Consider the following 55486-nt stretch of genomic DNA (forward strand, 5'->3'; position numbering starts at 1 on the left):
CGAAAGCCAGGCGCGCGGCTACAAGCCCGGCCGCTTCAGCTTCAACGTCAAGGGCGGCCGGTGTGAGGCGTGCCAGGGCGACGGCCTGCTCAAGATCGAAATGCACTTCCTGCCCGACGTCTATGTCACCTGCGACGTCTGCCACGGCGCGCGCTACAACCGCGAAACATTGGAGGTGAAGTTCAAGGGCCTCTCCATCGCCGATGTGCTCAACATGACGGTCGAGGACGCGGTCGAATTCTTCAAGGCCGTCCCCCCGATCCGCGACAAGATGGCGATGCTGCAGGAAGTCGGCCTGGGGTACGTCAAAGTCGGCCAGCAGGCGACGACGCTCAGCGGCGGTGAGGCACAGCGCGTCAAGCTCGCCAAGGAATTGTCGCGGCGCGCGACCGGCAACACGCTCTACATCCTCGACGAACCGACCACCGGCCTGCATTTCGAAGACGTCCGCAAACTGCTGGAAGTGCTCCACGCGCTGGTCGAACAGGGGAATACGGTCGTCGTGATCGAACATAACCTGGACGTCATCAAGACGGCGGATTGGGTGCTCGACCTGGGGCCGGAGGGCGGCGTGAAGGGCGGGGAGATTGTGGCGGAAGGGACGCCGGAGAAGGTGGCGGGGGTGAAGGGCAGCTTCACCGGTCATTATCTCCGGCCCCTGCTCGAAAAGCGCCCCGCCAAAGCCGCCACTGGATGAGCCATCGCCACCCTCGTGCTCCTGCGAAGGCAGGAGCCCAGGCCATATTCCCGCCCTCGCGAGAACACGGGAACGGGTCCTGGCGGCAAGAAATGCGCCGCCAATGAGCTACCGCCCCGAATTCGAAGCCGCACTCCGGCTGCTCGCACAGGCAAGCGAGGCGATGGTTGCGCGGGGATTGCCCCGCCCGGTGCTGGTTGGTGGCGCGGCGGCGGAATTCTATTCGACCAGCGGGGTCACGACCGGTGACTTCGATCTGTGCACGCCGCGCCAGGCCGAACTGGAGGAGGAATTGCAGGGGCTCGGCTTCGTCAAGCCGGTTGGCCCCGGTATGGCAACGCGCGGCTGGATCCACCCCGATCTCGCGCTGGGTTTCGAGGTGGTTGCGGCTGTCCCAATGGGCGGCACAATCGACTATGCCCGCATCCGACTGGTCCAACCGATCGGCGAAACCGCGTTGTTCCGGGTGATCTCAGTCGAAGATCTGATCGCCGATCGCATGGGCCAATATGCATCAGGCACCGCCCGCGACCGGATCGATCAGGCCCGATTGCTGCTAGCGCTTCATCCTGACGCCGATTTCGACTATCTGGATAAGCGAATTCGCGAGGAAAGCGCCGGTGACTATGGGCTCGACGCCATCAAGGACTGATCCGCCCGAGGCCGAGGCCGATCGCCCGGTGATCGACATGGCCGAATTCGGCGCACGCATCGCCGAGCGAAAGGCCGCGCTCGGCCTGCCCGATCTGCCCCGCAACAGCGGCAAGCGCCGCACGGCGAGTAAACGGGCGTTGCTGAAGGCGATCGAGGAGGCGGGTGGTACGTGGTGAGGGCAGCGAGGCGCAGCGGGTAAAACGCGCCAAGGAACTCAGCCGCCGCGCGACGGGGAGACGCTCTACATCCTCGATGAACCCACCACCGGGCTGCATTTTGAGGATGTGCGCAAACTACTGGAAGTGCTCCACGCGCTGGTTGAACAGGGCAATACCGTGGTGGTGATCGAACATAACCTGGATGTCATCAAAACCGCCGACTGGGTGCTCGATCTGGGGCCGGAAGGCGGCGTGGGCCGAAGGCGACCGCAGGTCAACGGCGGGGAGGTTGTGGCGGAAGGGACGCCTGAGAAGGTGGCCGGGGTGAAGGGGAGCTTTACGGGGCGGTATTTGGCGCCTTTGTTAAACTCATCAAGTGCGTAAGTAGTGACCTTGCAATGAATGGTATCGTTGGCTATATTAGTTACGCCCTTCGCTTTAGGCGGAGGGGAGCGACGTTAAGGACCGCAAGTGCGAATATTCGCGCCGCGCGGAGGATCGTGGTGATGTTAATCGTCACTTCGAATTCGACTCCTTTCAGAGCTGTGGAGATATCAGCATCACCGATGCTATTATACCACACGAGGTAATTATCGTACCGGCTAGTCCGGAAGTAAGGTAAGTAACCCGGAGGAAAATGGGACGCACGGTATCCTATGCCTCCGGGTACGCACCCGAAGAAGACGATTTTGATCCGTTGGCCGACGATTTTGTATCGCGCGAACGGAAATATTTGCACTTTGATCGGCCCTTGAGTGAGCAGGATCGGGCAAAAATCCGGGCGACGCCGTCGGCAATTATGTCAAATAGTTTTTGGCCGCTTCTGGCATTTTCAAAAACCGAGCGGCGAGTCAAACGAGATAAAAAAGGAGTGATCACCTTCAATGATAAGGTGCGCGAGATTAAATTTGGCTCACACTATGACTCTGCAATTTTAGAGCATTATTCTACTAATATTTCAGAAGACTTCGAGCAATTTATTAAAAATAAGCCAATTGCGGATTCGATACTTGCTTATAGACGTGGCGTTGGTAACAATATAACTCATGCGAATAATTTATTTGAAGAAATTCGCCAAAGAGGCGAAACAACTGCGATAGCAGTCGACATTAGCGGGTTTTTTGACAATATTCGACATGAAGTCCTACTTGAAAATATTAAAAAGGTTCGCAATGTAGAGCGATTGTCTGATCCAGATTATAAGATATTTACCAGGATGACCCAGTTCGAATGGGTTGATACGAGCGTCATCGAACAACGATTGGAAGGAAAATTTCGCCCTAAAGGACGAATTTGCAACGCCTATCAGTTTCGAAAATATCTGCGGACCAAGGGCGATAGCGTAGTTGAGACTAACGTGAAGTTTTTTGGAATTCCTCAAGGAACTCCGCTATCTGGTCTTTATGCAAATATATCATTGCTTGGTTTTGACAAGGAATTGCATGATTATTTCACAAATATTGGCGGAAGTGTAAGAAGGTATTCCGACGATATCGCTATATTGATACCTGCGAACGTCAGCACTAATGACGCTATAGCGTTCGTTCGGTTAAAATTAGGAGAAGTTGGTCTTCAGTTAAGCGAGCATAAGACTGAAATATCTAATTTCTTTTTCGACAGATCAGCAATGGCCATTGTGGCTGATAAGCCATTTCAATATCTCGGATTTACATTTGACGGTCAGAACGTATTAATTCGTCAATCATCCTTAAATAGATTTTATTCAAAAATGAAATCAGGAGTTCACGCAAAGGTGCTTGCAGCCCATCGCAATGGCGTTGCGCCCTCTAACATTTATATGCGTGAGCTTTTTAGAAAGTATACCCATTTCGGGAAGCATCGAAACTTCCCTCGATACGCATATCGAGCTTCTCGAGAGATGAAAGCTCCGGAGATTAAAAAGCAAATCGCGAACCATTTTAATATATTTAAAGAAATGGTTCGATTATCGATCGATTCTGTTTATTAATGTTGGAATTACGGTGACAGTGCACCTAATATAAAATCACCAACTCCGTTTCGTCACTTTCACCCGCTTCCCCTCCGCCCGTGCGATCACCGCCGCGAATACCGCGTCGAACACCGGCTGCGGAATAAACCCATAAAACGGCGTTCGATCCTCTCCACGCTCGATCGGCCGGATGTCCGGCCCCGGCCAGCGGAAGCGGTTGAGTTCGGTGACCATGATCCAGCAGCGTTCGGCATCAAGGCCAAGATGCGCCTTCACCCGCGTCGGGATTTCGAAGGCGTCGCCGGGATGCACGGGTGGTTGCGTCGTCACCGGCACGACGAGCAGCTTGGTGTTACCGTCCACCTCCTCGCGCGCGATCACGACGACGACGGGGCGTTGTCTGCGGCCATCCTCCTCGCCCCGCGCCGCCTCATGCGCCCACAGGTACGAATAGGACAGGACGTTAGCCGGTTTCGGTTTCGTCCATGAGGTAGTTGAGCGCGATCGACTCAGCGGGGGCTTGGACATTCATCAAGGCCTGTAGCGTTTCGTCATCCAGGTCCTCCGTCCTGATCACTTGCCGGTCGCGCCGTTTCAGCCGCTCATATTCCTTGAGCGAGATCATCACGATGCGCGTCGTGCCGTGGCGCTGAATGCCGACGGGGCGCTGCATCGCCTCATCAGTGTAGAAGCCGAAGCGGTTGGCAACGTCCTTGGCGGACACTTCTAGGATCGGTTCTGGCATGGCGATTCTCGGTTGTCTAGCTAAAGTAGCTACTTTAAGCATTCACTGCATAGTACCTACAACTTTGGTTGTTGGCTAATAGTTTTCTGTTGGCTCAATCCGAACATTCCCGCCGCGGCAAAGCCCGTTGCGGGTCGGCCATGCCCCCGGCATGGCCTAAAGGATGCGGGGCATCCTTTACCCGGAACGCGTCGGTCGTCGCTTGGGCGACGCCGGCCGAGCGCGCTCGTCGCACGCGCGCCGGGCTGGATTTAGCTACCGCTAAATCTCGCCTCGCGCGCTACAGCCCCACCGCCTTCCGGAGCGCCTCGTTCATCCGCGCCTGCCAGCCCGGCCCGTCCTCGCGAAACTTCGCGATCACATCAGGATCAATCCGCAGCGTCACTTGCTGCTTCGCCACCCCGCGCACCGGGGGACGGCCGCGGACCATGCCGTTCGGGCCAAGATAGCCCGTCGCCGGGCGGATCACCTTGCCGCCGACGATAAAGGCGGCCATGTCGAACATCTCATCGGTCCATTCGGGCGCATCGTCGGCTGGGTCAAGCCAGCCGTCGTCGGAGTTTGGTTCGGTATTTGGCTTGTTCTCGCTCATTGGCTTTCCTCATCGATATAATGCGTCGCCCATTGACCGCCTCGGTCCAGATGATGACGACCATGCGATCCCCAAGCAGGCCGATCGTCGCGTAGCGTCGCTCCGGATAGTCGAACCGGTCATCTTCGGATTCGAATACCGGCCCGTCGAACACTTTCGCAGCATCCGCAAAATCCAACCCGCGTATCGCGAGTGTGGATCGCCGCTTCGTCGCGTCGAAGCTGATCTCCAGCTTGCCCATTATGTAACTCCATAAGGCCGCATGTCAACTACCCACTGGTAACGTTGGATTTTCTCTGATTATATTCTTGGTTTGTTCCCAGTTGCAACAGCCAAACATGAGAAAGGGAACTTTATGCCCCACCACCCGGAAGCCCCGCTCCAATCCCGCCGCACCGAAATCACCCCCGGTTCCACCGCCGATGAAGCTTATGCCTTTACGCATTGGCAAAACCTCGTCGACGCGCGCCTGATCGGGAACATTGCGGACCTTTCGCCCGAAACCTGTGCCCGTCACGCCGCCAACGAAGCAGCGCTCGGTGTCGTGCGCGCCACGGGGAGTGTCTGGTGATCGCGCTGGCCGATCGCGCGCCAACCGCGCGAGGGGCGCTGGATTTAGCGTTCGCTAAATCCTAGCCTCGCGCGATGTGCAATGAAGCCGCTCGCCGCATCTCGCTCGGTCAGATTCGTGAGGACTGGTCGCAGATCAAGATCCCGCTGCTCTTTCCAGAGGGGGCGCCTAATATGGCGCCGCTCGACAGCATCCGCATCACCGATCCCACCGTCATCATCCGCGCCGCCGCCAGCGATGCGCCCGGCAATGCGCTGGCAGCGGAACTCGTCACCCGCCGCTGGAGCTGGCCGCTGACGAGTGGGCCGGGGGGGGGCAAGCCGCTCTATAATCTGCGCAGCGAGGGGCGGCGCTTTGGCAACTCGGCGAGCGGGGGCCGCTGCCTGATCCCGGTCGATGGCTTTTATGAATTCACCGCGCCCGAGCCGGGGCAAAAGCGCAAGACCAAATGGATTTTCACCCCCGCAGCCGATGGGCCGCTGGCGGGGGACTATCTGTGCATCGCCGGGGTGTGGCGCACGCACGAAAGCGTGGGGGAGGCGTTCACGATGCTCACCGGCACGCCCGGCCCTGATGTCGCCCCCTATCATGCGCGGCAAGTGGTGCTGCTGCCGCGCGCGCGCTGGGCGGATTGGATCGCGGGCACTATTCCCTCCGCCGATCTGATCGCGCCGACGCCTGCTGGCTCACTGGTCGCTGCGCGGGCCTGAGCGCGTCGCCGACGCAACGAAATCGCTCCCTGCGCATTGAGCCTCCAACACCCCTGCTGGAGAAAAGACATGCGCACGATCACGCTCGGCCTGTTGGCTGCATCAACCCTGCTCGCGGGCTGCGAGACCTATGGCAATGGCGGTCCTGGCTATGCCTCGGACTATCGCCGTTACGATTACAATAATCCCGATCCGCAATATGGTGGTTATTATGCCGACAAATATTATCGCGAAGATAATGTCCGCTATCGGGAACGGCGCCTCGGCCAGAATGATCGCGTCTATCGCGGGCAGGACGGGCGTTATTATTGCCGCCGCAACGATGGCACCACAGGGCTGGTGATCGGCGCGGCGGTTGGCGGCTTGCTCGGTAATCTGATCGCGCCGGGCGGCTCCAAGGTGCTCGGCACGGTGCTCGGCGCGGGCGGCGGTGCGCTGGCGGGTCAGGCGATCGATAAAAACGGTCAGGACGACGTCCGCTGCCGTTGATCTGGCCATTGCGTTAAAACGCGTTGATCAAGTCGGCCCCGGCAGGCTTCACGCTTGCCGGGGCCCTTTGCTGTGCTATCCCGGCTGAATATCGAGAAAATAGTGCCGGAGAGAATAGCCTGATGCGTGCCGCCCTGATCCCTGCTGCCTTTACCCTAGCCTTTACCCTGACCGCCGCCGCCACGCCTGCGCTCGCCGCGCCGCGCCAATATGCCGGGCTGGTGATCGACGCCACCGGCAGCCGTATCGCCAGCGTTGATACCGTTACCGCCGGGCACGCCAGCATCACGCTGCGCACCGCCAAGGATGGCCGCATCGTCTCGACGATCGATCCTTGCGCGACCTGCAGCTATTCGGGGCTCAGCTTTGCAGCCGACGGTTCGCTTGCCTTTTTGGCGCGGGACCGTGCGGCGGGCGTGGTCAGGCTTCATGTCGCGCGCGGCGATGCGCCGCTGCAAACCGTCGCCACGATTAAGGGCATCGCGCAGACGCCGCGCTTCTCGCCCGATGGCAAGCACATCGCGCTGCTTGTGACGATTGGCGCCGCCAAGGAAGCCGGCGCGGCCCAGGCGGGCGTCCGCCAAGTTGGCGAGATTGGCGAGAAGAATGACGAACAGCGCCTCGCGGTGTTCGCGCTCGGCAGCGCCCCGGTCGCCGCTGACGCAGTCAAGCCGCTCTCGCCATCGGGCCGTTATATCTATGAATATGATTGGGCCCCCGACGGCACAGAGTTGGTCGTCACCTCAGCGCTCGGCAATGGCGATGCCAACTGGTGGGTGGCCACGCTCGACGCCGTCAATGCGCAGAGCGGCGCGGTGCGGCAAATCGCCAAGCCCGCCACCCAGCTCAATTTCCCGCGCGTTTCGCCCGATGGCCAGACGGTCGCCTATATTGGCGGGTTGATGAGCGATTTCGGCTCGGTTGGTGGCGATGTCTGGACGGTGCCGCTCGCCGGAGGCGCGCCCGTCAACATCACCGCAGGCGCAAAGGCAACCGCCACCTCGCTCGACTGGACTAAGGCTGGCCTGCGCGCGACCTTATTGGCAGGCGATCAGGCGCAATTGGCGAGCGTTACCCCCGGCACCGGCTTTTCGGCGCCCTTGTTCAGCCGTCCGGCCAGCTTTGCGGCGGGCGACGGGCGCGCGTCTTTCAGCGCCGATGGCAATCATGTCGCGACGATCATGCAGGATTTCACCCACGCCCCGGCGATCATCGCCGGCAAGCTCGGCAGCCCGCGCCAGATTACCCATGACAATGACGATGTCCTGCCGATCGTCACGGCGCGCAGCATTCGCTGGCAGAATGAAGGGTTTGACGTGCAGGGCTGGCTGCTCGCGCCAAGCGCCGCCGATCCGTCGAAAAAGGCGCCGATGATCACGATCGTCCATGGCGGCCCGGCGGCAGCGAGCATCCCCGGCTTTGTCGATCGCGGCGGCACGGCAGAGATGATCCGGGCGGGCTATTATGTCTTCCTGCCCAATCCGCGCGGCAGCTATGGCCAGGGGGAAGCCTTCACCGCCGCCAACAAGCGCGATTTCGGCGGCGGCGATCTGCGCGACATCCTGACCGGTATCGATGCGGTGGAGAAGGTCGCCCCGGTCGATGATGCGCGGCTGGGGCTGACGGGCGGCAGCTATGGTGGTTTCATGGCGATGTGGGCCAATACCCAGACCAATCGGTTCAAAGCGATTGTGGCAGGCGCGGGGCTGTCCAACTGGATCAGCTATTACGGCACCAACGGCATCAATGCCTGGATGCTGCCCTTTTTCGGCAAGCCGCTTTATGAGGATTTCGATGCCTATAAGGCCCCCTCGGCAATCTATTTCATGAAGACCGCGCGCACCCCCAGCTTCATTTATGTGGGGGAGCGCGACATTGAAGTGCCGCCCACCCAGTCGATCGAATATTGGCACGCACTGAAGGAACTCGGCGTTCCCACCAGCCTGGTGATCTATGCCGATGAAGGCCATGGCATCCGCAGCCCGGCCAATGCGGCTGATCTGCAAAAACGGGTGATCGGCTGGTTCGACAAATATCTGGCGGCGCAATAACGGCGCTTGGAGCATCGTGCGCGAGGTTTGAATTACCCCCCGTTTGTCCTGAGTAGGGGCTGAGCCTGCCGAAGACCCGTATCGAAGGACCTGCCCCAAATGCTGTCCTTCGATACGCCACTTCGACAAGAGCTCAGCGGCTACTCAGGACGAACGGATCAATTTAAAGGCATCCCGCACTAGCGGAGCGGTTTGCCGCTATCCTTCCATTTGTCCAGGATCGTTGAGTCCGGGAGCGGATCGGCAATCGGGCGGCTGAAGCTGCTGCCGGCGATTGGCAGGCTGCTCTGCGCATAAGCGGGCTGGATAGCCGATGCGGGGGTCCGCGGCCTGGCGATCGCCACTGCTGCCGCCGCGTCAGTGCGTGCAACCTGCGCAACCGGGGCGCCCGGCGCAATCGCGCGCGGATGCGGGCCGGGCAGCGGCTCCCCGCCCAGATAGGCCTGGCGGAACGCGCCGGGCGTGCCCCAATATCCCTGCCAGCGATGGAAGAAATGCGCGCCAATCGCCGCCGTCATCACCAGCTGCCGGTTCCATGACGGCGTGACGGCATAGGTATGATAATGCGTCGCCGTGCCAACATCGCGCTCAACCGCACCGGCCAACATTACAGCCGCCACCCGCATCGCCCGCAGCCAGCTCGCCCGCGCCGGCACCCGCGCCATTGATCCGTCGCACGCATAGCTGAACTGGCAGCCGGTTGTCCGTTCCGATCCTTGATAGATCACGCCGCACACCGTGGCGGGGAAGGCGGGGTGGCGCACCCGGTTCAGGATCACCTGTGCCACTGCGCGCTGCCCGGCATCGGGCTCGTTGCCGGCCTCATAATAGATTGCGGCGGTCAGGCATTGCACCGCGCGGTCACGGTCGGTCGCACTGGCATGGCGCAGTGAAAACGGCGCGGCCGCGTGAATCGTCCCATCGGCAATCGTCGCCAGCGCATCGGCGGGGATCGGCAGATCGGGCAGCGCCGCGGTGCCGGTTACCCCAGCGGCAGGGGCAGCATCACTGTCGGCAGCATAAAGCAGCGCGGCACCGGGGAAATGATCCTCAGCCTCATAGCCGGTCGCGCGCGCCGCCGCCTGCATGGGCGCCGATTGGCTGGCGATGATCGCGCGGATTGCGGCTTGCGCGGAATAGCCAAGACACACGATCGCCAGCAGCGCGGCGGCGCTTGCTCCCCGTATCTGCCTGCCCGAAAACCGCCGCCAATCCACGCCCCAAAGCCTCTCGCCAATCCACCCGACGAACCGCGTCGGGCGCCCCGCGCCATAGCCGGGTTTTGCCCGGTCCGCGCGCGCTGATTTTGCCGTGTCCCGGGGCGAAACACTTGATGGTTAACGTAATTCTTTGGTCACTTCAGCGTCGGCGACTCCAGTTTCAGCGCGCTGGCCGGGATCAGCTCGAGCGTCGGATAGACCTTGCGCAGATCGTCGATGAACAGCTTTGACTCGCCCACCACGACGATGCTCGCCGCCGCTGGATCGAGCAGCTTGGCGGCAGCGGCCCGCACCGCCGCTGGATCAACGCCTTCAATCCGCCCGGCATAGTCCTTCAGCTCGCTCAGCGGCACATCATCGATCACATAGCCGCCGATCAGGCCGGCAATCCCGCCGGTGGTTTCCGCCGATCGACCAAAGCCGCCAATCAGCACGGCCTTGCGCGTATCGAGCTCGGCGGCGGGGGCGGTTTCGGTGCCCAGCCGCTTCATTTCGGCGACGATTATCGCCACGACTTCGGCTGCCGACGGGTTCTTGGTCTGGGTGCTGGCGCTGATCGGCCCCGGTTGACGGCGCGCCGCAACCGAGCTGCCCGCGCCATAAGCAAGGCCGCGTTTGATGCGGATTTCCTGGTTCAGCCGTGACGAGAAGCCAACCCCCAATGTCGCATTGGCGACAGCGGCGGGGTAATAGCTGGCGTCGTTGCGGGCGATGCCGGACCGCGCCACCACCACCCCGGCCTGACCGGCCCCGGGAAAATCGACGACAATCACGCGCGGTGCCGGATAGCCGGCGGCGACCGGCGCGGTTGGCTCGGCAGCAGACGCAGGCGCTTTCCAACCCGCGAAATTGCTGCTCGCCAGCGCCTGCGCCTGCGCCACGGTGATGTCGCCAACCAGCACCAGCGCAGCATGATCGGGCCGCCAGCTCGCTGCATAGCTGTTGACGATATCGCTGCGGCTGATCGCCTTCAGCGCGTCGGGCGTGCCCGCCAGCACATGGCCATAGGCGCTGCCGCCGAATACCGCGCGCGCCGCCACAAACCCGGCAAGCCTGGCCGGGTTTTTAAGCTCAACACCAATGCCGTCAATCGCCTGGGTGCGGGCGCGATCAATCTCTTCCTGTGCAAAAGCAGGGTGCATTGCGACATCGGCAAGGATTGCCAGCGCGGGTGCCGCCTGATCCGATTTCACCCCAATCTCAAGCGAGGCACCGTCCCAATCATTGGCGCTGCTGATCGACCCGCCGAGCGATTCAATCTCGCGCGCGATCTGGGTCGCGGATCGGGTGGTGGTGCCCTTGGTCAGCAAATCGGTCGCCAGGTTATTCAGCCCGGCGAGCGTCGCCGGATCCGCCGCGCCGCCACCCGGCGTGACGACCAGCGTCGCGGCGATCAACGGCAGATCGTGTTTTTCGACGACGATCACACGCAACCCATTGGCGAGGCGCGTCTCGATCGGCGTCGGCAGGGCGGCGGTCACCGGCGCGGCGGGCGGCGGCGGCAATACCCGCTCCGCGGCCGGGGCCGGAGTCACGATCCGGATGTCGGTCGGTGCAGTCAGCGCGGCGACCTGCACCGTTGGAGCGACGCTGATCGGATCGCTTTTCGGCCCGCCAGGCGTGGCAGGCAGATAACGAAGCGTGGCCGCGCGATTGTCGGTCAGGTACCGGCGGGCGACGCGCTGGATATCCGCAGCGGTCACCGCGGCCAGATCGGCGAGCTGGCGATCAGCCACCTTGGCATCGCCATCAATGATCACCGCACTGGCAATCGTCGATGCCTTGCCATCGGCGGTTTCGCGCTGGCGCAGCACCCCGGTGATGATCTGGTTCTTGGCCTCGTTCAGCTCGGCGTCGCTCACCAGCTGGTCGCGGACGCGGGCGATTTCGGCCTTCAGCGCGGCTTCGCCCGCTTCTGCGGATTTGCCCCCGGCCAGAATCGCATAGACTGCAAAGGCACCGGTCGCTTGCTTTGAATCGAGGAAGGTGCCCGCCGATTGCGCAATCTGGTCACGATAGACCAGCGATTCATAAAGCCGCGAGCTTTCGCCCGCTGACAGGATCGCGTTCAGTACGCCAAGCGGCGCGGAATCCGGGCTACGATCGGCCGGGATCTGATAGCTGATCAGCACCGCGGGCAGCGGCGTATTGTCCTCATACACCGTCCGGCTGATCGCGGTCTGGCGTTCGGGCTCAGCGACGGTCACGCGCGGGATCGCCCGATCGGGCTTTTTGATGCCGGCGAAGTAACGATCAATCCAGCCGTCGAGCTCAGCGGGATCGAAATTGCCCGCCACCACCAGCACGGCATTGTCGGGCCGGTAATAGGTGGCGTGGAAGGCGCGGACATCGTCAATCGACGCGGCCTCCAGCTCCTCGATGCTGCCAATGCCGGGCCGGGCATAGGGGTGGGTGGTGTACGAAATCTCGGGGAAATAGAGCGAGAACAGCTTGCCATAGGGCTGCGCCAGCACGCGGAGCCGCAGCTCTTCCTTCACGACATCGCGTTCGGACGCAAAGCTGGTCGGCTCGACAACCAACGACGCCATCCGGTCTGCTTCGGCAAACAACAGGCGTTGCAGGTGGTTGGCCGGCACCGTCTGATAATAATTGGTATAATCGTCATTGGTCGATGCGTTGTTGAATCCGCCGACATCCTCGGTCAGCCGATCAAACTGCTCAGGCACCAGATTGCGCGTCGCCTTGAACATCAGATGCTCAAACATATGCGCAAAGCCCGATCGCCCCTTGGGATCGTCCTTCGACCCGACATTATACCAGACCTGGACCGAAACCGTGGCCGTCCCCGTGTCGCGGATAGCAAACACCCGCAGCCCATTGGCGAGCGTGCGCTCGGTATAGGCGATGGGTTTGACCGCACTGGTCGATGCCGGGGCGGCCTTGGCCGGTTGCTTTGCGCTGGCGGCGGCAACGGGCAGGGCGGCGACACCGATCAACAGGGCGAGGCGGAAAAGGCGCATAGGGGCTGGACTCCGGATGGAATGATCTGGGCCGAGACTGACCCCGGTGTATTAACGATGTCAATCGCCATCAACCCTTCTCCCATCGGGAGGGGGGACTTGATGTCAGCCTTTAGGTGAAGCCCGGACAGGCAGCTTGTGAACTGAAACAGGGCGAAGTTGCCATCAGATGAAATCGTGCCCGATCGCAAAATAGACCTGACTGGGATCTTCAACTAAGGAACTTTTACTCAAGCGGCGACAGCGCTCTTTTCTGTAATGAACGGGGCCACCACTGATAAGGCATGATCGACATAGCTGGACTTTTCGCCAACTGGCGCAACATAATGCATTGCTTCCTCTGCAGCGCGCATGGAAGCGCCACGGGCGATCATCCAAGTCGCCAGATATTGCGATGCGAGACAGCCTCCTGCGGTCGCTACGTTGCCATGGGCGACGAATGGGGCATCAATCACTTTCACTCCCGCTTCAATCACCCAAGGCTTGCTCGTCAGGTCAGTGCAAGCAGGCAGATTGCCGACCAAACCAAGCTTAGCGAGCAAGAGAGTACCTGAGCATTGCGCGCCAACAAGCTGGCGAGTAGGATCGATCTCGATCCGACCCAAGAGATCGAAATCAGCGGCAATTTCTCGCGTCTTGATCCCGCTGCCAATCAGCACGGCATCGGCATCAGCTGCAAACTCTAAGGGCTTTTGTCGCTGGACCGTAACGCCATTCATCGAGGTAACTTGTTCGGTTGGCGACGTGATATGCGCGGCCCAGCCATGTGCTTTCATGCGATTGAGGATTGCCGCTGCGACGAACGAATCCAGTTCATTGAAACCGTCAAACGTCAAAACTGCAATCTGCATAAATCCCCCCCTTCTGGCGGTTATTAGAAAGTGCGAATATCCGCAGCAGTTATTAGGGGCGGGAACGCCAAATATAATAAGTTACTGGGTGGCCAGTTCGAGGATGAGTGTCTTGCTGCAAGACTTGCATGCCGGCCTTTTCATAAAAGCGACGTGCCTTTTCGTTCGACGAAGCTGTATGCAACGTAAACCCCTCTGGCATCTGATCCAAACAGCTATCGAAAAGCGCTCGACCCAAACCACTTCCAATTTGGCCGGGCAGCACGAAGATCTGATCCAGTATTGCTTCCTTGAGCTTGATCGCGGCAAATCCAACAATGGCGTCGTTTAGCTCGGCAACCGTTACCTTCCATCCCGCGGCGATCTCTTGATCGACTCTGCGCCGAAGCTCGTCAACGCTGGGCATAACGGGCGGGCCAACGCCGGGAAGGCTTGCGCTCCTATGCCAGATATCGGCAATGACATCATAGTCGCTGCTGGTCGCAGGCCGTAGTGCGCAAACTGAACTTTTTATGCTCATGGCTTGAGGTAGTTGTCTGCTGAAGGCGAGGCAATATCAGAATCCCCGCTTTCAGCATGTCCCAATATCCCCGCCTTTGTCCGCAAAGTTGGCCGTAGCGGCCACCCTCCGACCCCGGCCAACCAGCCCCCATCAAGCTCAACCCTATTTAGGGTCCTTGCGCGATCGGTTCGCATAAAGCAGCGCCGCCGCCAGTGCGGCAGAGCCAATGCCAATGCCGATGCCGATCGGCACCAGCGGCCAGCTGCCTTCCTTGGTCTGTTGCTTCTGTTCCAGCTCGGTCTGGTCCCCGGCTTCGCGGACGCGTTTGGCGGCGCGGGCGGCGGCCTCGATCTCGTTCATATCGGCCATGTCACTCTCCTCTACGCGCCGGTTCATCCGCCGGCATATCGCCTTCTAAAATCGTCTGCGAAGCTGGTCAGTCGCTGTTCGCTAATGGCAGCCCGCAAATCGCTCATCAACCGTTGATAAAAGCATAAATTATGTTCGGTCATCAACATAGCACCCAAAATCTCTGCCGATCGCACCAGATGATGCAGATAGGCACGGCTCCACCCTGTGCACACCGGGCAAGCGCAACTCGGGTCGAGTGGCCCCAGATCCTCGGCGAATTTCGCATTGCGGATGTTGATCGGCCCGGCACGGGTAAAGGCCTGGCCAGTGCGGCCCGACCGGGTCGGCAGCACGCAATCAAACATGTCGATGCCGCGTTCGACCGCCCCGACAATATCGTCGGGTTTGCCGACCCCCATCAGATAGCGCGGCCTGTCCGCTGGCAATTGCCCGGGCGCGAAATCGAGACAGCCAAACATCGCCGCCTGGCCTTCGCCCACCGCCAGCCCGCCCACTGCATAGCCATCAAAGCCAATCTCGATCAGCGCGTCGGCGCTGGACTTGCGCAGCGCCTCGTCAAGCGCGCCCTGCTGGATGCCGAAAATCGCCGCCGCTTCAGCATGTGCACCACCGCCGTCAAACGCCGCGCGGGATCTTTTCGCCCAGCGCATCGATCGCGCCATCGCCGCCTGCTGCACCTCGGGCGTTGACGTGGTCGGCACCAGCTCGTCAAACGCCATGACAATGTCCGACCCTAGCAAGCGCTGGATTTCAATCGATCGTTCGGGTGACAAGGTGTGGCGGCTGCCGTCGAGATGCGATTTGAAGGTGACGCCGTCCTCGTTGCGCGTCGTCAGGTCTGACAGGCTCATCACCTGATAGCCGCCGCTATCGGTCAGGATCGGGCGATCCCACCCCATGAAGCGGTGCAGCCCGCCAAGTGCTGCCACCCGCTCCGCGCCAGGGCGCAGCATCAGATGATAGGTGTTGCCCAGGATGATGTCCGCCCCCGACGCACGCACATCGGCGGGTTTCATGGCCTTCACCGTCGCGGCGGTGCCCACCGGCATGAAAGCCGGCGTGCGGATCGTGCCGCGCTGCATGGCGATTTGCCCGGTCCGCGCCCGGCCGTCCTGCGCGCTGATCGTGAAAGTGAATCGGCTCAAGCAGCGGCCTCGTGCCGGGTCCCCAGCATGAAATCAATCACCTCGGCTGGCGAATCGAACACCACATCGGGCTTGAGCGCGGTCAGGATCGATCGGTTGGCATAGCCCCACAGCACCGCGCCGGCGTCGATGCCCACCTTGCGTGCGGCGGTCAGGTCCCGCGTTTCGTCGCCGATTGAGATGGCGTCGGCATGCGCCACGCCCAGCTTGCGCAGCACCCGTTTGAAGCGCGGCGCTTTGCCGAACAGCGATGCGCCGCATTCAAACATGTCGATCTTGGCGACGATATCGGGGCCCAGAATGGCGCGTGCATTATGTTCGGCATTGGACGTGACAACCGCGATCCGCACGCCGCTGGCGACGAGCTCATTGATCATGTCGGTCACCCCGTCGAACAAATCGATCCGGTCGGTCTCCCCGGCCAGTCTTTTGTGAATATGCCGCGCGATGGCGGGCAGCTTCCAGCGCGGAATGCCGACATGGCGGATTACTTCGCGCGTCGTGCGCCCGCGCAATGTCTCGATTTCGGCGGAATCGATCCGGCGAAAGCGAAACCGTTCGGCAAGGTCATCGGCAATCGACAGGAACCAGTCGCCGCTATCGGCCAGCGTCCCGTCAAAATCAAAAATCGCCAGCCGGTAGCGCGGTGTCGGGCCGGGCGTCGCTACAAGCTTCGGTGCTGATTTGCTCACTGCGGCTGACGCCGTCTTTGCCCGCGCTGATCCAGCCCGTTGCCGCGCGCGCTATCCAGCGTCAGCAGCTCGCTGCGCACCAGTACATCATCCTTGTTGCGATCGAAGCGGGTGAAGGTCTTGTCGATCTGGGCAGTCAGCTCGGTCAGCGTGATCCGGTTGTCGCCATCGCTATCGGTTTCATAAGCGCTCGGCAGCGCGTTGCGATCCCCCAGCCAGCGCTCTGCCCAATCGGCCAGCTCGATATAGCCAAGCGATTCGGGCCGGGCTTTCTCGATGCTGGCAAAGCTCCGGGTCACGCCCGCGCGCATTTCCGCGCGCGTCACCCGCGCATCGTCATCGGCATCGGTCGCCCCGATGAACAGCGCCACCGGCTCGGCCATGATCGTAGCGCTTGGCGGCTGCGTAATCGGCGGTATCCGCGCGGCCCCGGCAGGATCGCCAGCGCCGGGTGCCCGCTGTGCCATCGCTGGCAGCACGGCCAGCCCAGTCAGCCCAGCAACCGCACTGCCCGCCAGCAGCAGAGTCATCACCAGTCGCTTGGGGGGAGGAGAAACAATCGCCATAGCCCGGCTGCGATAGCCGCCTTTGGGGGCATTGGCATAGCCCAGTTGAGCGGCTTCTGCCGTCATCAGCGATTTTTTCGAGATGGGGAGGCTGGGTCGCGCCCGACCGGCCCCGGCGCGGAGCCTGCGGACAAGCGCCTAGGATAGGTCTTCCTGTTCAGCGGGCGCGGTGGGTTGGTAATTGAGGTGTTTGGTGAACTGTCGTCGTGATCCCACAGATGCTTACATAGTCAACCTGTTACTTTACTGTGGTTGATAGTATAGACCAGCGGCGGCTCGCCAGGAATCTAGGATTCCAGACGAGCCGCGCTAATTTGCGCTTTCCCGTCAAGATTTGCTAACGTCTCTTTCCGCCCAAGCGCAATCATCCGCTGTGCATATTCAGGCGAGAAGTTAAGCAGGCCGTCGAAGATACCACCAAGCTTCCGCGCAGGGTAAAAAGGTCGGACGGAAGGGAACGACATGGCGTCGAGCGAGTCGGGCAACTCCTTCAAAGCGTAGAGTTTGTGCGGACCCAGTCCGTCGGCGAGTTGGGTAAGGCGCAGCAGCTTTGCACAGCGATCAAAGTGATCAACGTCAGCGGCTGTTTCCTCCTTTTTCTTCGGCGACAGATGCAGCACAATTATTTTATCGAGGTGATGAGTCAGCAAAGGCAAGATCGGCTCATTATCAACAACCCCACCGTCAACGAAATAATCTGTATCAACAAACACCGAACTCACGATGCCGAATGGGAGTGCGGATGACGCCAAAAGACACTCGACTGTACGAATCGGTTCTGAACTATCGATGCGAACATATCGCGGAATCCAATTTAACTCCGACCTTGCTAAGACTAGGTCTTGATCAACCACAAGCTTCCCCGTCCAATCCTTGGTCGTTGGAATGGGGCTATTGCCCTCGGTATCCGGGTTAAAAATGTATTTGCTGGCAGCCATCGTGACGTAAGTTGGAAGCACTATAGGTCGTGTTGATAAAAACTCCGCAAGGGTCGTCCGTAGGGGGTCGGCGGACATAACCCGCATACTCCGCAGCTCTTCCAAACTGATCTTAATCAATGAAGCAAAAATGACAGTCGAGATGAACAAAAATAATGCTCCCAGCGGATACAACCAAAATTCAAAAGGAGCATCTTTAGGCAGCCAGTGCTGAATGACGATCGCGGGCCAGCCCGTTAAGGTGATATCGGTGTTTATAATCAAAGAAAATACAAGTATTCTTTGATCTCGCGTATTGTTCGCAAGCGCATTGCCATTGTTAAAAAGAAGTAGACTTAAGAAAACAGTAACTACCAGAGCTCCGATAGGTAATAATGTCCACGGGGTTTGAGGTTAAATCAATCCGAGCGTGACAATAACATAGAGAAATACGAACATAAAAAGAAGCAGGTCGACATTATTATCATTTTCTCCATCAATGGGAGACCCGTAAACACGCGATACCAATAGCGAAATAATTACAATGACGGAGCCTAGTAATCGTGACATTAATCGGGGGAATTTCTTCAGGACTGGAATGCGATCATAGCTATTATGGGAATCCATCGCAGCCCAAAGCCGCGCTCCCCCACTCAAGTCTCCAGTTCCCCAAATGGTTGCGTTTAGCGCGCCGGCCGAAGTTCCGGAAACTGCTTCAAATGTAAAGCCGCGTTCCTTTAACGCAATCATCGCTCCTAAGCTGTAGGCGCCCTTCGCACCCCCGCCCATGATGACCAGCCCTCGCCTCATCGTCCCCTCAATATTCTGGACTACGCCGCCAATTTATCTAGATTACTGTGCTAGTCCGCCAAATACGTAGAAACTCCCTCTTTGTCGTCATGGATTTCGATTATGAATAAATTTATTGAAGATAGACGGTAATTCGGTGTCGTAATTTCAAATGCTGCTATAGAGACCCACTGTCGATGGAACACCTACCGGCTGTCTACCCGCCAGTGCCTAGTCACGGCAGCAGCAGCGACGAATCCCCATAGCTATAAAACCGATACCCACTCTCAATCGCATGGGCGTACGCCGCCTGCATCACCTCCAGCCCCATCAACGCACTCACCAGCATGAACAATGTTGATTTCGGCAGGTGGAAATTGGTGATCAGGCCGTCAATGCCTTTGAAGCGATAGCCGGGCGTGATGAAGATCGCGGTGTCGCCCTCGAACGGCATGATCACGCCGTCGTCCTGCGTGGCACTTTCGATCAGGCGCAGGCTGGTGGTGCCGACCGCGATGATCCGCCCACCGCGCGCGCGCGTCTGGTTGAGCACGGCAGCGGTTTCGGGGGAGATTCGGCCCCATTCGGCATGCATGGCGTGATCGATGGTGTCGGTCGCCTTGACCGGCAGGAAGGTGCCCGCGCCGACATGCAGGGTCAGCATGGTATGGGCGATGCCCGCTGCGGCAAGTGCGGTCAGCAGGCCCGGCGTGAAGTGCAGTGCGGCGGTGGGGGCGGCGACGGCGCCTTTTTCGCGGGCGAACATCGTTTGATAATCATCGGCGTCTTGCGCGTCGGTCGGTCGCTTGGCGGCGATATAGGGCGGCAAGGGCATCCGCCCGACCCGGTCGAGCAGCAATTCGACGGGCTCGTCGCCCAGAAAGTCGAGCGCAAAGCTGCCGTCTGCGGCGCGGTCGCTGGCAATGGCGCGGGCGTCGGCGCCAAAATCGATCGCTTCGCCTTCGCGCAATTTGCGGGCGTTGCGGATGAACGCGCGCCAGCGGCGGGGCCCTTCGCGCTTGTGCAGCGTCGCGCCGATCCGCGCCTGGCCGCGCATCCCCTCAAGCTGGGCTGGGATGACGCGGGTATCGTTGAAGACCAGCACGTCGCCCGGCTGCAACAGGCTGGGCAGATCGGTCATGACATGATCGGCCAGTGCCTGGGGCGTCACGCCAAGCAACCGCGCCGAATCGCGCGGCACGGCTGGCCTGAGCGCGATCCGCTCGGGCGGCAGATCGAAATCGAACAGATCAACCTTCACGATACGTTAGTCCCGGTTCGCCGCGCGACAGGATCAGCGCGGTGGCTTTGCGGGTGGCGCTTTTCGGGGTGCCGGTGGGGGCGACATCGGCAGCGTCACGGCGGGGCCAAGATCGGGCGCTGGGGGGGCGGCGGCGGCGATGAAGGCTGGGGGGCTGTCGGCGGCGATATAGGCGTGCAGGATCTTGGACGGGCTGGCGGGGGGCTCGCCGCGCTCGACCGCGTCGACATGCTCCATGCCCTGGATCACCCGGCCGAACACCGTATATTTCTTGTCGAGCTTCAGCGTTGGCTGGAAGACGATGAAGAACTGGCTGTTGGCGCTGTCGTCCGATTGTGCGCGCGCGGCGGAAACGGCACCGCGCACATGCGGCAGGTAATTGAATTCGGCCTTCAGATCGGGGAGTTCCGATCCGCCCGTGCCATCGCCCTTGGGGTCGCCGGTCTGTGCCATGAAGCCGTCAATCACGCGGTGAAACAGCAGCCCATCGTAAAAATGCTGGCGGGTCAGCAGCTTGATCCGCTCGACCGTCTTGGGAGCGACATCGGGGCGCAGCCAGATGATCACCCGGCCGCCGGTCGACAGGTCCAGATACAGCAGGTTTTCCTTGTCGTTAATGTCCGGCACGGGGGCGCGGCCAGCTAGCTGCACCGGGATAATCTGGGCGGTGGCGGGCAGGGTGATCAGGCACCCGAACAGGGCGCTGCAGGCAACAAACAGGCTGGCAAAAAAACGCATCACATCCCCGCACAAAAGCGATTTCAGCCGCGCTTAGAGCAAATCGCGGATTGCGCCAAACTGAACGTTGCTGCCCGCCAGGCGCGACCGCGATCAGCTGCCCTTGCGGCCGATTTGTTCGACGCGCGCGATGACATCGGCATTGACGCCGGGCGGCACGAATTTGTGGATGTCGCCGCCGAACATCGCGATTTCCTTGACCCAGCGGCTGGCAATCGGCTGCAACGCGACATCGGCCATCAAAAAGACGGTTTCGATGCGGTTGTTGAGCTGCTGGTTCATGCCCACCATCTGGAATTCATATTCGAAATCGCCGCCACCGCGTAAGCCACGCAGGATCATCCCTGCGCCTTCGCGCTCCGCAAAATCCATCAGCAGCGAATCAAAGCCGACGACATGGATTTCGCCGCTGACATCAGCGACTTCGCGCTTCATCATCGCCATGCGTTCGTCGACCGTGAACATCGCGTTCTTGCTGGGGTTGGTCGTCACGCCGATCACCAGCCGATCGACCAGCTTTGCGCCGCGCCGGATGATGTCCATATGGCCCAACGTGACCGGGTCAAAGGTGCCGGGATAGACCCCGGTGCGGATCGTCACCGATCGCGCTCGAGCGTGTAGCGCGCAATTTCGCGCAGCAGATCGGCCTCGGCGCCATAATTATGCAGATGCTGCACGGCCTGATCGACCAGCATCCGCGCTTGTTCGCGCGCCCGGTCAACGCCGAGCAGGCTGAGGAAGGTTTCCTTGCCCGCGTCCTGATCCTTATGGACGCGCTTGCCCATTTTTTCTTCTTCGCCCTCATAATCGAGCAGATCGTCGGCGATCTGGAACGCGAGGCCGATGGCGCGCGCATAGCCGCGCAGGCCAGTCCGCGCCTCAGGCGATGCCTTGCCCAGAATCGCCCCGGCCTCAACCGCGCTGGCGATCAGCGCGCCGGTCTTCATCGCTTGCAACCGGGTGATGGTTGGCAAGTCAAAGCTCGCCTTTTCGGCTTCGATGTCCATCATCTGCCCGCCGGCCATGCCCGCCGGCCCCGCCGCCCGCGCCAGATCAAGCACCAGTTCGGCGCGCACAAAGGGATCGCCATGCGTGGCCGGCTCGGCGAGAATTTCAAACGCCAGGGCGTGCAGGCAATCGCCCGCCAGGATGGCGGTCGCTTCACTATACAGCTTGTGGACGGTGGGCTTGCCACGGCGCAGATCGTCATCGTCCATCGCCGGCAGATCGTCATGGATCAGCGAATAGACATGGATGCATTCGATCGCGAGCGCCGCGCGCCCGGCGCACTCGCGGTCCACGCCGAACAGCCGCGCCGTTGCAAACACCAGCAAGGGCCGCAATCTTTTGCCGCCGCCGATCGCGGCATGCCGCATCGCCCGGTAAAGATCGGCCCGGGGATCGTCAGGGATCGCCAGCAATAAATCGAATCGGTCGTCAATCTCGGCCGAGATTTCCGAAAGCGCCGCCTTCAGCGACAACGAGGCGTCCGCCATGATGATATCAGCCCGCCGCAAAGGAAGTGGTGCCGACCGGTCGCCCATCGCTATCGAGCTTGATCGCTTCGATCCGGGCCTGTGCCGCATCCAGCCGGTCGGCACAACGCTGGCGGAGCTGACTGCCGCGCTCATACAGGGCGATAGAATTATCGAGCGGCTCATCCCCGCTTTCAAGCCGGGCGACAATGCGCTCCAGCTCTTTCAGGGCGTCCTCGAACGACATTTCTTCGATTGCACTAGCGGCTTCCATGGCGACGCTATGGGGCAGGCGGGCAACAGGGGTCAAGAAGCAGCAAGGACCCAAGTGCAATGTCGTGCGTTTCTCGGGGCAGCTTTTCTTGCCCCAGGCATTATTGGGCGCGTCATTGGCAACAGGATCGGCCACGCCATCTGCCATGCGCCGGTTACACCCAAAGCGGTGACTTGGGCGGCGAAAATCGACCGGGGCATGCCCAAAGCCATGGCGGGCGGAGTGATCGCAGGTTAGGTTGATCGGGCAATTTGGCAGGAGGACAGGCGATGCGTTTAGCAATTGTGGCATGTGCAGCAGGGGCGCTGGTCTGCATCGGCGGCTGCGCTTCTTATACCAAGGGCATGGGCAAGCAGGAACCATCGGGGCGGATTGCTGTTGCAGCATTGAAGCTGGCCGATGGCACTGATGTTGGCCGGGCAACGGCCCGAGAGGCAACGGGTGGGCTGCGGATTACGATTGAGGCGATGGCGCTACCCGCTGGCACGCACGGCGCGCATATCCACGCTGTCGGGCGCTGTGAGGGCCCCGATTTCATGACCGCCGGCGGCCATTGGAATCCGGGTGGAACCCAGCATGGCGCGATGAACCCGGCCGGCCCGCATGAAGGCGATCTCCCCAATCTTGTCATTGGTGCAGATCAGCGCGGCACGATCGGCGTCACCGTGCCCGGCGGCACGCTTGCTGGGCTGCTCGATGCAGATGGCGCGGCTATGGTGATCCATGCATCGGCTGATGATCTGATGACCGATCCCTCGGGCAAAAGCGGCGCGCGAATCGCGTGCGGCGTCTTTGCGGCCAATTGATTGCCGCGTTCGATCGCCGCGTTCAGGCGACCATGATCATATCCTCGATCGGGCGATCGGGTTCCACCTTGAACCCGTATCGCCCGACCAGGGCGATAACGGCATGGTCGTCGAGCGGCTGATAAAATTGACACGCAGCATTATACTCGTCCGACCAGACCACTTCGGCCTTGCGCGCGGGTTGCCCGGCCAGGTTCAGCCAGATGACGGTGCCGCGCGGCAATTCTGAGAAGGTCGACAGGCGCGCGCCGTGTTTGGATAGATCGGCAACCCGGCAGATCGATCGCCAACTGCCTTCCGTCGTTATCCGCCCCGGCATGTCGACGTCGTTGCGGGGGCTGCGACGATTGTCGGTCGATTTAATGACGAGTTCGGCGGAAAACATGAATCACGGCTCCAATCAAATTGGGAAGCCGCATCATGTTGCGCGGCTGGTTAACGCCCGATCAGCAATTTCCTCAAATGGGTTCGCCAGCGTCCCGCGCACGTGCTTCTCTGTTCATTTCGGCGCGGGGCACCAGCCGATAGGCAAGGATTGCCGCCGTCACCGTGATCGGCACGGTGCAGAGCAACGAGATTACGCCGATCGACAAGCTGCCCGACAGGGTAGAGATTCGCCCGGCAAGATAGGGCCCCATGGCCAACCCCAGCAGGGTGGTACCGATCAGGAAGGTGCCCGTCGCTGTGCCGCGCATGCGCGGCAGCACCAGATCCTGGGTGGTCGCTGCGGCCGCCCCCAGTGCGCAGCTCGCCAGCGCCTGCGCGGGAAACAGCATGACATAGAACAAGGTCACATTGGTGGTGGTGAAGGCGGTCAAAATGGCCATCCACGGCACCGCTGCACCAAAAATCACGACCAGCAATCGCCCGGCCGGGTTCCGGCGACGCAGCCGATCGGCAATGATCCCGCCGATGGTAACGCCCAGGAAACCAGACATTGCCCCCATGCCGCCAATGATGAAGCCCGCCGTGCCGGGGGTCTGACCCAGCACCCGGATGGCATAAGGCGGTGCCCAGAAGGTTACTGAATAGCTCAGGAAAGCGTTCAGGCCATAAGCGACCACCACACAGAGGAAGGCCGGGTTGGCGACGATCAGCGCAAAGGTCGGGGGATCGCGGCGGCGCAGTGCGCTTGCCCAGGAAAATACGGCATAGGCACCGATGCCCACCGCAATCCATTGCGGGGCGGGCTCGCCAATCATGATCAGCCCGGTAACGATGCCAACCACGATCGCCAGCCCGATCACATTGTTGATCAACGCCCGCACGCCGCCTTGTGCTGCGCCAATCAGGGTCAGCGGCGGTACAATGGTCACCAGATCGGCAAAAAAAGCGCGGAATGGAGCAGGGTGCGGCACCGGCGGCGGCAACCCTTCGGATTGGCCGCGGATCGGTTCGCGCAGCGTGGCAATGACGATCGCCAAAAAAAGGCCGGGCAGGCCGACAATCATGAACGCCGCCTGCCAGCCAACCAGCCCCAGCGGCCCGCCGTCCGGATAGGCGCGGTTCCAGCCGGCAACGATCAGCCCGCCAATGCCCAGCGAAATGCCACCGCCGACATAAAGCCCGGCGGAATAAACCGCCAGCGCGGTGGCGCGCAGCCGCCGGGGAAACCAATCCGAAATCAACGAATAGGCCGATGGCGCTGCCGTCGCTTCACCAATACCAACGCCAACCCGCGCCCCTGCCAACATCCCGCCGCTGCGCGAAAACCCAGACACCACCGTCATCGCTGACCATAATGTCAGACCAAAGGTCAGCAGCTTCACCCGGTGCCAATTGTCCGCCAGCCGCCCAAGCGGGATGCCGAACAGCGCATAAAACACGCCAAAGGCGGTGCCGTATAGAAAGCCCAGATCCTCGTCGCGCAGGCCCAGATCGCGTTTAATGTCTTCGGCCAGAATCGAAATAATCTGGCGATCGACGAAGTTCAGCACATAAACGGCAAACAGGATGGCCAGGACATACCAGGCATAACGCGGGGCTTGGTGCTCGGTGCCCGGTTGCGCTTCTGCCATGATAATCCCCCAAAAAATACACGTCGGGGCCGGGGCTAGCAGAGCGTGGCCGCCAAGCGGAAGCGTTATTCGTGCAATCGCCAGGTCGCGACCGCGCCGTCAGCCGATGATTGGCCAGCGATCGACCACATCATAGCGCGCGCCATCGCGCGTCAGCTGGCTTTCGAACAGGGTGATATGGGTAAAGGCAAAGGGTGCGCTGCTGAACGCGGCATGGGCGGCGATAAAGGCATCAATTTCCTGTTCCACGCCCAGGCTGCGGGGCAGCCGCGCCAGTGTGATATGCGGCAGATAGGTGCGCCCCTCGGCGGGCAGCCCGATGGCGACCAGCGCATGATCGATCTTGTTGTGGACCCGTTGGAGGGTATCGCCGGGCGCGACACCGGCCCAGATTGCATCAGTGCGACCCCGACCGTCTAACCCGCGTTTCTCAAAACGACCAACGCCGCGCAGCGCCACAGTCAGCGGCGGGGTGCCGATACGAGCCATGGCTAGCGCGACCTCCTCCGCCATTTGGCGGTCGACTTCGCCGATATAACGCAGGGTCAGATGGAGCTGATCGTCGCTCTGCCAGCGCGCACCAGCGATGCCGCCCATGATCGACATCAAGGCGGCACGAATCTCGCGCGGCGGGCGCAGGCCGATGAAAAGACGGTGCATCATGACGCGGTGTGCCGACCAGCAACAAATCAGACAACGGGTTTTGCTTGAAAAAAGAAGGGGCAGGGCCGATATTCTCCTCATCCGGCTTTTTGCCGGGCAAAGGAGTTTGATTGAAATGGCTAATTGGTCTGATCCTCGGCCGAACGCTGCGGCTTTCGCAAGCGGCGCTGGCGTCCGCGGCGCTGCGTATGACGCCGGGCTGCGGTCCTATATGCTGTCGGTCTATAATTACATGACCTCGGGCATCCTGCTCACCGGTATCGTTGCGCTTGGCTTCGCCGCCAGCGGCTTGGCACTCCAGGTCTTTGCTGGCCCAGGCTTGCTGAAATATGTCATCATGTTCGCGCCGCTCGGCTTTGTCTTTGGCATGAGCTTTGGCCAGGGCCGGATGTCGATGGGCACGCTTCAGGCAATGTTCTGGGGCTTTGCGATCGCGATGGGCTTGTCGCTCTCGACGATCTTCCTGCAATATACCGGCACCTCAATCGCGGGCGCTTTCTTCGCGACGGCGGCTGGTTTCGCTGGGCTCAGCCTGTGGGGCTACACCACCAAGAAGGATTTGTCGGCATTCGGCACCTTCCTGATCATGGGCCTGGTTGGCCTGATTGTGGCAAGCCTGGTCAACCTGTTCCTCCAGTCGGGCCCGCTCTCGCTGGTGATCAGCATGGTTGGCGTGCTGCTGTTCGCTGGCCTCACCGCCTATGACACGCAAAAGGTGAAGAGCATGTATGCAGCGGTTGCTGGCACGGACTATGAAGGCCGCACGGTCATCATGTCGGCGCTGACGCTGTATCTGGACTTCATCAACATGTTCCTGTTCATCCTGCGCCTGTTCGGCAGCAGCCGGAACTAGGACGGGCTTTATCCCAAAATGATCGGCCCGGCGGGGAAACTCGCCGGGCCTTTTGTTTTTTGTTTCTCCAGCTGCCTCCAGCCACCCGGGAATATGAATGCGCCTGTCCGTTGAAGCCGTGCTGGACTATTGGATCGAGGACGCCGCCGATGTGCTGTTGCAGATCGAAGTCGCCGCGATGCCCGATCAGACGCTGGAGGCGCAGGACCTGAAGGTTTGGACCGATACGCCTTTGGTCGCGGTGGTTGGCCAGGACGGCATTGGCCAGCGCTGCCTGGCGCGCGGCACCGGCAACTTTCGTGTCGAATATCATGCAACCGTCGCGATCGATCGGCCAATGGTCGATATCGGCGCGCTTGCCGCCGCAACGCCGCGCGGCTTGCCCGGTGCGATCATCTGTTATCTGCTCCCCAGCCGCTATTGCGAATCGGATCGCTTCGAAGGCTTTGTCCAGGCGGAATTTGCCGGGCTTGAAGGCGGCAAGCTGGCGCTGGCGATGCGCGATTGGGTCAACCATCATCTCCGCTATGAATCGGGCACCAGCAGCGGCGTAACGACGGCGATGATGACCTTTGCCGATCGCCGTGGTGTCTGCCGCGATTATGCCCATCTGCTCTGCGCGCTGGCCCGCGCCAGTGGCATCCCGGCGCGCTGCGTGTCGGCCTATGCGCCAGGCGTCGAACCGCAGGATTTCCACGCAGTGTGCGAAGTGTGGCTGGCAGACGGCTGGCATCTGCTTGATCCAACCGGCATGGCTGATGTGCGCGATATCGCCCGGGTCGCGGTTGGCCGCGATGCCACCGATATCGCGTTCATGACGGTCTTCGGTCGCACCCAGATCAACCAGCAACATGTCCTGGTTCGCGCGCTTTAGGGCTGCCGGGCGCGCTCGCCAGCCAGTGCAGCAATAAAACATCATTTTGTTGCATTGCGTCATTTTATTGCAGATGATTGCGCTTCGGTGACATTACGGTGTTGTCGTTAAGGAATCTGTTAACCATGTTGGCGCATGTTGGGATTGGGTGAATCGAGCGAGGCAGGATGGAACGATGAGTGCACGGATGAAGCCAGCCGCCGGTGCCATGGCATTGGCCGAAATGAAGGAGTTTGCCGGGTTCAGCGCGGCGACCCAACGCTATGTCCGGCGCTCGCTTGATGTCGGGCTTGATCGTGACGATGCGCTTGAACGCTGGTCGCGTGACGTGGTGGAGGCAGCCAGCATCCGGGCGCAGTCGCGGCTCTATGATCGCCTGCCTGATATCCGCGCAATGATCCCGGATGATAGCGGGCTCGAATCGGTCGAACAGTTTCTGGGGCCGCTCGTCGTCGTCAGTGCCTTTGATTTGGGGCAGGGCCGGTTGACCAGCTTTGCCTGCTACCGCTTCCTCTATGAACGCTTGGTCGGTGCGCAGATCCGCCCCTGGCTGCCGGGCGCTTTTTGCGCCGCCGCCGCGCTGCCGCATCTCCATCCCGAACTGCGCCGCCAGCTGCTGCAATCGATCAGCGAAGCCGCCGCAACCGCCTCGGGCTGGTCGAATCGCCAACCGTCCTTCTTCCCGCATTGGGTCGAAAAGGTGGATAGCGCCGCGCTGCCAAACTGACCGGGTCGGGCAGGGGGCGGGTCAGCCGCGCATGGCGCTGTCCATCGCCTCGGCGGTGATGGGATAGCCAAGATCGTCGGGAATGCACAGATAGGTGCCGTCGCCGCGCTCCTCCGTCCACGGCGTCACGGTACGCAGCGGCATCGCCCGGGCATGATCACGGGCCTCGGCAAAGCTGCCAAACTGGGCAAGCCGCTCCAGATTGCGCCGGGTCGGAAAGATAATCGTCGCGCGCCCGGCATCGGCCTCATCGATCACATTTTGCGCACTCATCCAGAAAACACGGGTGTTTTCGGTCGCATCAACGATCGGTTCGGGCGCATTAGCGGGCAGCGCCGCCAGAAAGAACACCGTATCGAAAATCCGCATATGCGCATGCGCCGGCAACCACCGCGCAAAAGGTACCAAAGCTGCCAGATCGAGCGTTAGCGCGTGGTCGTGCAGCAACGCTCCAAAGGGCTTGCCCGCGTGCAGCCCGGCGCGGATCGTGGCAAGCTGGGCGATATCTGGCTGCGGCGATAGGCCAACGGCGATCCCGGCCTCCTCGATCGTTTCGCGAATCGCCGCGATCCGCGCGGCGCCATGGGCGTCATCACCGGCATAGATTGCCGCGAGGGCATAGTCTTCGGGATCAACCCGCCCGCCGGGAAAAACCAGCGCTCCGCCGGCAAACACCATCGCCCGCGCCCGTTCGACGATCAGCAATTCGGGAGGCCCGGATTCGCTCTCCCTGAACAGGACCAACGTGGCCGCCGGAATGGCGTTGGGATTGGCTGAGGGGGCGTCGGACGGGGATGCGGCGGTTTCATTGAGCATGGCAGCATCCTAGTGCAGTAGCGCCGCATGTCCTATGCCCTTTGCGGGATGACCACGCGCCAATTGCTGCCCGGTCACATGCACATAGAATGGCCGCACAAAATCGCTTAAATCATTGAGTAAATATTAAAAATGGGCTGGTGGAGCCGAGGGGAATCGAACCCCTGACCTCTGCAGTGCGATTGCAGCGCTCTCCCATCTGAGCTACGGCCCCGTCCGGTCTGGCCAAACGGCCAGCAGGCGCTCGCCATAACGATACCGTCAGGGTGATGCAACATGATCGGGGCGGCTTGGTGGGTGCCAAGACCGGTTGCTTTTTGCGACGTAATGCGCATACCCGGCCTTCGAAAAACAACCGACAGGAGAGCATTATGGCCCATGCATGGACGCTGAAATCACGCCCCCAGGGCATGCCGACGCACGATAACTTCGCGATGGCCAATATCGCGACCCCGGCAGTGGAGGCGGGGATGGTCCGCATCGCTAATCGCTGGCTGTCGGTTGATCCCTATATGCGTGGCCGGATGAACGATGTGAAAAGCTACACCCCGCCATTCGTGCTGGGGGAGCCGATGCAGGGCGGCGCGGTTGGCGAAGTCGTTGAGAGCAAGGCTGATGGCCTGGCGGTGGGCGATATGGTGCTGCACATGGCGGGCTGGCGCGACGAGGCGGTGCTGCCCGCCGCGCAGGTGCAGAAACTGCCCGATCTCGGCGTCGATCCGCAGGCGTTTCTCGGCCAGCTCGGCATGCCGGGCATGACCGCCTATTTCGGCTTGCTCGAAGTTGCGAGCGCCAAGGCGGGCGATACCGTGTTCGTTTCTGCCGCCGCCGGTGCGGTCGGCTCAACGGTGGTTCAGATCGCCAAGGCCAAGGGCATGACTGTTATCGGCACTGCTGGTGGCGCTGACAAACGCGCGCTGGTCTCCTCGCTCGGCGCTGATCATGTCATCGACTATAAGACCGACGGCAGCCTGGTGAAGAAGCTGATGGCTGCCGCCCCCAAGGGCATTGACGTTTATTTCGACAATGTCGGCGGCGAGCATCTCGATGCCGCGCTGGCAGTGGCGAATGAGCGCGCCCGCTTTGCGATTTGCGGGATGATCGATGTCTATAACAGCGGCGCGGCGACTGAATTGCGCTATGCCGCGCGGATCATCGGCGCACGCATCCGCATCCAGGGCTTTATCGTCAGCGATTATATGGCGCGGGCGAGTGAGTTCTATGCTGACATGGCCGGCATGCTTCAGACCGGCAAGCTGACCCGGCAGGAAACCATCCATGAAGGGCTGGCCAGCACACCCGATGCGTTTCTTGGCCTGTTCACCGGTGGCAATACCGGCAAGATGCTCGTCAAGCTCTGATCACGCCCTGATCTGCGCGGTCGTCCAAGGTGCGCGCGCGATCCAGCCCAGTTGCTGGTAAAGCGCGCGGCCGGCGACGGTGGCGTTGAGCAGGCCCTGATCGACGCCACGGGCGCGGGCTTCACGCCCCAGCGCCATCATCACGGCCGTGCCCAAGCCGCGCCGTTGATAAGGCGCAGCGACGGCGATCGAATCATGCTGCGCCCAGCCATTGATTAGCGTCATCCGCCCGCGTCCGGCTTCGCTGCCGTTTGAATCGCGGATGTGGACAGCAAAAACCGGCCCTTGCCAGGCGCTGTCGAGCGTCAGGCCAGCCGACAGGACGGGCTCTGTGACAGGCAGACAGTCGGTGGTCATCGTCGTGCCGGTTTGCTCGACATGCCAGCCGGGCGCCAGCAATGCAGCCATTGCGTCTGGATCGATCGCGGCCTTGAGCAGAATCAACGGCTGATCGATGATCGCCGCGCGCGCGGAAATGTCGCCTGGAGGTTCGGGGAAAATATAGCGCCGCTGTTCGCTCGGCTGCCCGGTCTCAATCATCAGCGCGGTGCCGATACGCTCGGGCGGAGGCAGGCCACGCAGTTGCGCCCAGCCCTGCGCAAAAGTTTCGATCAAGGCAGGGGCAACAAGGGCGTCGCTCAAATCGCCCCGCTCAACGTATCGCACTGCCCAGGATCGCCGCTGTCGAGCCCACGCTTCAGCCATTTCATCCGATCGGCCGAACTGCCATGGGTGAAACTGTCGGGCACCACCCGGCCCTGTGCTTCGCGTTGCAACGTATCGTCGCCGATTGCTTGCGCCGCCGTCAGCCCTTCCTCGATATCGCCGGGCTCCAGCCGATCGCGATTGGCCGCCCCCCACACGCCCGCATAGCAATCCGCCTGGAGTTCGAGCCGCACGGAAAGGGCGTTCCCCTCCGTCGGGCTGGCGCGGGATTGGGCGCGCTGCACTTGATCGGACGTGCCGAGCAAATTCTGGATATGATGGCCGAATTCATGCGCGATCACATAATCCTGTGCGAAATCGCCCTTTGCGCCAAATCGCGTGGCGAGCTCGTCAAAAAAGCTGGCGTCGAGATAGACGCGCGAATCGCTCGGGCAGTAAAATGGCCCCATCGCCGCTTGCGCTGCACCGCAGCCCGATTCTCCATTGCCCGTGAAAAACCGCAAGCCCGGCGCGCGATAGGGGCGACCTGCCTGTTGGAACAACGCCACCCAGGTCTTGTTGGCTGAGCTAAAGGCATTGCACGCGTTCAATCGATCAGGATTCGCCCGGCAAGCGACTGATGCGGCGCTGCCTGTGCTGCTGGTGGCTGCACCGCTACCGCCTGGGGTTTGCCCTATCTGGCTGACTGGGGCGTTGCCGCCACCTGACAGCAGCGGCAGCCCACCGCCCATGAAGAACACCACCGCTAGCAGTACCGCGACCCCGCCACAGCCAAAACGGCTGAAGACAAAGGGGAGCAGCCCCAGCAGCATCCCGCCGCCCCCGCCGCCCCCGCCGCCGCCGCCAAAACCGCCACCGCGATTGCCCTGGTCTTCGACATCAATATTGGGATCGAAATCGTCGAGCCGCATTGGCGGTGCCCTATCCTATGAATGCAGTGCGCATAACGCTCTCAGAATGCGGAAAGCCGCCAGTCGTTGCAAGCGACAGCTGCATTTCACCAAAGTGTCGTTGATTGCTGGCACGAAGGCGCTCATGGATTTGCGCATGGCTGATCAGGAACCAACAATCGACAGGCAGATGCGGCATGCCGCCACGATGACGCTGCCGGATACGGTAGCGCTGGTGCTGCAGGGCGGCGGCGCGCTGGGCAGTTATCAGGCCGGCGTCATCGAAGGGATGCTGGACGAAGGCATAGAGATTGATTGGGTCGCCGGGATTTCGATCGGCGCGATCAACGCGGCGATTGTTGCTGGTAATCCGCCCGAACGCCGAGTCGAACGGCTGCGCGCCTTTTGGGACAAGATGACGAGCAGCTTGCCGAGCTTCCCGATCTTTCCCAATGATATGGTGCGCGAATTCGTTCATGAATGGTCAGCGGGGATGGTGCTGGCCACGGGCGTGCCAGGCTTTTTTACGCCGCGACTGGTGCCGCCCAATTTTGCCGCGCCGGGCAGCGCTGGGGCGCTCAGCTATTATGACAGCGCACCGCTCAAAGCGACGCTCGATTCGCTGATTGATTGGGATCTGGTGAATGATGGGCCCGTCCGGCTGTCGGTTGGCGCGGTCGATGTCATTAGCGGCAATTTTCGCTATTTTGACAGCACGACTGAACGGCTCGATGCGCGCCACATCATGGCATCAGGCGCCTTGCCGCCGGGTCTGCCACCGGTAGAAATAGACGGCAGCCTGTGGTGGGACGGCGGCTTGGTGTCCAACACCCCGCTCAGCCATGTGCTCGATAATCAGCGACACGCCATGCTGGTGTTTCAGGTCGATCTGTTTTCGGCGGCGACAGAGGCCCCACGCACGATCATGGACGTGATGGCGCGCGAAAAGGAAATTCGTTTTTCCAGCCGCACCCGCGCCGTTTCCGATCAGGTGATGAAGCTACGCCAGGAACGCGAGGTGATCCGCCGGTTGCTGGCCAAGCTGCCAGCCAATCTTCAGGACGATGCTGATGTGCTGGCGCTCGCGGCGGCGGCGGCGGAACAACCGGTCAACCTTGTTCAGCTGATCTACACCGCCAATGCCTGGGAAGGCGGATCACGCGATTTCGAATTTTCAGCGCGGACGATGCACGAACATTGGCATGCCGGTCTTGCGTCGATCAATCAGGCAATGAGCAATGCCCAGCTGGTCACCGAAAACATCCTGACGGGCAAAAGCGCGGCGTTTGATTTGTGCCCGAAACGGGGATTGAAGCGTTCCGGCCCTGAACTTGATTGCTAAGCGGAGAAATTTCCCATGTTCCTGATCGGTAAGACGGCGATTGTCACAGGCTCTACGTCGGGGATCGGGCTGGCTTATGCCAAGGCGTTCGCGGCCGAGGGCGCCAGCGTGATGATCAATGGATTCGGCGATGCGGCCGATATTGAAAAGGAACGCGCTGCTCTGGCCGCGACCAGTGGAGCCAAGGCGCTATATGATGCCGCCGACATGACCGATCCCGACGCGATTGCCGCGATGGTCGCGCGGTGCCATGCCGAATTGGGTGGTCCCGACATCATCGTCAACAATGCCGGTATCCAGCATGTCGCGCCGATCGAGGATTTTCCGGCCGACAAGTTTGAAGCTATCCTGAAGATCAACCTGACATCGGCCTGGTATCTGATGCGTGCCGCCGTGCCGCATATGAAGGCAGCGGGCTGGGGGCGGATTATCTCGACCGCCTCGGCGCATTCGCTCGTCGCTAGCCCCAATAAATCGGCCTATGTGATGGCCAAGCATGGCCTTGCCGGGCTCACCAAGACCATCGCGCTCGAAGTCGCGACGCACGGCATCACCGTCAATGCGATCAGCCCGGGGTATGTCTGGACCCCGCTGGTCGAAAAGCAGATCCCCGATACGATGGCCACGCGCGGGCTCACGCGTGAACAGGTCATCAACGATGTGCTGCTTGAAGCGCAACCGACCAAGGAATTTGTAACGTCAGAACAGGTCGCTGCGCTCGCGCTCTACCTGTGTCGCGATGAGGCAAAGGCGATTACCGGTGCCAATCTGTCGGTCGATGGCGGTTGGACCGCGGCTTGATCCGCGCTGCTTGGCAAGCGCCGCGCCACGTGATTAGGTGCGCATCAAGCAGGGTACAGGGCGTTTCGCGGATGATGACGGCAAAATTCCTCAGCACTATTGTACTGATGGCCGCGCTTGCCGCCTGTGGTGGTCATTCAGCGCGGGTTGAAGCCGGCGTGCCTGTAGCAACTGCCAATTGGCGCGCCGTTGCCACCCAGCCCGATCGGGAACGCCTGCGCGATTGGCGGGACGCCTGGATGGCAGCGCTTGATCGCATCCGGGGCAGTGACGCTGCCGAGCTTGCTGCCCAGGGGGCGCTGTTCGATCCGGATCATGCGTTGCTTGATGGGGTGCCGCCCGCTGGCGACTATCGCTGCCGCGTCTTCAAACTTGGGGGCAATGGCACAGCGATGGCGGAATTTACGCGTTATCCCGATGATCGTTGCCGGATCGAAACCAATGGCGGCGTGTCGAAATTTTACAAGATTACCGGTACACAGCGCCAGTCGGGCACTATTTATCCCGACAGCCCAAGCCGCGCGGTGTTTCTCGGCACGCTCAGCCTGGCCGATGAAAAGCGCGCGATGGACTATGATCGCGATGACGTGCGCAACCTTGCGGGCTATTTTGAACGCGTGGGGGAGAAGCGCTGGCGTCTGGTCCTTCCCCGTCCACAATTTGAATCGATCCTGGATGTGATCGAACTGGTGCCGCTGCAGTGATGGTCATCGCCTTGTCGCGTTGACCCCAAGGTTGTAAATCCTTTACAAGCTCATTGCCCGATCCAACCCGGTGTGGTGTGCGGCAGATGAGGGATGGCATGGCCGATCGCAAACTTCTCGCTGGCCATGCTGTCCGTCGCTTACGGCGCCATGCCGCGCTGACCCAGGCAGCGATGGCCGAAACGCTGGCGATTTCGCCAAGCTATCTTAATCTGGTCGAACGCAATCAACGGCCATTATCCGCGCAATTGCTTGTCAAACTCGCTGAATGCTTCGATTTTGATCCGCGCGCGCTCGCCGCGGCTGAACCGGGCGGGGGCGAAGCGGGCATTCGCCGTCGGCTTGCCGATCCGATGTTTGCCGATCTCGATATTGATCGCAACGAGGTGGAAGAATGGCTGGCCGGCGCACCCGGCGGTGCGGAGGCCTTTGCGCGCGCTTTCGATCGGATTGGTGCTGGCGGCGGTGCGCTGGTGGAGGGGCTCGATCCGGTCGCGCAGGTGCGGCGAGAGATTGATCATTGGCGCAATCACTTTCCCGATCTCGACGCTGCCGCTGAACGGCTTGCAGACGAAATGCGGCTCGGCGCGGGCGATCTCTACGGGGCGGTCGCGGATCGGCTGCGGATCAAACACCAATTATCCTTGCGGGTGCTCCCGGTGGAAGTAATGCCCGATATGCTGCGTCGGCTTGATCTCCATGCTCGACAATTGCAGCTGTCTGAACTGCTCGACCCGGCTTCTCGCGCCTTTGCGGTTCTGTTTCAGCTCGCCCAAATCGAGGCGCGCGCCGAAATCGATGCCCTGATCGCGGGGGCAGGCTTTACCGATCGTGCCGCTGAACATCTCCATCGCCGCCATTTGTGCAGCTATTTCGCTGCTGCGGTGATGATGCCCTATGCTCGCTTTCTGCGCGCCTGCGAGGCGACGGGCTATGATATCGAATTATTGCAGCGCCGTTTTGGGGCGGGGTTCGAGCAAGTGGCGCACCGATTGACGACGTTGCAGCGGGTTGGCGCGCGTGGTCTGCCTTTTTTCATGATCCGGATTGACCGCGCCGGCCAGGCGTCGAAACGCTTTTCGGGTGCAAGCAGTGCCGCCTTGGTCGAAGCTGATGGGCGTTGCCCGTTGTGGCGGCTGCACCACGCCTTTGAACGGCCGGGGTCACTGACCGTCCAACTCGTTGAGGTGCAGGATGGTGGCCGTTGGCTGACGATGGCGCGTACGGTGACGCCGCAGGGGCGTCGCTATGGCGCAACGGGTGCCGAGTTTGCGGTTGGGCTGGGGGTAGAGGCCAGCCTGGCCGGTGCATTAGCGGTAGCGCGCGGGGTCGATCTGGCCGGGGATGCGACCCCAATCGGGCTTGGCTGCCGCGCCTGCCTGCGCGTCGATTGTCCGCAACGGTCGGCACCGCCCGCGGGGCGCGCGCTGATCGTCAATGAGACGGAGCGTCGCCTTTCGCCAATCAGTTTTGCGGGCGACTGATATCCAAGCTACTATGCCGCATAGCAACAAATGCTGGACTTTGGGGTACGGTGTAGCTGTAAGGCCCGCCAACCAACGATCGGTACTGAGGACGGCATGAATCATAGCGTGGAAAAAGTGTTGTGGGTGCGTCAGTGGAATGACAGCCTGTTCTCGTTCGCCGTCAGTCGGCCGTCCAGTTTCCGTTTCCAGAGCGGCCAGTTCGTGATGTTGGGGCTGCCCGTTAATGGCAAGCCGTTGCTCCGTGCTTATTCGATGGCCTCCCCGCATTATGCCGAGGAGCTCGAATTTTTGAGCATCATCGTGCAGGATGGCCCACTGACGTCGCGGCTGCAGCATATCAAGGCGGGCGACGATCTTTTGCTTGCCGCCAAGCCCGTTGGCAGTTTGGTGTTGGATGCCCTGTTGCCCGGCAAGAACCTCCACATGATCGGTACCGGCACCGGCCTGGCGCCCTGGCTGAGCCTGGCGCGTGACCCCGATGTCTATGACCGTTTCGATAGCGTCACCGTGCAGCACACCGTCCGCAACAAGGATGATCTGGCCTATTTCGATCTGCTGTCGAGCAAGCTGGCTGATGATCCGCTGGTTGCCGATGAAGCGGCAACCAAGTTTCATTATGACTGGGTCGCGACCCGCAATACCGAAGCGGGCCAGGATCACCGTCGCATCACCGATCGCATCCGCGACGGCAGCTACAAGCTCGACCCCGAAACCGATCGCGTGATGCTGTGCGGATCGATGGCGATGATCAAGGAAACCGCATCGATTCTCGAAGGGCTTGGTTTTGTGGAGGGCGCGATGTCAGGCCCGGGCACTTTCGTGCTGGAGCGCGCGTTCGTCGGCTAAGGCTGGCGCCGTGCCGTCCTTTTGATCAAGCACCAGCGCTGGTCAGCCGCTCCAGCTGGTCTGGGTTTAGTTTTACCGCCATCGCGCCAATCAGCTCCTCCATCTGTGCGACGCTGGTGGCGCTGGCAATCGGGGCGGTGACGCCGGGCTGAGCGGCTAACCAGGCCAGCGCGATTTGGGCCAGCGTCGCGCCGGTTTCCTCGGCAACCGTATCCATCGCCGCCAGCACGCCCATTTTGTGCTCAAGCATGGCAGCCATCCGCCCACCGCGAACGCTTTTCGACAGATCGGCGCTGCGGCGATATTTGCCGGTGAGGAAGCCCGAGGCGAGGCCATAATAGGGCACAACGCCGATATTATGGGTCACACAGAGGTCCTGCAACTCGCCTTCGAACTTGTCGCGGCTGACGAGATTATATTCGGGCTGGAGCACGTGATAATGCGGCAGACCGTGGGCGATAGCGAGATCAAGCGCTGATTTCAGCCGCGCGGCGTGAAAGTTGGATGCGCCGACGACGCGGATTTTGCCGGCATCAGCCAATGTGCCGAACGCGGCCAGCGCGGCCTCTTGCGGGACATCCTCATCGTCCTGATGCGCGAAATAAAGATCGATCGTTTCGATGCCGAGCCGCTTGAGCGAGGCGTCACAGGCTGCTGCAATCCGGGCGGGGGCAAGCTTCGTGCCCCCCGCACCGGGCAGCATGCCAACCTTGGTGGCGATCTGCACGCGATCGCGCTTGCCGCTCGTCGCGAGCCATTCACCGATCACCGTTTCTGATTCGCCGCCGACATGGCCCGGTACCCAGGCCGAATAGACATCAGCGGTATCGATCATCGTGCCGCCTCCGTCGACAAAGGCGTCAAGGATGGCAAAGCTGGTCGCCTTGTCGGCGGTCCACCCAAAGACATTCCCGCCCAGCACCAGCGGCGCGATGTGCAGATCGGTGCTGCCGAGTTGGCATAACTGGGGCATGGTCATTCCTGATTGTTCGCTGGGTCGGCGATCGCATTGGCCGAAACGCTATCATTGTCGAGCATGGCCGCTGCCTCGTTTAGCTGGCGTGCCTCACTGGGAGAAGCCCCGCTCGGGTCCGTTGCCGGCGCGCCACAACTGGCGACCAACAGCGCCAGGGCAAGCGCGCCATAATAGCGGGGCGCAAGGTGAAGCGAGGCGAAGGCGGCCATTATTCGTCGATTTCGCCGTTGGCGGCATCGGCAATATTACCGATTTTCTCGGCGCCGCGATCCATTGCGTTTTCGGCAGCACCAAAGGCCCGGTCGCTGGCAGCATCGGTATCCTTGGCGGCTTCGATCATCGTCGCATTAGCGTCTGCAGTAATCGCATCGGCGGCTTCTGCCGTTTCGTTTTGTGCCTTGGGTGAACAGGCAGAAAGACCGATGGCAGAAACCGCGATTAGGGCCAGGGAGATCATTGGTCGCATGATTTCATCCTTCTCGTTCGGTGTAAGCGCCGCGCTAACGCATCAGACCTATCTGAGGGCCCATCGCCGCGCAATTGCAACGCATTGTCACCAAGTAGCTGAAATTGGACATGCTCAGCTCATTGACGACATATAAAGATATCTTTATATCTTATGGACGATGACGCTTGCCCTCGACATTTTTCGTGCCCTTGCCGATGCGACGCGGCTGCGGATCATGGCCTTGCTCCAATCGATGGAGCTGTCGGTCGGCGAACTGGCGCAGGTCCTGGGACAAAGCCAGCCGCGGGTGTCCCGCCACGTAAAGATATTATGTGATGCCGGGCTGGCCGAACGGCGCAAGGAGGGCAGCTGGGTGTTTCTGGCGCTCGGCGATCGGGCCCTAGTTGCGCCGGTGCTGGCCGCGTTCGACAGCTGGGCTGGGCGCGAGTCGGATCATTGGGCGGTTGCCGATGCGGCCCGCCTAGCGGCGGTGCGCGCCGATCGCGCAGCGGCAGCCAATGCCTGGTTTGAAGCGAATGCCGGTGAGTGGGATGCGATCAGATCACTGCATATTGCCGAGAGCGAGGTTGAAGCCGCGATGAAGCGCGTACTGGGCGATGCGACGATCGGGCAGTTGATCGACATCGGCACGGGTACGGGCAGGATGCTGGAATTGTTCGCGCCCCAAGCCGATCATGCGCTGGGGATTGATCGCTCGTCGGAAATGCTGCGGCTTGCGCGCGCCAAACTCGCTGAGCGCGGGCTGGATCGCGCCGAGCTGCGCCAGGCCGATCTTTATGCCCTGCCGCTGGCCGATGGACAGGCCGATGCGGCGATCCTGCATCATGTGTTGCATTTCGCGCAGCAGCCGGGCGCGGCAATTGCAGAAGCCGCCCGGGTGCTGAGTGCCGGCGGGCGGTTGCTTATCGTCGATTTCGCGCCGCATGATCGCGAAGAGTTGCGCGCGCGAGATGCGCATACCCGGCTCGGCTTTTCTGATGAACAGATGATCGGTTGGTTCGAACTGGCTGGTCTTGCCCCGGTGCAGATCGAAACGCTGGAGGGCGGCGCGCTGACCGTGAAACTATGGCTCGGTCGCAAGACCGGCGATCTACTAAAGCAGGTGATGGCGGCATGACGATTTCGGTTTCGCAACTCGAAGAGGCGCGCCGCGCGCTTGAGGCACCATTGTTCGCTGATCTGGCAGGGGATGCGAATGTGTCCTTCGAATTCTTCCCGCCCAAGACCGAGAAGATGGAAGAGGCGCTGTGGGAAACGGTGAAGACGCTTGAGCCCTTTGGCCCGCGCTTTGTCTCGGTCACCTATGGCGCTGGTGGATCAACGCGCGAGCGCACGCACGCCACGGTCGCGCGCATCCAGCGCGATACTTCGATGGGCGCGGCGGCACATCTGACCTGTGTCGAGGCGAGCCGCGACGAAATTGATGCGATTGCCGATGCCTATTGGCAAGCGGGCATCCGCCACATCGTCGCGTTGCGCGGCGATGCACCAGGGACAACCGGCTTTGTGCCGCACCCGCAAGGCTATACCAATGCCGCTGATCTGGTCGCTGGGCTAAAGCGGCTGCACCCGTTTGAGATTTCGGTCGCGGCCTATCCCGAAAACCACCCGGATTCGCGCGATTCCGCTGATGATCTGGATAATCTGAAGCGCAAGCTTGATGCTGGCGCGACGCGCGGGATCACGCAGTTTTTTTTCGAACCCGAAACATTTTTCCGCTTCCGTGACCGTTTGTCTGCGGCGGGAATCAGCGCGGAAATGGTACCCGGCATCATGCCCGTGACCAATTTTGCCAGTATTGTCCGGATGTCGGCAATGTGTGGCACGGCAGTTCCCGCTTGGCTTGGACGGTTGTTCGACGGGCTGGATGATCATCCCACCAGTCGCCAGTTGATTGCCGCCACGCTTGCTGCGGAATTGTGCCGCAAGTTGTACGCCGGCGGGGTGCGTGACTTGCATTTCTACACGCTCAATCGCGCCGAACTAAGCTTTGCGATCTGTCACCTGTTGGGGTTGCGGGCGCGGGTTGGCGATAGGGCGGCAGCAGCTTGAATGATTTAAGCCCCTCCCCTTCAGGGGAGGGGTTGGGGTGGGGACCATCCCCAAGCGCGGGCTCGGTGAGACTGACAGCCCCCACCCCCTACCCCTCCCCTGAAGGGGAGGGGCTTAAGAAGGAAAACGAAATGTCTGCACGCACTAAACTCCTCGCCGCCGCCGCCGAGCGCATTTTGTTGACCGATGGCGCGTTCGGCACCGAAATCCAGAACTGGAAGCTGGTCGAAGCCGATTATGCTGGCGACCTGAAGCTCGCCAAGGATCAGAAGGGTAACAACGATATCCTTGCGCTCACCAAGCCGGAGGTGCCGGAGACGATCACGCGCGAATATCTTGAGGCGGGCTCGGACATCGTCTCGACCAACACCTTTTCGGCCAATCTGATCAGCCAGGCCGATTATGCGGCGGAACATCTGGTGCGCGAGATCAACATCGCGTCGGCGCGAATCGCCCGGCGTTGTGCCGATGAATATGCCGCTGAAGATGGCCGCCCGCGTTTCGTGGCCGGCGCCATTGGGCCGACCAATAAGACCTTGTCGCTCAGCCCCGACGTCAACGACCCGGGTTTTCGTGAGATTGATTTCGATTATCTGAAGGACGTTTATCTGGAGCAAGTCCTGGCACTGGTTGAAGGCGGGGTAGATTTTATCCTGATCGAAACCGTGTTCGACACGCTCAATGCCAAGGCAGGGATTATGGCGGTGATCGAGGCGAGCGAGGTGCTTGGTCGTGAAGTGCCGATGATGCTGTCGATGACGCTGACCGATCTGTCGGGGCGCAATCTTTCGGGCCATACGGTTGAGGCGTTCTGGCATGCGGTGCGGCATGCGCGGCCGCTGACGATCGGGCTCAACTGCTCGTTTGGCGCAGAACAGCTGCGCCCGCATGTGAAGACGCTCAGCGCGATCGCCGATACGTTGATCATGATTTATCCAAATGCTGGGCTGCCCAACGAGCTTGGCGCCTATGACGAGGAACCGCCGACAACGGCGGGGCTGGTCAAGGAATGGGCGGAGGCTGGGCAGGTGAATATCCTGGGCGGCTGCTGCGGATCGACGCCTGCGCATATCAAGGCGATGGCGGATGCCGTTGCGGGTTTGCCTGGGCGTGCGGTGCCGGTCCCGCCGGTATTCACCCGGCTTGCCGGGCTGGAGCCGATGACGATGGCGGCTTGATTTGGACTCCCCTCCCGCTTGCGGGAGGGGCTGGGGGTGGGCATTGCCCCCAGCGCTGCGCTCGATGCCCAATCGTTCCCACCCCCGGCCCCTCCCGCAAGCGGGAGGGGGGAAGATAGTTTCATGACCACCTCCTCCACCAATTTCGTCAATATCGGTGAACGCACCAATGTCACCGGCTCGGCGGCCTTCAAAAAGCTGATCATGGCGGGCGATTACACGCGCGCTGTCGAGGTCGCGCGCCAGCAGGTCGAAAATGGCGCGCAGGTGCTCGACGTCAACATGGATGAGGGGCTGCTCGACGCGCACCACGCCATGACGACCTTCCTGAAGCTGATCGCCGCCGAACCCGATATTGCGCGCATCCCGTTCATGATCGACAGCTCGAAATGGTCGGTGATCGAGGCGGGGCTAAAATGCGTCTCGGGCAAGCCGATCGTCAATTCGATCAGCATGAAAGAAGGCGAGGCGCAGTTCCTCGACCAGGCGCGCAAGGTGATGGCGTACGGCGCCGCCGTGGTCGTGATGGCGTTCGACGAGGTTGGCCAGGCCGATACCAAAGAGCGTAAAGTCGAAATCTGCGAACGAGCCTACAAGCTGCTGACCGGCATCGGCTTTCCGCCCGAAGATATCATCTTTGATCCCAATATTTTCGCCGTGGCAACCGGCATCGATGAGCATCGCCGCTATGCGATCGACTTCATTGAGGCATGTACGGAGATCAAGGCGCGCTGCCCGCACGTCCATATCTCGGGCGGGCTATCCAATCTCAGCTTCTCGTTCCGCGGCAACGAGCCGGTGCGCCGGGCGATGCACAGCGTGTTCCTGTACCACGCCATCCCCGCCGGGCTCGACATGGCGATCGTCAATGCCGGGCAGCTTGATATCTATGACGACATCAACCCGGCGCTGCGCGAGGCGTGCGAGGATGTGATCTGGGACCGGCGCGACGACGCGACCGACAATCTCATCACACTCGCGGAAAGCTTTCGCGGCACTGATGCGGTCGCCGAGAAAGCCGCTGAGGAATGGCGCGGCTGGGCGGTCAACAAGCGGCTCGAGCACGCGCTCGTCAAGGGCATCGACATGTATGTCGTCGACGATACCGAGGAAGCGCGCCAGGGCTTTGCCCGCCCCATTGAAGTGATCGAGGGGCCGCTGATGGACGGCATGAATGTGGTTGGCGACTTGTTCGGATCGGGCAAGATGTTCCTGCCCCAGGTCGTGAAATCAGCGCGCGTGATGAAGAAGGCGGTCGCGCATCTGCTGCCCTTCATCGAAGCGGCAAAGGAGCCCGGCGCGCGCGGCAAGGGCAAGATCATCATGGCGACCGTGAAAGGCGACGTCCATGATATCGGCAAGAATATCGTCGGCGTCGTTCTTCAGTGCAACGGCTTCGACGTGGTCGATATGGGCGTGATGGTGCCCTGGACGGACATATTGAAGGCCGCCAACGACCATGATGCCGACATGATCGGGCTGAGCGGCCTGATCACCCCGTCGCTTGACGAGATGGTGACGGTGGCTGAGGAGATGAAGCGCGCCGGCATGACGATGCCGCTGCTGATCGGCGGCGCGACAACGTCAAAAGTCCACACCGCGCTGCGCATCGCGCCCGCCTATGATGGGCCGGTCGTGCATGTGCTTGATGCCAGCCGTGCGGTCGGCGTTGCCTCAACTTTGGTCAGCGACACCATCCGCGACGATTTCGTCCAGAAGACGGCTGACGAATATGAAGCCGTCCGCGTCGCCCGCGCCAATAAGGGGCAGAACGAGCTGGTGCCGCTTGCCACCGCCCGCGACAATGCGTTTGAGGCAGACATGGCGCTCAAGCCGCCGCACCCCAAGCAGCCGGGCGTCCATATCTTCCGCGACTGGGACCTAAACCATCTGCGCCAGCTGATCGACTGGACGCCCTTTTTCCGCGCCTGGGAGCTGGCCGGCAATTATCCCGCGATCCTGACCGACAATGTCGTCGGCGAGAGTGCAACGAGCCTGTTCGCCGATGCCAATGCGATGCTCGACAAGATTATCGCTGAAGGCTGGCTGCACGCCCGCGGTGTCGCTGGCTTGTGGCCGTGCCGGCGCGAGGGCGACGATGTTATCCTGCATCTCGACAACGAAGATCATGTCCGCCTGCCGTTCCTGCGCCAGCAGATCCAGAAGCGCGAAGGCCGGGCCAATATGTGCCTGGCCGATTTCGTTAGCCATGATGGCGACTGGATCGGCGGTTTTGCGGTCAGCATCCACGGCATCGAACCGCATCTCGCGCGCTTCAAGGCAGCGATCGACGATTATTCGGACATTCTGCTCAAGGCGCTTGCTGATCGGCTGGCCGAAGCCTTTGCCGAAGCGCTGCACCAGCATGTCCGCAAGGAGCTCTGGGGCTATGCCCCCGACGAGCAGCTGACCAATGAAGCGCTGATCCGCGAGCAATATCGCGGCATCCGCCCTGCGCCTGGCTATCCGGCCTGCCCCGAGCACAGCCTGAAGACGACGCTGTTCAAACTGCTCGACGCGCACCACGCAACCGGCATTTCGCTGACCGAAAGCTTCGCGATGTTGCCGACGGCGGCGGTCAGCGGCTTTTACTTCGGGCACCCGCAGGCGGAGTATTTTGGCGTCGCGCGGGTAGGCCGTGACCAGCTGGAGGACTATGCCGTGCGACGTGGCGTGGACCTGGCGACCGCGGAACGGTGGCTGCGACCTAACCTGGATTGAGCCCATGCCCCCTTCGGGGCGCGGGGCGCCGTCTGCCCGCTTGGTGGGTTGCTAATTCAGGCGCAGGCCCAGAAAGTCGGTCCCGGGAATGGGGTTGAAGGATATCGGCTCGGCCGCGACGAAGCCAAAGGCCGCATAAAGCTGTCGCGCCTGAACAAACTCCGCCAGCACATCCAGCCGCATTTCTGCATAGCCCAGATCCCGTGCCGCGCTGATTACGCTCTCGATCAGGGCATAGCCAAGGCGGGTGCCTCTCGCTCGCGGACGGACGTATAGCCTCTTCATCTCGCAAATCTCGGCATCGACCCGCTTGATCGAAACGCAGCCGTCGATGAGGCCGTCCCTATCGGCCAACAGAATGCAGCCATCTGGGGCCGCATATTTGCCCGGTATATTGTCGAATTCAAGCTGATTATTTTGATGGGCGAGGCTGACGCTCGGACTGGCGACAAACTCGCGCCAGATATCGAGAACGGCGGGGCTATCCTCCGGAAATATCGCATCTCTTATCAGCGCCATAGTCCGGTGACTGACCGAGAATTATGGCCAGGTCTGGGCGGTTTCCGGGCCCCATTACGCACGATCAGTGCCGCGCAGCCAAGTGCATTGATAAGGGCCGGCAATCCGCAAGTTGTAAACGGGCGGTGCAATCGTTCCGGCGCGGTACATCGGTCGGTTAACCCTCAATTCGCCTTCACCTCGCGGTGGCGCGCGGGCATTTCAATCCGCAAAGGAATCGATCGTCATGCGTCACTACCTCCCCCTGATCGCCCTCGGTCTCGCCGCGCCTGTCACTGCCCAGTCGGCATCGGCACCCTTCACCGTCCAGGAAACCGGGCAGGGCTTTGCGCAACTCGACGACGCGCTGATGTCGATCCGGGGGCAGGATGCGACGATCCTGATCGCACCGGGCACCTATCGCCAATGCGCGATCCAGCAGGCCGGGCATATCACCTTCAAGGCGGTACAGCCGGGCAGCGTCATTTTCGACGGCGTTACCTGTGAGGGCAAGGCAGCATTGGTGCTGCGTGGCGGGGGATCGACTGTCGACGGCATCATCTTTCGCAACATGCGCGTCGGCGATGGCAATGGCGCTGGAATCCGGATCGAGATTGGTGATCTGACGGTGCTGAATTCGATGTTCCTCGATAGCCAGGAGGGCATCCTGGGCGCGCAGGATAGCCCGCGCCGGATCAGCATCGATCGATCGACCTTTTCGGGGCTCGGCCAGTGCGATGAGACGCCCGACTGCGCGCACAGCATCTATCTCGCGACGCGCGGGCAGGTGACCGTCACCCACTCACGCTTTGAGCGCGGGCGCGGTGGGCATTATGTCAAGCTGCGCGCGCCCAACGTCTCGATCACCGACAACAGCTTTGACGATAGCGAGGGGCGCAAAACCAATTACATGATCGACCTGCCCGAAGGCGGTACCGGGCTGATCGCGCGCAATATCTTTGTTCAGGGGGCCTATAAGGAAAACTGGACCGGGTTCATCGTCGTCGCGGCTGAAGCGCGCAAATATCGCTCGGCCGGGCTGCGGGTGGAAGGCAATACCGCCAGCCTAGCGCCGGGCCAGACCAAAAGCCCGGCGTTTGTCGCTGATGTAAGCCATGAAACGCTGGCGGTGGGCCAAAATGCGCTGGGTGCAGGGGTGCGCGCTTTCGAGCGCCGCTGACCGCGACTAGCGGCAACTGTCCCCCGCACTGGCATCCAGATCCAGGCAGCGGCCGTCCATTTCCGGCGCGCCAAGCTTCAGGCCAATCGTGGCGGCCAGTGTTGGGGCGATATCCACGGTCTCCACGGCCAAAGGCTGTTCAAAGCCCGCCATCCCCTTGCGCCAGAACAGGATCGGGACGCGCCGGTCATAATCCCAGAATGAGCCGTGGGTTGCGACATAGCCCCGGGTCGGATCGGGGATCGGGGTGATCCGCGGTTTCAGGGCGATGACGATGTCGCCCGATCGCGCCGGGTGAAAGCTCGCCTTGGCGCGCTGCACCAACGTCCAGGTCTCGGCAGGGCCAGAGGGGAGCGGTGCAGCGATGATCTCCGCCCGGCTGAATGCGGTCGCAACTTGCGGGTGGGCGCGGTACAGCGTCAGCGCTTCGGCCAGCACCGCATCATATTGTTTCTTTGGCAATTTGGCGTCGATCCACACATCGCCAACCGGATCGCCATAGAGCAATTGACCCGTCAGGCCGAGTTTTGCCGCTACCGCGTCACCCACCGCCTTGGGGTTCAGCGCTGGATCGATCCGCGCCGCTTGGCCCATGGCGTGCTGATCATTGCGTTCGGGCAGATCATGGCCGCCATGATCGGCGGTCAGCACGACCTGATAATCAATACCCATCGATTCAAGCACCGCGAAAAAAGTGCCCATCGTCTGGTCGAGTTGGGTGAGCTGCAGGCACATTTCGCTGCCCTCAGTGCCATAGGTGTGGCCGACATAATCGGTCGCGGAGGCACCGATGGCGATCAGGTCAGTCGCGGCACCCTTGCCCAGCTTCATGTCGCGGATCAGACCTGCCGCCATGGCGAACAGCGCTTCATCGGCTTCTGGCGAAGCACGAAAGGCGCGGGTGTCGCCTTCCTTGCGCTCGAAACGCCCAGTGCCAACGGTCTTGCCCGCGCCAATATCGATGGCGCGGTCGCGGGTTGAACAAAAGGCCGTCATCGCCATTGCCGGCTGGGCGAGGGCGATCCGTGCCGCGACGGCATCATTGGCCTGCTGGACGATCGGCGGCGTTGTGCGGCCGGCATAGCTGACGAATTTCTTGCCGTCCCACCACCAGAGCTCATCGACCTGATGGCCGCCCATCATCACGGCCGCGCGATCCTTGCCAGCGACGGAGACGACGCGGGTAGCCGGGTTGGCGGCCTTCATACGTTCGCCAAGCGTGGGGACCAGCAGATGCTTGTCGGACACGGTATAGACGATCGAATTGCTGCCGGGGACGCTCTCATCCTCCGCGCAATAGACGGATTTGTCGGCGCGGGCGGTTTTCAGGTCAACCCAGCTATTGGCGATGATGCCACTGCGCGCTGGGCGCATGCCGGTAAGGATCGTCGAATGGCCGGGGCAGGTTTCGGTCGCGGCATGGCTTTGATAGCCGGATGGGAAAACCGCCCCGTCGAGCAGCCGTTTGAAGCCGCCGGTGAAATGGTTACGATATTCAGCAAAAAGGTCAGCAGAAAATTGATCGACCGAAATCGTCACGATCAGCTTGGGCGGCGCCTTTGCGGGGGTGGCCGCTGGTGCTGCTGCTGCGCTGACCGGTGCGTTGCTGTCTTGCGCTGCTGCATTGGTCGTAACCAAAGCGAGCGCGCTTGCGAATAACGTGGCAACTCTTTTCATCAAGTCTCTCCCGATCGGGTGCACCGCGCCCAGAGTTTCGGCTATGCGCCGGGACCGGGCCTGAAAACAAGGATTGCCGCATGCGCGCATTGGGTTTCGTTATCGTGACGATGTTGCTGTGGCTCGCCGGTGTCGCGCCAGCAATGGCGCAGGCGCCCGATCCCTATTCAAAGGGGCCGCATCTCGCGACGACGCTCATCGCCGAAAGCATGACCCCTGCGGCAGGCAGCACGGTGACGCTGGCCTATGACGTCACGCCGCAGCGCGGCTGGCATGGCTATTGGCAAAATCCGGGCGATGCCGGCTTTCCCGCCAAATTCGATTGGACCTTGCCTGCTGGGATTACGGCCGGTGCCACGCTCTATCCCGTGCCGACGACGCTGATCATCGCTGATCTGATGAACTATGTGTTCGAACAACATTACACGTTGCTGGTCACGCTGCAGATTCCGGCGGGGCTCGCGCCGGGCACGGCGCTGCCAATCAAGCTGCGTTCCAATTATCTCGTTTGCACCGAAGAAATCTGCGTCCCCGAATCGGCCGATTTGTCAGTCAATCTCGTTATTGGCGACGGCGCGGTAACGCCTGCGGCGCGCGCGCAGTTTGACGGTTTCCGCCAGGCGCTGCCCAAGCCGATCGGCATGGGCGCGCGCTATCAGGTGGATGGCAAATCGGTGCGGATTGAGGTGCCTTATCCTGCCGCGACCCCGCTGACCAAGGCCTATTTCTTTCCGGTGACGGCAGGGGCGGTAAACTATGCCGCGCCGCAACAGGTCGTGCGCGATGGCGATCGCCTGGTCATTGAAACCGGGGCGGGCACCGCCAGCGGGCCAGTGGAAGGCGTCTTGCGGATCGGCGACGCAAAGGGGCTGATGGTGTCGGCAACCCCCGGCACGGTTGCGCCCGCCGCAAAGGATGGCACTGCGCCCGGCGTGCCGGAAGGCGTGCTGTTTGCGACGCTGATCGCGCTCGGTGGAGCCATTTTGGGTGGGTTGATCCTCAACATCATGCCCTGCGTGTTTCCGATTCTGAGCCTGAAGGCGCTCAGCCTTGCCAAGGGTTCGGTCAACGAACGCGAAGCGCGCGGCGAGGCGCTGGCCTATACCGCTGGCGTGCTCACCGTCATCCTGGGGTTGGGCGCAACCATCCTGGCGCTGCGTGCAGGCGGTGCGGCGGTTGGCTGGGCCTTTCAGTTGCAGAACCCGGCGACGATCGTGGTGCTGCTGATGCTCGTCGTCGCGCTGACGCTCAATCTTGCCGGGCTGTTCGAAATTCCGACGCCGCGCTTCGTCGATTCGGCGAGCGGCGCGAGCGGGGCGTTCGCAACCGGCGCGCTCGCCGCGATCATCGCGACGCCGTGCACTGGGCCGTTCATGGGCGCAGCATTGGGCGCGGCGCTGGTGCTGCCCTGGTATGCAGCGCTGGCAGTGTTCTTCGGGCTTGGCTTTGGTCTGGCGATCCCTTTCCTGTTGATTGGCTTCGTGCCGCCGCTGCGCAAGGCGCTGCCCAAGCCCGGCGCATGGATGGAAACCTTCCGCCAAATCCTTGCCATCCCGATGGGGCTGACCGCGATCTGGCTTGCCTGGGTGCTTGGTGGTGAAGCGGGGACGGACGGCATTACGCTCGGCCTGATCGGCGCGCTCGGCATCGGCATTGTGTTGTTTGTGGTCGGCAAGCGCCAGCATAAAGGGCTGTCGGCGCATTGGCTGAACGTGGTGCTGCTGATCGGCGTGACGACGGCGACCGCTTATTATGTGCGCGCGGTGCCGAAGGGCGCCGCCGGTGCGGCGATGTTGGCGGCCGAGAACAAGGCAACGTTCAGCGAGGAAAAGCTCGCCGAAGCGCGCGCCAAGGGGCAGCCGGTGTTCGCCTATTTCACCGCCGATTGGTGCCTGACGTGTAAAGTCAACGAACGCGTCGCGATCGATACCGATCAAGTCAAGGCAGCGTTTGCCAAGCACAATGTTGCGGTGATGGTCGGCGACTGGACCGATGGCGACCCCAAGCTCGGCCGCTTCATCGAATCGCACAACCGCGCCGGCGTGCCGCTCTATCTGTTCTACAAACCCGGTGCGAGCGAGCCGGAAGTGCTGCCACAGGTGCTGACCCCAGCGATGTTGAGCGAGTTGGCGGGGGGCTAGGCGACGACCGACGTGGTCACGGCACGGTTCGCGCCGACAACTGCCTCGAAGCGCTCATGATATTTCGGGTGCTCGGTGCCCATCATCCGGTCCCACCAGGTGAAATAGAGCCCGAAATTATAGCGGCCTTCGGTGTGGTGCAGGTCGTGGTGCGTGGTTGTCGTCAGCCAGCCGGTCAAGGGCGAGCGGGTAAAGCCCGGCCAGGCAAGCTCAAAGCCCGAATGGCCGACTGCGTTGCGCGCGATCTGATGGCCTAGAAAGATGAATGCCGCCCAGGGCTGGATCGGCACGATATGGCTGATGATCAGGAACATCACCGGCACGTAAATGCTTTCGAAAATCGCTTCGATCGGCGCAAAGCTATAGGCAGCCCAGCTGGTCGGTGTGCGGCTGACATGATGAGTCGCATGTGCGCGGCGGAACAGGACCTTTAGGTGCAGCGAGCGGTGCATCCAGTAGAACCAGGCATCATGCATGATCACCATGGCGATTATTTGCGCGACCATGATGCCAATATCGGGCGCGCCGCGATTGACGGGCAGCCACCCGGCCCTGAACATCGCGAAGGTCAGCAGATTGACGAGCGAAAAGACGAAAATTGTCTCAACCGAGCGGCGGAATTCGCGCCGCCGGTCGGCAAAGCTCGCCTTGCCGGCCTGAATACGGCGGGGCTCGATCCAGCGCTGGATCAGCCAATATAGCACCGCGACGCCAGCCGCGCCGATCAGATAGCGTGTGAATTCGATCTCGACGGCATGGCCGATCTGCTGCGCGATCGTCGCCAGGGCGGGGGTAAGGGACGACAAAACCGACATCGACATGCTCCGTAGCTGAATGCCCGCTAAGCGTGCGCGAAGGCGGCGACGATGTCCGCGCATTTTTGGAAAAATATGGGCGATTTCGAAAACGAGCAACTGTTTTCAGGGTCGCTGGTTTGCCCCTATCCCTCTCGATGATGATAATGCCGGGCAACTTGCCGACGCTGACAGCACGTTTCTCATCGACCTGACGGGTTCAAACCCGTGCAGAATTCGCCTAGGAAGCGGGCATGACTCAATTCGGACTTACCCCGATAATTCGATCTAGCGGCTCGGCCGACCTTACGGGTGATCGGGGCCATAGGCTTTTGATGATCAGGTTCCTGATTGCCCTAACTGCCGCGTTTTTTCTCGCGATACCGGCGGCGGCACAGAAGCGGATCGCGCTCAGTTTTGATGATGTGCCGCGCCAGGTCGGCGGCTTCTTTACACCAGATGTCCGCACGACGCGGCTCATTGCTGCGCTCCGCAAGGCGCGGGTCGAGCAAGTCGCGTTTTTCTTGACCCCCGGCAATTTGGAGAAGCCAGACGGCAAGGGGGGCGAAGCGCGGATCGCGCGCTATGTCCGCGCGGGCCATGTCATCGCCAATCACAGCTACAGCCATCTCTGGTTATCGCGCACGGCGGCATCCGATTATATTGCTGACATCGACCGTGCCGCCGCCTGGCTGAAGGATCGTCCCGGCTATCGGCCTTGGTATCGTTTTCCCTATCTCGATGAGGGACGGCGCGATCTTGCCAAGCGAGCCGAGGTTCGCGCTGCGCTGGCGGCGCGGGGCCTAGCCAATGGCTATGTGACGATCGACAATTACGATTGGCACATCGATGCGTTGGCGACCAAGGCGAGGCAGGCTGGTCAGCAGATCGACATGTCGGCGCTACGCACCCTCTATGTCGAAACGCTGGTGGGTGCCGCCAACTTCTATGATCGCATCGCGCTCGACGCGCTCGGCCGCCAGCCCATTCAGATATTGTTGCTCCACGAGACCGATTTGAATGCGATGTTCATTGGCGCCGTCGTTGAGGGGCTGCGCAAGGATGGCTGGGAGGTTGTTTCGATCGACGCGGCCTATCGCGATCCGATCGCCACGCGCGAGCCCGATGGCTGGTTCACCAATGGCGGCCGCGTCGCCGCGCTTGCGCAGGATGCCGGGCGTGCGCCAAAGGATTTGATCGATCCAAGAACCGATGAAGCCGTCCTCACCACCCTGTTTACCGCGCGCGTCCTGAAGGGCCAATGATGACCACCCAGTTCGACCTAACCGACGACCAGCGCGAGATTCAGGATCTGGCGCGCAAGTTCACTGCTGACCGGATCACGCCCTTTGCGGGCGAATGGGACGAGAAGCACATCTTCCCGCGTGCGACGATCAAGGAAGCCGCCGCGCTTGGCTTTGCCTCGATCTATGTCAGCGAAGAATCGGGCGGCATCAATCTGGGTCGGCTGGAGGCGGCACTGATCATGGAGGCGATGGCCTATGGCTGCCCTTCGACCAGTGCGTTCATCTCGATCCACAACATGGCGTCGTGGATGATCGACCGGTTCGGCGGTCCGCAGGTCAAGGCGAAGTATCTGCCCGATTTGATCTCGATGGAAACGATCGCCAGCTATTGCCTTACCGAGCCCGGCAGCGGCTCTGATGCGGCAGCGCTGAAGACGCGCGCGGTGCTGGATGGCGATCATTATGTTGTCACCGGTACCAAGCAGTTCATCTCGGGCGCGGGCGAGAATGACGTCTATGTCACCATGGTCCGCACCGGCGAGGATGGGCCGAAGGGCGTCAGCTGCCTGGTCATCGAAAAGGACATGCCCGGCGTGTCCTTCGGTGCGAATGAGCGCAAGCTCGGCTGGCATTCGCAGCCGACCCGGCAGGTGATCCTTGAAGAAGTCCGCGTACCTGTCGCCAACCGGGTTGGTGGGGAAGGCGAGGGGTTCCGCATTGCGATGATGGGGCTCGATGGCGGTCGGTTGAATATCGGCGCTTGTTCGCTCGGCGGGGCGCAGCGCTGTCTGGACGAGGCGATCAGTTACACGCGTGACCGCAAGCAGTTCGGCACCGCGATCAGCGATTTCCAGAACACTCAGTTCATGCTCGCCGACATGGCGACTGAGCTGGAGGCGGCGCGCGCGCTGCTCTACATGGCGGCGGCCAAGGTGACGGCGAACGCGCCCGACAAGACCAAGTTCGCGGCGATGGCGAAGCGGCTGGCGACCGATACGGGATCATCGGTGGTCGATCGTGCGCTGCAGCTGCACGGCGGGTACGGGTATCTGATGGACTATCCAATCGAACGCTTCTGGCGCGACCTGCGCGTCCATTCGATCCTGGAAGGCACCAACCAAGTGATGCGGATGATCGTCGGGCGGGAGCTGACCCGGCAGTGATCGTCATATCACTCGCCGCTTTAGCGGCTTACAACTTTCTGCTCCGCGTCTCCGCGTCTCCGCGTGAACCAAAGCCCGATTTGGTCACGCGGAGACGCAGAGACGCGGAGGTGTCTGCCCCCGAGGTGACGCTGTGACTGACGAACTGATCGCTGGTGTAGAGGGCCGTACCGGCCGCATCCGGCTCAACCGGCCTAGCGCGATCCACGCGCTCAACACCGCAATGTGTGCGGCAATGTTGGACGCGCTTGAGGCGTGGCGCGTCGATATCGGGATTGAGGCGGTGCTGATCGATCATGCTGCCGCGCCGGATGGCGACCCAAAAAAATCTCGCGGTTTTTGCGCGGGTGGCGACATTCGCATGCTCGCGGAGAGCGGCGCGAAGGACGGGGTCGATGCACGCGCGTTCTTTCACACCGAATACCGGATGAACCACAAGCTGTTCACTTATGTGAAGCCGACCGTCGCCTTCATGGACGGCATCACGATGGGGGGCGGTGTCGGCATATCGCAGCCCTGCCGCTACCGGGTGGCAACCGAGAACACCCGGCTGGCGATGCCGGAAACGGGGATCGGCCTTTTCCCCGATGTCGGTGGCGGCTGGTATTTGTCGCGGCTCGCCGGGCGGATGGGGCAGTTTCTGGCGCTGACCGGGCACCGCCTGGATGGGGCAGAATGTTTGGCGCTTGGGTTGGCCACCCATTATCTCCCAAGCGCATCGCTCGACGAAGCGAAGGCCCGCATCATCGCCGATCCGCGATCGATCGATGCCATCCTTAACGACCTGTCGATCGCACCGCCTGAGGCGAAGATTTTATCGCAAGCTACCCAGATTAATCGCTTGTTCGCATCGGATGAGCTTGAAGCGGTGTTTGCCACGCTCGAAGCCGATCCCGGCGATTGGGCGCAGGCCCAACTCAGGCTGCTCCGCACCAAGTCACCGCAGACCATGAAGGTCTCGCTGCGCCTGCTCCATGAAGGCGCGCTGATGCATGATTTCGCTGATGAGATGCGGCAGGAATATGCGGTTGGCGCACATGTCGTGCAGCGACATGATTTCCTTGAAGGCGTGCGCGCGGTCATCATCGATAAGGACAACGCACCGCGCTGGGACCCAGCGACACCCGAAGGCGTGACCGATCACGTTATCGACCAGATTTTTGCGCCGCTGTCTGACGACGAGGCGTGGACGCCGCACGATTGACCACCCTCCCGCGTCATCCCGCGTCAAGCCCCGGGGCGACGAAAGAAAGAGAAAGACATGGCCACCTACGAAACCCTTCTCGTCGAACAGCGTGGCGCGGTGACGCTGATCACGCTCAACCGGCCTCAGGCGCTCAACGCGCTCAACAGCCAGGTGCTGGCCGAGTTGATCGCTGTACTCGAAGCATTTGATGCCGATCCGTCACAAGGCTGCGCCGTGCTGACAGGGTCCGAAAAGGCATTTGCGGCTGGCGCGGACATCAAGGAAATGCAGACAATGGGCTTTGCCGAGATGTTCGGCACCAACCATTTTGCGGGCTATGACCGGGTGACCGCGACGCGCAAGCCAATCATTGCAGCGGTAGCGGGCTATGCGCTCGGCGGTGGCTGCGAAGTGGCGATGATGTGCGATTTCATTCTTGCGGCCGATACCGCCAAATTCGGCCAGCCCGAGATCAAGCTCGCGGTCTCCCCCGGCATGGGCGGATCGCAGCGGCTCGCCAAGGCAGTCGGCAAGGCCAAGGCGATGGAAATGTGCCTGACCGGCCGGATGATGGACGCCGCAGAAGCCGAGCGCGCTGGGCTCGTCAGTCGCGTCGTCCCGGCGGCAGACCTGATCGACGAAGCAGTAAAGACAGCCACCGTGATCGCGGGCATGGCGCCGCTGGCGGTCAAGGCGAACAAGGAAATGGTCAACACCGCGTTTGAAACGGGCCTGACCCAGGGCATCCTTTTTGAACGGCGGTTGTTCCATGGTCTGTTCGGGACGGCAGACCAAAAAGAAGGCATGGCCGCCTTTGTCGAGAAGCGCACCGGGGTTTGGACAGGGAAGTAATAATGACCAGCATCGCATTCATTGGCCTCGGCAATATGGGCGGCGGCATGGCCGCGAATCTAGCCAAGGCCGGCCATGATGTTCGCGCATTTGATCT

At 61.4% G+C, this 55486-nt stretch carries 60 protein-coding genes, 1 tRNA gene and 1 pseudogene (1 of these 62 cut by a window edge); 30 read left to right on the forward strand and 32 right to left on the reverse strand.

What is annotated here, in order from left to right; translation table 11 throughout:
* The 5 genes and pseudogenes from B7Y43_RS12805 to drt2 form a co-directional block, all read left to right on the forward strand.
* On the forward strand, positions 1-697 hold a 697-nt coding region (locus B7Y43_RS12805), incomplete at its 5' end, for an ATP-binding cassette domain-containing protein (RefSeq protein WP_374132051.1).
* 103 nt (positions 698-800) lie between these two features.
* A complete protein-coding gene (locus tag B7Y43_RS12810; protein WP_374132052.1) occupies positions 801-1349 on the forward strand; it encodes a hypothetical protein in 549 nt (182 codons plus the stop codon).
* Entirely contained in the window at positions 1324-1527 is a 204-nt protein-coding gene (locus tag B7Y43_RS12815; RefSeq protein ID WP_374132120.1) for a hypothetical protein, read from the forward strand. Before B7Y43_RS12810 ends, B7Y43_RS12815 begins: the two co-directional genes overlap by 26 nt.
* Position 1528: 1 nt before the next feature.
* Positions 1529-1893, forward strand: a pseudogene (locus tag B7Y43_RS12820) (excinuclease ABC subunit A); the annotation flags it as partial.
* A 253-nt stretch (positions 1894-2146) separates the two neighbouring features.
* The gene (gene drt2 / locus B7Y43_RS12825) at positions 2147-3478 is read left to right on the forward strand and encodes a reverse transcriptase/maturase family protein (RefSeq protein WP_374132053.1); all 1332 of its coding nucleotides are present in this window, start codon (positions 2147-2149) and stop codon (positions 3476-3478) included.
* A gap of 36 nt (positions 3479-3514) precedes the next feature.
* Here drt2 and B7Y43_RS12830 read toward each other — a convergent pair whose 3' ends face one another.
* From B7Y43_RS12830 to B7Y43_RS12845, 4 genes are all read right to left on the reverse strand, one after another.
* Positions 3515-3988: a hypothetical protein gene (locus tag B7Y43_RS12830; RefSeq protein WP_374132054.1), complete on the reverse strand. Its 474-nt coding sequence runs from the start codon at positions 3986-3988 to the stop codon at positions 3515-3517.
* On the reverse strand, positions 3924-4205 hold the full coding sequence (locus B7Y43_RS12835) for a type II toxin-antitoxin system Phd/YefM family antitoxin (protein ID WP_374132055.1): 282 nt from the start codon (positions 4203-4205) through the stop codon (positions 3924-3926). The genes B7Y43_RS12830 and B7Y43_RS12835 overlap by 65 nt, the downstream gene beginning before the upstream one ends.
* 280 nt (positions 4206-4485) lie before the next feature.
* Positions 4486-4797 (reverse strand): BrnA antitoxin family protein, encoded by a 312-nt coding sequence (locus tag B7Y43_RS12840; RefSeq protein ID WP_374132056.1) that lies wholly within the window; start codon positions 4795-4797, stop codon positions 4486-4488.
* Entirely contained in the window at positions 4745-5038 is a 294-nt protein-coding gene (locus B7Y43_RS12845; RefSeq protein WP_374132057.1) for a BrnT family toxin, read from the reverse strand. The genes B7Y43_RS12840 and B7Y43_RS12845 overlap by 53 nt, the downstream gene beginning before the upstream one ends.
* A gap of 114 nt (positions 5039-5152) precedes the next feature.
* Between B7Y43_RS12845 and B7Y43_RS12850 the strand changes: the two genes are divergently transcribed.
* The 4 genes from B7Y43_RS12850 (at position 5153) to B7Y43_RS12865 (ending at position 8618) form a co-directional block, all read left to right on the forward strand.
* Positions 5153-5368: a hypothetical protein gene (locus tag B7Y43_RS12850; protein ID WP_374132058.1), complete on the forward strand. Its 216-nt coding sequence runs from the start codon at positions 5153-5155 to the stop codon at positions 5366-5368.
* Positions 5369-5442: 74 nt separating this feature from the next.
* Entirely contained in the window at positions 5443-6078 is a 636-nt protein-coding gene (locus B7Y43_RS12855) for an SOS response-associated peptidase family protein (RefSeq protein WP_374132059.1), read from the forward strand.
* A 69-nt stretch (positions 6079-6147) separates the two neighbouring features.
* Positions 6148-6567 carry a glycine zipper 2TM domain-containing protein gene (locus B7Y43_RS12860; protein WP_374132060.1) on the forward strand — a complete coding sequence of 140 codons (420 nt, stop codon included), beginning with the start codon at positions 6148-6150 and terminating at the stop codon, positions 6565-6567.
* A 122-nt stretch (positions 6568-6689) separates the two neighbouring features.
* Positions 6690-8618 carry a S9 family peptidase gene (locus B7Y43_RS12865; protein ID WP_374132061.1) on the forward strand — a complete coding sequence of 643 codons (1929 nt, stop codon included), beginning with the start codon at positions 6690-6692 and terminating at the stop codon, positions 8616-8618.
* 179 nt (positions 8619-8797) lie between these two features.
* Here the strand turns inward: B7Y43_RS12865 and B7Y43_RS12870 are convergent, their stop codons facing one another.
* From B7Y43_RS12870 to B7Y43_RS12940, 15 genes are all read right to left on the reverse strand, one after another.
* A complete protein-coding gene (locus B7Y43_RS12870; protein ID WP_374132062.1) occupies positions 8798-9835 on the reverse strand; it encodes a cell wall hydrolase in 1038 nt (345 codons plus the stop codon).
* Between the two features lie 137 nt (positions 9836-9972).
* Positions 9973-12819: a pitrilysin family protein gene (locus B7Y43_RS12875; RefSeq protein WP_374132063.1), complete on the reverse strand. Its 2847-nt coding sequence runs from the start codon at positions 12817-12819 to the stop codon at positions 9973-9975.
* Positions 12820-13049: 230 nt separating this feature from the next.
* A complete protein-coding gene (locus tag B7Y43_RS12880) occupies positions 13050-13670 on the reverse strand; it encodes a DJ-1/PfpI family protein (protein WP_374132064.1) in 621 nt (206 codons plus the stop codon).
* A 52-nt stretch (positions 13671-13722) separates the two neighbouring features.
* The gene (locus tag B7Y43_RS12885) at positions 13723-14076 is read right to left on the reverse strand and encodes an N-acetyltransferase family protein (RefSeq protein WP_374132065.1); all 354 of its coding nucleotides are present in this window, start codon (positions 14074-14076) and stop codon (positions 13723-13725) included.
* 258 nt (positions 14077-14334) lie between these two features.
* Complete coding sequence (locus B7Y43_RS12890; RefSeq protein WP_374132066.1) at positions 14335-14541, reverse strand: hypothetical protein; 207 nt, start codon at positions 14539-14541, stop codon at positions 14335-14337.
* Between the two features lie 23 nt (positions 14542-14564).
* Positions 14565-15689, reverse strand: coding sequence for a tRNA guanosine transglycosylase (tgt, locus tag B7Y43_RS12895; RefSeq protein ID WP_374132067.1), 1125 nt, complete (start codon positions 15687-15689; stop codon positions 14565-14567).
* Positions 15686-16381 (reverse strand): HAD hydrolase-like protein, encoded by a 696-nt coding sequence (locus B7Y43_RS12900; protein WP_374132068.1) that lies wholly within the window; start codon positions 16379-16381, stop codon positions 15686-15688. Before B7Y43_RS12900 ends, tgt begins: the two co-directional genes overlap by 4 nt.
* Positions 16378-17013 (reverse strand): EF-hand domain-containing protein, encoded by a 636-nt coding sequence (locus tag B7Y43_RS12905; RefSeq protein ID WP_374132069.1) that lies wholly within the window; start codon positions 17011-17013, stop codon positions 16378-16380. The genes B7Y43_RS12900 and B7Y43_RS12905 overlap by 4 nt, the downstream gene beginning before the upstream one ends.
* Before the next feature lie 221 nt (positions 17014-17234).
* Entirely contained in the window at positions 17235-18149 is a 915-nt protein-coding gene (locus B7Y43_RS12910; protein WP_374132070.1) for a patatin-like phospholipase family protein, read from the reverse strand.
* Between the two features lie 129 nt (positions 18150-18278).
* Entirely contained in the window at positions 18279-18674 is a 396-nt protein-coding gene (locus B7Y43_RS12915; protein WP_374132071.1) for a patatin-like phospholipase family protein, read from the reverse strand.
* 214 nt (positions 18675-18888) lie between these two features.
* Complete coding sequence (queA, locus tag B7Y43_RS12920; protein ID WP_374132072.1) at positions 18889-19914, reverse strand: S-adenosylmethionine:tRNA ribosyltransferase-isomerase; 1026 nt, start codon at positions 19912-19914, stop codon at positions 18889-18891.
* 33 nt (positions 19915-19947) lie between these two features.
* Positions 19948-20652, reverse strand: coding sequence for a peptidylprolyl isomerase (locus tag B7Y43_RS12925; RefSeq protein WP_374132073.1), 705 nt, complete (start codon positions 20650-20652; stop codon positions 19948-19950).
* Positions 20653-20745: 93 nt separating this feature from the next.
* Positions 20746-21246, reverse strand: coding sequence for a pantetheine-phosphate adenylyltransferase (gene coaD / locus B7Y43_RS12930; protein ID WP_374132121.1), 501 nt, complete (start codon positions 21244-21246; stop codon positions 20746-20748).
* 2 nt (positions 21247-21248) lie between these two features.
* Complete coding sequence (locus B7Y43_RS12935) at positions 21249-22148, reverse strand: polyprenyl synthetase family protein (protein ID WP_374132074.1); 900 nt, start codon at positions 22146-22148, stop codon at positions 21249-21251.
* A 7-nt stretch (positions 22149-22155) separates the two neighbouring features.
* The gene (locus B7Y43_RS12940) at positions 22156-22401 is read right to left on the reverse strand and encodes an exodeoxyribonuclease VII small subunit (RefSeq protein ID WP_374132122.1); all 246 of its coding nucleotides are present in this window, start codon (positions 22399-22401) and stop codon (positions 22156-22158) included.
* Between the two features lie 344 nt (positions 22402-22745).
* On the opposite strand from B7Y43_RS12940, the gene B7Y43_RS12945 reads away from it, so the two are divergent.
* Complete coding sequence (locus B7Y43_RS12945) at positions 22746-23207, forward strand: superoxide dismutase family protein (RefSeq protein WP_374132123.1); 462 nt, start codon at positions 22746-22748, stop codon at positions 23205-23207.
* Between the two features lie 22 nt (positions 23208-23229).
* On the opposite strand, the gene B7Y43_RS12950 is transcribed toward B7Y43_RS12945, so the two are convergent.
* The 3 genes from B7Y43_RS12950 to thpR all read right to left on the reverse strand — a co-directional run bounded on the left by B7Y43_RS12950 (position 23230) and on the right by thpR (position 25888).
* Positions 23230-23592 (reverse strand): PilZ domain-containing protein, encoded by a 363-nt coding sequence (locus B7Y43_RS12950; protein WP_374132075.1) that lies wholly within the window; start codon positions 23590-23592, stop codon positions 23230-23232.
* 73 nt (positions 23593-23665) lie between these two features.
* A complete protein-coding gene (locus tag B7Y43_RS12955; RefSeq protein WP_374132076.1) occupies positions 23666-25225 on the reverse strand; it encodes an MFS transporter in 1560 nt (519 codons plus the stop codon).
* A gap of 99 nt (positions 25226-25324) precedes the next feature.
* A complete protein-coding gene (gene thpR / locus B7Y43_RS12960) occupies positions 25325-25888 on the reverse strand; it encodes an RNA 2',3'-cyclic phosphodiesterase (protein ID WP_374132077.1) in 564 nt (187 codons plus the stop codon).
* A 115-nt stretch (positions 25889-26003) separates the two neighbouring features.
* Here thpR and B7Y43_RS12965 point away from each other — a divergent pair, with 115 nt between their 5' ends.
* The 3 genes from B7Y43_RS12965 (at position 26004) to B7Y43_RS12975 (ending at position 28342) form a co-directional block, all read left to right on the forward strand.
* Positions 26004-26741 carry a Bax inhibitor-1/YccA family protein gene (locus B7Y43_RS12965; RefSeq protein WP_374132078.1) on the forward strand — a complete coding sequence of 246 codons (738 nt, stop codon included), beginning with the start codon at positions 26004-26006 and terminating at the stop codon, positions 26739-26741.
* 97 nt (positions 26742-26838) lie between these two features.
* Positions 26839-27615 carry a transglutaminase family protein gene (locus B7Y43_RS12970; RefSeq protein ID WP_374132079.1) on the forward strand — a complete coding sequence of 259 codons (777 nt, stop codon included), beginning with the start codon at positions 26839-26841 and terminating at the stop codon, positions 27613-27615.
* 175 nt (positions 27616-27790) lie between these two features.
* On the forward strand, positions 27791-28342 hold the full coding sequence (locus tag B7Y43_RS12975; protein ID WP_374132080.1) for a hypothetical protein: 552 nt from the start codon (positions 27791-27793) through the stop codon (positions 28340-28342).
* 21 nt (positions 28343-28363) lie between these two features.
* Here B7Y43_RS12975 and B7Y43_RS12980 read toward each other — a convergent pair whose 3' ends face one another.
* Both B7Y43_RS12980 and B7Y43_RS12985 read right to left on the reverse strand, forming a co-directional pair.
* Entirely contained in the window at positions 28364-29158 is a 795-nt protein-coding gene (locus tag B7Y43_RS12980) for an NUDIX hydrolase (protein ID WP_374132081.1), read from the reverse strand.
* A gap of 138 nt (positions 29159-29296) precedes the next feature.
* Positions 29297-29372, reverse strand: a tRNA-Ala gene (locus B7Y43_RS12985).
* A 157-nt stretch (positions 29373-29529) separates the two neighbouring features.
* On the opposite strand from B7Y43_RS12985, the gene B7Y43_RS12990 reads away from it, so the two are divergent.
* Entirely contained in the window at positions 29530-30519 is a 990-nt protein-coding gene (locus B7Y43_RS12990) for an NADP-dependent oxidoreductase (protein WP_374132082.1), read from the forward strand.
* Here B7Y43_RS12990 and B7Y43_RS12995 read toward each other — a convergent pair whose 3' ends face one another.
* Entirely contained in the window at positions 30520-31161 is a 642-nt protein-coding gene (locus tag B7Y43_RS12995; RefSeq protein ID WP_374132083.1) for a GNAT family N-acetyltransferase, read from the reverse strand.
* The gene (locus B7Y43_RS13000; RefSeq protein ID WP_374132084.1) at positions 31158-32096 is read right to left on the reverse strand and encodes a neutral zinc metallopeptidase; all 939 of its coding nucleotides are present in this window, start codon (positions 32094-32096) and stop codon (positions 31158-31160) included. The genes B7Y43_RS12995 and B7Y43_RS13000 overlap by 4 nt, the downstream gene beginning before the upstream one ends.
* Before the next feature lie 136 nt (positions 32097-32232).
* On the opposite strand from B7Y43_RS13000, the gene B7Y43_RS13005 reads away from it, so the two are divergent.
* From B7Y43_RS13005 to B7Y43_RS13025, 5 genes are all read left to right on the forward strand, one after another.
* Positions 32233-33417, forward strand: coding sequence for a patatin-like phospholipase family protein (locus B7Y43_RS13005; protein ID WP_374132085.1), 1185 nt, complete (start codon positions 32233-32235; stop codon positions 33415-33417).
* A gap of 15 nt (positions 33418-33432) precedes the next feature.
* Positions 33433-34218, forward strand: a complete 786-nt coding sequence (locus B7Y43_RS13010) for a 3-hydroxybutyrate dehydrogenase (RefSeq protein WP_374132086.1) — start codon at positions 33433-33435, stop codon at positions 34216-34218.
* 71 nt (positions 34219-34289) lie between these two features.
* A complete protein-coding gene (locus B7Y43_RS13015; RefSeq protein WP_374132087.1) occupies positions 34290-34922 on the forward strand; it encodes a DUF4893 domain-containing protein in 633 nt (210 codons plus the stop codon).
* A 98-nt stretch (positions 34923-35020) separates the two neighbouring features.
* Positions 35021-36406 (forward strand): short-chain fatty acyl-CoA regulator family protein, encoded by a 1386-nt coding sequence (locus B7Y43_RS13020; protein ID WP_374132088.1) that lies wholly within the window; start codon positions 35021-35023, stop codon positions 36404-36406.
* Positions 36407-36502: 96 nt separating this feature from the next.
* Positions 36503-37255 carry a ferredoxin--NADP reductase gene (locus B7Y43_RS13025; protein WP_374132089.1) on the forward strand — a complete coding sequence of 251 codons (753 nt, stop codon included), beginning with the start codon at positions 36503-36505 and terminating at the stop codon, positions 37253-37255.
* A gap of 25 nt (positions 37256-37280) precedes the next feature.
* Here B7Y43_RS13025 and B7Y43_RS13030 read toward each other — a convergent pair whose 3' ends face one another.
* From B7Y43_RS13030 to B7Y43_RS13040, 3 genes are read right to left on the reverse strand one after another with little or no spacing between them, the layout of a single operon-like run.
* Positions 37281-38228, reverse strand: a complete 948-nt coding sequence (locus B7Y43_RS13030; protein ID WP_374132090.1) for an aldo/keto reductase — start codon at positions 38226-38228, stop codon at positions 37281-37283.
* A gap of 2 nt (positions 38229-38230) precedes the next feature.
* Positions 38231-38440 (reverse strand): hypothetical protein, encoded by a 210-nt coding sequence (locus B7Y43_RS13035; protein ID WP_374132091.1) that lies wholly within the window; start codon positions 38438-38440, stop codon positions 38231-38233.
* Positions 38440-38697 (reverse strand): hypothetical protein, encoded by a 258-nt coding sequence (locus tag B7Y43_RS13040; protein ID WP_374132092.1) that lies wholly within the window; start codon positions 38695-38697, stop codon positions 38440-38442. Before B7Y43_RS13040 ends, B7Y43_RS13035 begins: the two co-directional genes overlap by 1 nt.
* 160 nt (positions 38698-38857) lie before the next feature.
* Between B7Y43_RS13040 and B7Y43_RS13045 the strand changes: the two genes are divergently transcribed.
* The 4 genes from B7Y43_RS13045 (at position 38858) to metH (ending at position 44651) form a co-directional block, all read left to right on the forward strand.
* Complete coding sequence (locus tag B7Y43_RS13045) at positions 38858-39817, forward strand: ArsR/SmtB family transcription factor (RefSeq protein ID WP_374132093.1); 960 nt, start codon at positions 38858-38860, stop codon at positions 39815-39817.
* Complete coding sequence (gene metF / locus B7Y43_RS13050; protein ID WP_374132094.1) at positions 39814-40752, forward strand: methylenetetrahydrofolate reductase [NAD(P)H]; 939 nt, start codon at positions 39814-39816, stop codon at positions 40750-40752. Before B7Y43_RS13045 ends, metF begins: the two co-directional genes overlap by 4 nt.
* 131 nt (positions 40753-40883) lie before the next feature.
* On the forward strand, positions 40884-41930 hold the full coding sequence (locus B7Y43_RS13055) for a homocysteine S-methyltransferase family protein (protein ID WP_374132095.1): 1047 nt from the start codon (positions 40884-40886) through the stop codon (positions 41928-41930).
* A 123-nt stretch (positions 41931-42053) separates the two neighbouring features.
* On the forward strand, positions 42054-44651 hold the full coding sequence (metH, locus tag B7Y43_RS13060) for a methionine synthase (RefSeq protein ID WP_374132096.1): 2598 nt from the start codon (positions 42054-42056) through the stop codon (positions 44649-44651).
* 51 nt (positions 44652-44702) lie between these two features.
* Here metH and B7Y43_RS13065 read toward each other — a convergent pair whose 3' ends face one another.
* A complete protein-coding gene (locus tag B7Y43_RS13065) occupies positions 44703-45170 on the reverse strand; it encodes a GNAT family N-acetyltransferase (protein ID WP_374132097.1) in 468 nt (155 codons plus the stop codon).
* 226 nt (positions 45171-45396) lie between these two features.
* Between B7Y43_RS13065 and B7Y43_RS13070 the strand changes: the two genes are divergently transcribed.
* Positions 45397-46329 carry a right-handed parallel beta-helix repeat-containing protein gene (locus B7Y43_RS13070; RefSeq protein WP_374132098.1) on the forward strand — a complete coding sequence of 311 codons (933 nt, stop codon included), beginning with the start codon at positions 45397-45399 and terminating at the stop codon, positions 46327-46329.
* A gap of 6 nt (positions 46330-46335) precedes the next feature.
* Here the strand turns inward: B7Y43_RS13070 and B7Y43_RS13075 are convergent, their stop codons facing one another.
* Positions 46336-48006: an alkaline phosphatase family protein gene (locus B7Y43_RS13075; RefSeq protein ID WP_374132099.1), complete on the reverse strand. Its 1671-nt coding sequence runs from the start codon at positions 48004-48006 to the stop codon at positions 46336-46338.
* Between the two features lie 80 nt (positions 48007-48086).
* Here B7Y43_RS13075 and B7Y43_RS13080 point away from each other — a divergent pair, with 80 nt between their 5' ends.
* Entirely contained in the window at positions 48087-50147 is a 2061-nt protein-coding gene (locus B7Y43_RS13080) for a protein-disulfide reductase DsbD (protein ID WP_374132100.1), read from the forward strand.
* Here the strand turns inward: B7Y43_RS13080 and B7Y43_RS13085 are convergent.
* Complete coding sequence (locus B7Y43_RS13085; protein ID WP_374132101.1) at positions 50144-50962, reverse strand: sterol desaturase family protein; 819 nt, start codon at positions 50960-50962, stop codon at positions 50144-50146. The genes B7Y43_RS13080 and B7Y43_RS13085 overlap by 4 nt on opposite strands.
* Positions 50963-51276: 314 nt before the next feature.
* On the opposite strand from B7Y43_RS13085, the gene B7Y43_RS13090 reads away from it, so the two are divergent.
* The 5 genes from B7Y43_RS13090 to mmsB all read left to right on the forward strand — a co-directional run.
* Complete coding sequence (locus tag B7Y43_RS13090; protein WP_374132102.1) at positions 51277-52206, forward strand: polysaccharide deacetylase family protein; 930 nt, start codon at positions 51277-51279, stop codon at positions 52204-52206.
* Entirely contained in the window at positions 52206-53351 is a 1146-nt protein-coding gene (locus tag B7Y43_RS13095) for an acyl-CoA dehydrogenase family protein (RefSeq protein WP_374132124.1), read from the forward strand. The genes B7Y43_RS13090 and B7Y43_RS13095 overlap by 1 nt, the downstream gene beginning before the upstream one ends.
* A 133-nt stretch (positions 53352-53484) precedes the next feature.
* A complete protein-coding gene (locus tag B7Y43_RS13100; protein WP_374132103.1) occupies positions 53485-54555 on the forward strand; it encodes an enoyl-CoA hydratase/isomerase family protein in 1071 nt (356 codons plus the stop codon).
* A 57-nt stretch (positions 54556-54612) separates the two neighbouring features.
* Positions 54613-55389 carry an enoyl-CoA hydratase gene (locus tag B7Y43_RS13105; RefSeq protein WP_374132104.1) on the forward strand — a complete coding sequence of 259 codons (777 nt, stop codon included), beginning with the start codon at positions 54613-54615 and terminating at the stop codon, positions 55387-55389.
* Positions 55390-55391: 2 nt separating this feature from the next.
* Positions 55392-55486 carry the 5' portion of a 3-hydroxyisobutyrate dehydrogenase gene (mmsB, locus tag B7Y43_RS13110; RefSeq protein WP_374132105.1) on the forward strand. It continues 790 nt past the right edge of the window, so the window shows 95 of its 885 coding nt (coding positions 1-95); it begins with the start codon at positions 55392-55394; its stop codon lies off the right edge, out of view.

The sequence above is a fragment of the Sphingomonas sp. 28-62-20 genome, from assembly GCF_002281505.1.

Coding starts and splice junctions, on each gene's coding strand:
- B7Y43_RS12890 (WP_374132066.1), bottom strand. CDS start 14,541: ATGGCCGATATGAACGAGATCGAGGCCGCCGCCCGCGCCGCCAAACGC.
- B7Y43_RS13080 (WP_374132100.1), top strand. CDS start 48,087: ATGCGCGCATTGGGTTTCGTTATCGTGACGATGTTGCTGTGGCTCGCC.
- B7Y43_RS12915 (WP_374132071.1), bottom strand. CDS start 18,674: ATGAGGCGAGGGCTGGTCATCATGGGCGGGGGTGCGAAGGGCGCCTAC.
- B7Y43_RS12975 (WP_374132080.1), top strand. CDS start 27,791: ATGAGTGCACGGATGAAGCCAGCCGCCGGTGCCATGGCATTGGCCGAA.
- B7Y43_RS12935 (WP_374132074.1), bottom strand. CDS start 22,148: ATGGCGGACGCCTCGTTGTCGCTGAAGGCGGCGCTTTCGGAAATCTCG.
- B7Y43_RS13005 (WP_374132085.1), top strand. CDS start 32,233: ATGGCTGATCAGGAACCAACAATCGACAGGCAGATGCGGCATGCCGCC.
- B7Y43_RS12945 (WP_374132123.1), top strand. CDS start 22,746: ATGGGCAAGCAGGAACCATCGGGGCGGATTGCTGTTGCAGCATTGAAG.
- B7Y43_RS12980 (WP_374132081.1), bottom strand. CDS start 29,158: ATGCTCAATGAAACCGCCGCATCCCCGTCCGACGCCCCCTCAGCCAAT.
- B7Y43_RS13025 (WP_374132089.1), top strand. CDS start 36,503: ATGAATCATAGCGTGGAAAAAGTGTTGTGGGTGCGTCAGTGGAATGAC.
- B7Y43_RS12940 (WP_374132122.1), bottom strand. CDS start 22,401: ATGGAAGCCGCTAGTGCAATCGAAGAAATGTCGTTCGAGGACGCCCTG.
- B7Y43_RS12880 (WP_374132064.1), bottom strand. CDS start 13,670: ATGCAGATTGCAGTTTTGACGTTTGACGGTTTCAATGAACTGGATTCG.
- B7Y43_RS13000 (WP_374132084.1), bottom strand. CDS start 32,096: ATGCGGCTCGACGATTTCGATCCCAATATTGATGTCGAAGACCAGGGC.
- B7Y43_RS12860 (WP_374132060.1), top strand. CDS start 6,148: ATGCGCACGATCACGCTCGGCCTGTTGGCTGCATCAACCCTGCTCGCG.
- B7Y43_RS12845 (WP_374132057.1), bottom strand. CDS start 5,038: ATGGGCAAGCTGGAGATCAGCTTCGACGCGACGAAGCGGCGATCCACA.
- B7Y43_RS12925 (WP_374132073.1), bottom strand. CDS start 20,652: ATGCGTTTTTTTGCCAGCCTGTTTGTTGCCTGCAGCGCCCTGTTCGGG.
- B7Y43_RS12905 (WP_374132069.1), bottom strand. CDS start 17,013: ATGACGGCAGAAGCCGCTCAACTGGGCTATGCCAATGCCCCCAAAGGC.
- B7Y43_RS13045 (WP_374132093.1), top strand. CDS start 38,858: ATGACGCTTGCCCTCGACATTTTTCGTGCCCTTGCCGATGCGACGCGG.
- B7Y43_RS12830 (WP_374132054.1), bottom strand. CDS start 3,988: ATGTCCAAGCCCCCGCTGAGTCGATCGCGCTCAACTACCTCATGGACG.
- B7Y43_RS13030 (WP_374132090.1), bottom strand. CDS start 38,228: ATGCCCCAGTTATGCCAACTCGGCAGCACCGATCTGCACATCGCGCCG.
- B7Y43_RS12810 (WP_374132052.1), top strand. CDS start 801: ATGAGCTACCGCCCCGAATTCGAAGCCGCACTCCGGCTGCTCGCACAG.
- drt2 (WP_374132053.1), top strand. CDS start 2,147: ATGGGACGCACGGTATCCTATGCCTCCGGGTACGCACCCGAAGAAGAC.
- B7Y43_RS12840 (WP_374132056.1), bottom strand. CDS start 4,797: ATGAGCGAGAACAAGCCAAATACCGAACCAAACTCCGACGACGGCTGG.
- B7Y43_RS13065 (WP_374132097.1), bottom strand. CDS start 45,170: ATGGCGCTGATAAGAGATGCGATATTTCCGGAGGATAGCCCCGCCGTT.
- B7Y43_RS13035 (WP_374132091.1), bottom strand. CDS start 38,440: ATGGCCGCCTTCGCCTCGCTTCACCTTGCGCCCCGCTATTATGGCGCG.
- B7Y43_RS12990 (WP_374132082.1), top strand. CDS start 29,530: ATGGCCCATGCATGGACGCTGAAATCACGCCCCCAGGGCATGCCGACG.
- B7Y43_RS13040 (WP_374132092.1), bottom strand. CDS start 38,697: ATGCGACCAATGATCTCCCTGGCCCTAATCGCGGTTTCTGCCATCGGT.
- B7Y43_RS13105 (WP_374132104.1), top strand. CDS start 54,613: ATGGCCACCTACGAAACCCTTCTCGTCGAACAGCGTGGCGCGGTGACG.
- B7Y43_RS12835 (WP_374132055.1), bottom strand. CDS start 4,205: ATGCCAGAACCGATCCTAGAAGTGTCCGCCAAGGACGTTGCCAACCGC.
- thpR (WP_374132077.1), bottom strand. CDS start 25,888: ATGATGCACCGTCTTTTCATCGGCCTGCGCCCGCCGCGCGAGATTCGT.
- B7Y43_RS13085 (WP_374132101.1), bottom strand. CDS start 50,962: ATGTCGGTTTTGTCGTCCCTTACCCCCGCCCTGGCGACGATCGCGCAG.
- B7Y43_RS12865 (WP_374132061.1), top strand. CDS start 6,690: ATGCGTGCCGCCCTGATCCCTGCTGCCTTTACCCTAGCCTTTACCCTG.
- B7Y43_RS12855 (WP_374132059.1), top strand. CDS start 5,443: ATGTGCAATGAAGCCGCTCGCCGCATCTCGCTCGGTCAGATTCGTGAG.
- B7Y43_RS13015 (WP_374132087.1), top strand. CDS start 34,290: ATGATGACGGCAAAATTCCTCAGCACTATTGTACTGATGGCCGCGCTT.
- B7Y43_RS12885 (WP_374132065.1), bottom strand. CDS start 14,076: ATGCCCAGCGTTGACGAGCTTCGGCGCAGAGTCGATCAAGAGATCGCC.
- B7Y43_RS13020 (WP_374132088.1), top strand. CDS start 35,021: ATGGCCGATCGCAAACTTCTCGCTGGCCATGCTGTCCGTCGCTTACGG.
- metF (WP_374132094.1), top strand. CDS start 39,814: ATGACGATTTCGGTTTCGCAACTCGAAGAGGCGCGCCGCGCGCTTGAG.
- B7Y43_RS12955 (WP_374132076.1), bottom strand. CDS start 25,225: ATGGCAGAAGCGCAACCGGGCACCGAGCACCAAGCCCCGCGTTATGCC.
- B7Y43_RS12965 (WP_374132078.1), top strand. CDS start 26,004: ATGGCTAATTGGTCTGATCCTCGGCCGAACGCTGCGGCTTTCGCAAGC.
- B7Y43_RS13055 (WP_374132095.1), top strand. CDS start 40,884: ATGTCTGCACGCACTAAACTCCTCGCCGCCGCCGCCGAGCGCATTTTG.
- B7Y43_RS12970 (WP_374132079.1), top strand. CDS start 26,839: ATGCGCCTGTCCGTTGAAGCCGTGCTGGACTATTGGATCGAGGACGCC.
- metH (WP_374132096.1), top strand. CDS start 42,054: ATGACCACCTCCTCCACCAATTTCGTCAATATCGGTGAACGCACCAAT.
- B7Y43_RS13095 (WP_374132124.1), top strand. CDS start 52,206: ATGACCACCCAGTTCGACCTAACCGACGACCAGCGCGAGATTCAGGAT.
- B7Y43_RS12875 (WP_374132063.1), bottom strand. CDS start 12,819: ATGCGCCTTTTCCGCCTCGCCCTGTTGATCGGTGTCGCCGCCCTGCCC.
- B7Y43_RS12950 (WP_374132075.1), bottom strand. CDS start 23,592: ATGTTTTCCGCCGAACTCGTCATTAAATCGACCGACAATCGTCGCAGC.
- B7Y43_RS12815 (WP_374132120.1), top strand. CDS start 1,324: ATGGGCTCGACGCCATCAAGGACTGATCCGCCCGAGGCCGAGGCCGAT.
- B7Y43_RS12850 (WP_374132058.1), top strand. CDS start 5,153: ATGCCCCACCACCCGGAAGCCCCGCTCCAATCCCGCCGCACCGAAATC.
- B7Y43_RS13070 (WP_374132098.1), top strand. CDS start 45,397: ATGCGTCACTACCTCCCCCTGATCGCCCTCGGTCTCGCCGCGCCTGTC.
- B7Y43_RS13075 (WP_374132099.1), bottom strand. CDS start 48,006: ATGAAAAGAGTTGCCACGTTATTCGCAAGCGCGCTCGCTTTGGTTACG.
- B7Y43_RS13010 (WP_374132086.1), top strand. CDS start 33,433: ATGTTCCTGATCGGTAAGACGGCGATTGTCACAGGCTCTACGTCGGGG.
- B7Y43_RS13090 (WP_374132102.1), top strand. CDS start 51,277: ATGATCAGGTTCCTGATTGCCCTAACTGCCGCGTTTTTTCTCGCGATA.